The following is a 57,671-nucleotide window of genomic DNA, read 5'->3' on the forward strand; positions in this document are numbered from 1 at the left end:
GGGCGCATAAATGCGCCCCCTACGGATATCCCATCCCCTGTAGGGGCGCCATTCATGGCGCCCGGGTTGATGCGCGTGCGAAACGTGATGATGCCAGGGGCGCATAAATGCGCCCCCTACGGATATCCCATCCCCTGTAGGGGCGCCATTCATGGCGCCCGGGTTGATGCGCGTGCGAAACGTGATGATGCCAGGGGCGCATAAATGCGCCCCCTACGGATATCGGATGGTCCCGTAGGGGCGTCATTAATGGCGCCCGGATTGATGCGCATACGAAACGCGATGACGCCCCGGCATAAACCGATTTATCCCTGCTCCTGACGCTTAAACACCAGCTCATTCCCCTGGCTGGCTGCCGCATCAAAACGGTATCCATCTGCATCAAACTGCTTCAGCTGATCTGGCTGTGTCAGGCGATGCTCAATCACAAAACGGCTCATCAGACCGCGCGCTTTTTTGGCATAAAAACTGATGACCTTATAGTGGCCGCCCTTTTCATCCAGAAACACCGGCTTTATCAGCCGGGCATTAAGTTTCGCCGGCTTTACCGCCCGGAAATATTCATCTGACGCCAGGTTAATCAGCACCTGGTCACCCTGCGCCTGTAGCGCCTGATTCAGCGCTTCCGTGAGCGTATCGCCCCAGAAACTATAGAGATCGCGGCCAGCCGGGTTTGCCAGTCGGGTACCCATCTCCAGCCGGTAGGGCTGCATCAGATCCAGCGGGCGCAGCAGGCCATACAAACCAGAGAGCATACGCAGGTGCTGCTGGGCAAAATCAAAATCTGCCTCGCTAAAGCGTTCAGCCTGCAGGCCGGTATAAACATCCCCTTTGAACGCCAGAATAGCCGGACGCGCATTTTCCGGCGAAAAGTGCGGCTGCCACTGGTTAAAGCGCTCGGCGTTCAGGTGCGCCAGCTTGTCGCTGATACGCATCAGCGAAGCGATATCAGCCGGAGAGAGGGCGCGCGCAACGTCAATCAGCTGCTGCGATTTTTCCAGCAGCTCAGGCTGGGTAAAGCGGGGGGTGGCAAGCGGGCTCTCATAATCCAGCGTTTTAGCCGGTGAAATCACCATCAGCATACCGGGTCTCCTTGTGCGCCTGCTTAAATATCAGGACATTAACGGAAAATTTATTGCGCGGAGTGTATCAAAAAAGCGGCATCAATCGGCAAATCACTCCTATTCGTCAGCGCTATCGTAAAGGGCACGCCACGATGTTGCGCCGCTGATTGCGCGTGATATTATCGATTCAGCCTTTTATACCCTGACAGTCAACCAAAGAGAAAAGAGAACCATGACGGATAAACTTACTTCCCTGCGTCAGCTGACTACCGTGGTCGCCGACACCGGTGATATTGCAGCGATGAAGCTCTATCAGCCGCAGGATGCCACGACAAACCCTTCCCTGATCCTCAACGCTGCCCAAATTCCTGAATACCGCAAGCTGATTGATGAAGCGATCGGCTGGGCGCGTCAGCAGAGCAGCAACAAGGAAGAGCAGCTGGCGCTGGTCTCTGACAAACTGGCTGTCAACATCGGGCTGGAGATCCTCAAACTGATCCCGGGCCGCATTTCCACAGAAGTTGATGCACGCCTCTCCTACGATACCGAAGCGAGCATCGCGAAAGCGCGCAGCCTGATCAAACTCTACAACGACGCAGGCATCAGCAACGATCGTATTCTGATCAAACTCGCTTCAACCTGGCAGGGCATCCGTGCAGCGGAGCAGCTGGAAAAAGAGGGTATCAACTGTAACCTTACGCTGCTGTTCTCCTTTGCGCAGGCACGCGCCTGTGCAGAAGCGGGCGTTTTCCTGATCTCTCCATTCGTAGGCCGTATTCTCGACTGGTACAAGCAGAACACCGATAAAAAAGAGTATGCGCCGCATGAAGATCCAGGCGTGGTGTCCGTATCTGAAATCTACAGCTACTACAAACAGCACGGCTATGAAACTGTAGTGATGGGTGCCAGCTTCCGTAACGTGGGCGAAATCATTGAGCTGGCGGGCTGCGACCGTCTGACCATCTCTCCGGGCCTGCTGAAAGAGCTGGCTGAGAGCGAAGGCAGCGTTGAGCGCAAGCTGAGCTACAGCGGCGAGATCAGCGAGCGTCCGGCGAAAATGACCGAAGCGGAGTTCCTGTGGCAGCATAATCAGGATCCTATGGCGGTGACTAAGCTGGCGGAAGGCATCCGCAACTTTGCCGTTGATCAGGGCAAACTTGAAAAGATGCTGACCGAACTGCTGTAAGCATGACGCCGTGGCGGTGCCCTGCCGCCGCGGCATTACGCATTTCTCTGCTCTGCGCTTTGTATTATCCTTTCTGCATCTATCTTTCTTTGCCGCCACGCGGCTAACCACAGCGATACTCTTATGGATACTTTACGCATTGGATTAATTTCCGTTTCCGATCGCGCAGCAAACGGCATTTATCAGGATCAGGGCATTCCGGCACTGGAGAGCTGGCTCAGCACTGCGCTGGCAACACCCTTCGAGCTGGAGACGCGGCTGGTGCCGGATGAACAGCCGATGATTGAACAGGCGATCTGCGAGCTGGTAGATGAACGTTTCTGCCATCTGGTGCTCACCACCGGCGGTACCGGGCCGGCACGACGCGACGTGACGCCGGATGCGACGCTGGCGGTAGCGGATCGCGAAATGCCTGGCTTTGGTGAGCAGATGCGTCAGATCAGCCTGCAGTTTGTACCCACTGCCATTTTGTCACGTCAGGCAGGGGTTATCCGCAAACAGTCGCTGATCCTGAATCTGCCCGGCCAGCCGAAATCGATTAAAGAGACGCTGGAAGGGGTAAAAGCGGAGGATGGCAGCGTAAGGGTACCCGGAATTTTTGCCGCCGTGCCTTACTGCCTGCAGCTGCTGGAAGGACCCTATATCGAGACGCATGCGGCAGTGGTAGCAGCATTTCGTCCGAAAAGCGCACGGCGTGAGACAAACCTCTGAATATAAGGCTTTTCAGGCATAAAATTCAGCCTTGCTGGTGTGGTGCGGGTTTGCCGGTATAGTAACGTCTGCTCTACCTTTCCCGGCTCTGGATACCGCACCGTTATGGACTCGCTCACCTCGCATCGACTTAACCGGCAGGACTATAAAACCCTGTCGCTGGCTGCCCTTGGCGGGGCGCTGGAATTCTACGACTTCATTATTTTTATCTTCTTTGCTGCCGTCATTGGTGAGCTCTTTTTCCCGCCCGATATGCCTGACTGGCTGCGTCAGGTGCAGACGTTTGGTATTTTTGCTGCCGGCTATCTGGCGCGACCGCTGGGCGGCATTGTTATGGCGCACTTTGGTGACAAAGTCGGCCGGAAAAAGATGTTCAGCCTGAGTATTCTGCTGATGGCGCTGCCGACCCTGGCGATGGGCGCACTGCCCACCTATGCAAGCATAGGTATCGCTGCACCGCTGCTAATGCTGCTATTGCGGATGCTGCAGGGGGCGGCAATTGGCGGTGAAGTGCCGGGCGCCTGGGTATTTGTTGCTGAGCACGTTCCGGAAAAGCGTACCGGCTTTGCCTGCGGCACCCTGACCGCAGGCCTCACTGCCGGTATCCTGCTGGGTTCACTGGTAGCGACGCTGCTTAACAGCACGATTTCGCCAGCGGCAATGCGCGATTACGGCTGGCGGCTGCCGTTCTTTCTCGGCGGCCTGTTTGGACTGCTGGCGATGTACCTGCGTCGCTGGCTGCATGAAACGCCGGTATTTCAGCAGATGCAGCAGCGGAAAACGCTGTCTGAACGGCTGCCGCTGCAGGCTATTTTGCTGCACCACAAGCGCAGTATTGCGATCTCAATGCTGCTGACCTGGCTGCTCTCCGCCTGCATTGTAGTGGTGATTTTAATGGCGCCCGCACTGATGCAGAAACAGGGCGTGCCTGCTGCGCTGAGCCTGCAGGCCAACAGCCTGGCGACCGTAATGCTGCTGGTCGGATGCGTGCTGGCAGGCTGGATCGTAGATCGCGCGGGTGCGGCGCGTACGCTGATAGCGGGATCGCTGCTGCTGGCTTTCTGCAGCTGGCACTTTTTCCAAAACACCGGCAGCGCGCCGCAGATGCTGTTTTTCTGGTACGGCGTGGCGGGACTGAGCGTCGGTGTGGTAGGCGTAGTGCCGTTTGTCATGGTGCGCGCCTTTCCGCCAGCGGTACGCTTTACCGGCATCTCTTTCTCATACAATGTTGCTTACGCGATTTTCGGCGGCCTGACGCCCGTCAGCGTAACGCTGATGATGCAGCTGACGCCTATGGCACCGGCCTGGTATGTGCTGGCGCTGGCGGCGATCGGTGCCGCTGTCGGCTGCTGGCTGTGGCGTGACGCACGTCAGCCAGCGGGGCACTCCTCGCGCTCTTTATCCTGATGAGCCCGGTACGGCGGGCAGCACTGCTCCGCCGTACTGCTGCTGAAGTTGTACATTTTCCCGCCATTTATCCCGTCCGGCTAAAAGAATCGAAATATTTTTTGCTTTTAACCCTTGATGCGCATCGAAGCGGCCCCATTTACTTGTCATCGGGCGTTGTGAGGCAGCAAAAAAGCCTGCAGTCGCAGTTGAAAGTGGCGGTAACGACCACATCTCTGCATCACAACCCAATTTGACAAAGAATTTACGTGGGAGACGTTTAGATGGGTAAGATTATTGGTATTGACCTGGGTACAACCAACTCTTGTGTGGCGATCATGGACGGCGGCAAGGCACGCGTGCTGGAAAACGCTGAAGGCGATCGCACCACGCCGTCAATCATTGCGTATACCGCAGACGGCGAAACGCTGGTAGGTCAGCCGGCTAAACGTCAGGCAGTGACCAACCCGCAGAACACCCTGTTCGCTATCAAGCGTTTAATTGGTCGTCGTTTCCAGGACGAAGAAGTACAGCGTGATATTAAAATCATGCCGTACAAAATCACCGGTTCTGACAACGGTGACGCATGGCTGGACGTGAAGGGCCAGAAAATGGCACCGCCGCAGATCTCTGCTGAAGTGCTGAAGAAAATGAAGAAAACCGCGGAAGATTTCCTCGGTGAAGCGGTGACTGAAGCGGTTATTACCGTACCGGCTTACTTCAATGACGCACAGCGTCAGGCGACCAAAGATGCTGGCCGTATCGCGGGCCTGGACGTTAAGCGTATCATCAACGAACCAACCGCAGCAGCGCTGGCTTACGGTCTGGACAAAGGTCAGGGCAACCGTACTATCGCGGTTTATGACCTGGGTGGTGGTACTTTCGATATCTCAATCATTGAGATCGACGACGTTGATGGCGAAAAAACCTTTGAAGTGCTGGCAACCAACGGTGATACCCACCTGGGTGGTGAAGACTTCGATAGCCGCCTGATCAACTATCTGGTAGCCGAGTTTAAGAAAGACCAGGGTATCGATCTGCATAACGATCCGCTGGCGATGCAGCGTCTGAAAGAAGCCGCTGAGAAAGCAAAAATTGAACTCTCTTCTGCGCAGCAGACCGACGTTAACCTGCCATATATCACGGCAGATGCAACCGGTCCTAAGCACCTGAACATCAAAGTGACGCGTGCGAAACTGGAATCTCTGGTAGAAGACCTGGTAACCCGTTCAATTGAGCCGCTGAAAGTTGCGCTGCAGGATGCTGGCCTGTCAGTCTCTGACATCAACGATGTCATCCTGGTAGGTGGTCAGACTCGTATGCCAATGGTGCAGGCGAAAGTGACCGAGTTCTTCGGCAAAGAGCCGCGTAAAGATGTTAACCCGGATGAAGCCGTAGCGGTCGGTGCTGCTGTTCAGGGTGGCGTACTGGCAGGTGATGTGAAAGACGTTCTGCTGCTGGACGTAACGCCGCTGTCGCTGGGTATTGAAACCATGGGCGGCGTAATGACCGCGCTGATCAGCAAGAACACCACTATCCCGACCAAACACAGTCAGGTGTTCTCTACTGCTGAAGATAACCAGTCTGCCGTGACCATTCACGTGCTGCAGGGTGAGCGTAAGCGTTCTGGCGATAACAAATCGCTGGGTCAGTTTAATCTCGACGGCATTCAGCCTGCACCACGCGGTATGCCGCAGATCGAAGTCACCTTTGACATCGATGCTGATGGTATTCTGCATGTGTCAGCGAAAGATAAAAACAGCGGTAAAGAGCAGAAAATCACCATTAAAGCCTCTTCTGGTCTGAACGAAGATGAGATCGAAAAAATGGTGCGTGACGCGGAAGCGAACGCTGAATCTGACCGCAAGTTTGAAGAGCTGGTACAGACGCGCAACCAGGGTGACCAGATTGCGCACAGCACCCGCAAGCAGCTGGATGAAGCGGGCGATAAGCTCTCTGCAGAAGACAAAGCACCTATCGAAGCTGCACTGACTGAGCTGAATACCGCGCTGAAAGGCGAAGACAAAGCGGCTATCGAAGCGAAAATGCAGGCGCTGATGGAAGTCTCCGGCAAACTAATGGAGATGGCACAGCAGCAGGGTCAGGCAGGCGCAGCGGACGCCGGCGACGCGTCAGCACAGCAGCAGGATGACGTGGTCGACGCTGAGTTCGAAGAAGTTAAAGATAAAAAATAATTGCCCCTGACCGGGCGCGACGGCTGGCCTGACAGCCGTTGAAACCAGCACGGGCGTAGGAGTTTCTCCACGCCCGTGCAACTATGTTAAGGGCAGAACAAAATGGCTAAGAGTGATTTTTACGAGATCTTAGGCGTCTCAAAATCGGCTGATGAGCGTGAAATCAAAAAGGCTTATAAGCGCCTGGCGATGAAATATCACCCGGACCGTAATCCGGGCGACAAAGAAGCCGAAGCAAAATTTAAAGAAGTGAAGGAAGCGTACGAAATTCTGACGGATGCTCAGAAGCGTGCGGCCTATGACCAGTATGGTCACGCAGCCTTTGAACAGGGTGGCGGTGGCGGCGGCTTTGGTGGCGGCTTCGGCGGTGGCGGCGCAGACTTCAGCGATATCTTTGGCGACGTATTTGGCGATATCTTTGGCGGCGGTCGCCGTCAGCGTGCATCACGCGGTGCCGATTTACGCTACAACATGGAGCTGACGCTGGAAGAAGCGGTACGCGGCGTGACCAAAGAGATCCGCATCCCGGTACTGGAAGAGTGCGACGTCTGCCACGGCAGCGGCGCCAAAGCGGGCACGCAGCCACAGACCTGTCCGACCTGCCACGGTGCAGGCCAGGTACAGATGCGTCAGGGTTTCTTCACCGTACAGCAGGCGTGTCCGACCTGTCACGGTCGCGGCTCGGTCATCAAAGATCCGTGCAACGCCTGTCATGGTCATGGGCGCGTAGAGCGTCAGAAAACGCTGTCGGTAAAAATTCCGGCGGGGGTAGACACCGGCGACCGTATTCGTCTGAGTGGCGAAGGGGAAGCGGGCGAGCATGGCGCACCGGCGGGCGATCTCTACGTTCAGGTATCGGTGAAGAAGCACCCTATCTTTGAGCGCGAAGAGAATAACCTCTACTGCGAAGTGCCGATCAACTTTGCGATGGCGGCGCTGGGCGGAGAGATTGAAGTGCCGACGCTGGACGGCCGCGTGAAGCTGAAGGTGCCTGCGGAGACCCAGACCGGCAAGCTGTTCCGCATGCGCGGCAAAGGCGTAAAATCAGTGCGCGGCGGCGCCGTTGGCGACCTGCTGTGCCGCGTGGTGGTGGAAACACCGGTCAGCCTGAACGATAAGCAGAAAGCGCTGCTGCGCGAGCTGGAAGAGAGCTTTGGTGGACCGAGCGGTGAAAAGAACAGCCCGCGTTCAAAAAGCTTCTTTGATGGCGTGAAGAAGTTCTTTGATGACCTGACGCGCTGATTCAGCGCCAGGGTTGCAGACGAAAAGCGGAGAGGTGACTCTCCGCTTTTTTATTGATTTTAAACTGGCGTAAAGACGCGGTAAGCGGCTTTTATCACAGGGTTAACGCGGTTACACTCCTTAACAAATTGTCTTTGCTCAGGAGGAGTAATGAAGCAGCCCCGCTCAATCAAAACGTTGCTGAAAAGCTTTATAGAAAGCGATGCCAGCAACGGCATGGTATTAATTCTCGCTGCGGTCGCCGCCATGGTGCTGGCGAACAATGCGGAAACGGCCGCTGGCTACCAGAGCTTTCTCGCTGAGCCGGTGCAGATCCGCTTTGGCGCACTCGATATCAGCAAGAACCTGCTGCTGTGGATCAACGATGCGCTGATGGCGCTGTTCTTTCTGCTGATCGGTCTGGAAGTGAAACGCGAATTAATCAGCGGCGAGCTGGCAAGTCGCGATCGCGCGATTTTTCCGGTCATTGCTGCCCTCGGCGGTATGGTTGCGCCGGCGCTGATTTTCCTGTTTTTCAATCATGACAATGAGATTGCGCGCAACGGCTGGGCGATCCCGACCGCGACCGATATCGCATTTGCTCTGGGCGTGCTGGCACTGCTTGGCAGTCGTGTTCCCGTGGCGCTGAAGGTGTTCCTGATGGCGCTGGCCATCATCGACGATCTCGGCGCGATTGTGATTATCGCACTCTTCTACACCAGCGATCTCTCTGTGCTGTCGCTCAGCGTGGCGGCAGCGGCGATTGTGGTGCTGGCCATACTTAACCGCTGTGGCGTGCGGAATATCGCCGTCTATATGCTGGTCGGAATTGTGCTCTGGACCGCGGTGCTGAAATCAGGCGTGCACGCCACGCTGGCAGGCGTGGTAGTCGGCTTCTTTGTACCGCTGGAGGAGAAAGAGGGGCATTCACCGGCAGAGCATCTGGCGCACGGTCTGATGCCGTGGGTGAACTGGCTGATTCTGCCGCTGTTCGCGTTTGCTAACGCCGGGATTTCACTGAGTGGTATCACCTTTGGTGATGTGTTCTCACCAGAGCCGCTGGGGATTATCCTCGGGTTACTGATTGGTAAACCGCTGGGTATTACGCTGTTCTGCTGGCTGGCCGTAAAACTGCGTCTGGCGGCGCTGCCGGGCGGGACAACGATACGCGATATCATGGCCATAGGCGTGCTGTGCGGTATCGGCTTTACCATGTCTATCTTTATCAGTTCGCTGGCCTTTGACGCCGCGCATGAAGAGCTGGTGACGTTCTCGAAACTGGGTATTCTTAGCGGCTCGCTGCTGTCAGCGGTGATTGGCTATACGCTATTGCGCGTTAAGCTGCGTTAACCGGAGAGGAGGCGTCAGCCTCCTTTTTACGCTGCCGGCAAACGACAGGCATAAAAAAACCGGCTATAAGCCGGTTCTTTCTACAAAGCGATAAACAGACAGGCGATTAAGCCAGTTTGTTGATCTGAGCCACCAGGTTTGCTTTATGGCGTGCAGCTTTGTTTTTGTGGATCAGACCTTTAGCAGCCTGACGGTCCACGATTGGTTGCATTTCGTTGAATGCGTTCTGCGCAGCAGCTTTGTCGCCGGTTGCGATAGCCGCGTATACTTTCTTGATGAAAGTACGCATCATAGAACGGTTGCTCGCGTTATGCTTGCGACGTTTCTCAGATGTTACGGCGCGTTTCTTAGCTGATTTGATATTAGCCAAGGTCCAACTCCCAAATGTGTTCTATATGGACAAATCAAAGGCCGAGGACTATGCCTTTTGCGCCTTCTTTTGTCAATGGATTTGTGCAAATAAGCGTCGTTTTAACCACGACACCCGCTTACGTAATTGATGGCGCAAGATTCTACCAGCAACCCCGCTCTGAATACAGTATTTCGCAACAATTTCTTCAGCAGGTATGGTGATTTGTTGCCCGACGGTGGGCCAGAGGGCGCTTCAGCGCAGGAAAGGCGTGTATACGGGTTAACCTCAGCGCTATTCAAGGGTATAATCCGCCGATTTCCACCGGTTTGAGTCAGCCATGAAGTTAATCCGCGGTATTTATAATCTGAAACAGCAGCATCGCGGCTGCGTTCTGACCATTGGTAATTTCGATGGTGTGCATCGCGGTCATCAGGCGCTGATGGCGCAGCTGATTGCAGAGGGCCGTAAGCGCAATCTGCCGGTGGTGGTGATGCTGTTTGAACCGCAGCCGCTGGAGCTGTTTGCGGGTGAAAAAGCACCGGCCCGTCTGACGCGGCTGCGTGAAAAACTGCGCTGGCTGCAGCGCGCTGGCGTCGACGCCGTGCTCTGTATCCGGTTTGATCGTCAGTTTGCAGCCTATCCGGCTCAGCGTTTTATCAGCGAGCTGCTGGTGGAAAAACTCGACGTGCGTTTTCTGGCGGTAGGCGATGATTTCCGCTTCGGCGCTGGTCGCGAAGGGGATTTCCTGTTATTACAGAAAGCGGGTGCAGAATATGGCTTTGAGGTCATCAGCACCCAGACCTTCTGCGACAGCGGTAAGCGCATCAGCAGTACGGCTGTCCGTCAGGCGCTGGCGCAGGATGATTTTGCGCAGGCGCAGCAGCTGCTTGGCCATCCCTTCAGCATTTCAGGCCGCGTGGTGCACGGTGATGCACTGGGCCGTACCATAGGTTTTCCGACCGCTAATCTGCCGCTGCGTCGCGCGGTCACGCCGGTTAAGGGCGTGTTTGCCGTGGAAGTGCTGGGTCTGACCGCAGAGCCGGTGCCAGGCGTCGCCAACATCGGTACCCGCCCGACGGTAAAAGGTTTACGTCAGCAGCTTGAAGTTCATCTGCTCGACACACATATGGATCTCTATGGCCGCCATATTGAGGTGGTGCTGAAACAGAAGATCCGCGACGAACAGCGCTTTTCCTCGCTGGATGCGCTGAAAGAACAAATTGCAAAAGATGTGGTGACAGCCCGCCAATTCTTTGGGCTACAAACACCGGTTTAATGACCGACAGACGGAATCGAGAATCTGATGAGTGACTATAAATCTACCCTGAATTTGCCGGAAACGGGGTTCCCGATGCGTGGCGATCTGGCCAAACGCGAACCGGGCATGCTGCAGCGCTGGTACGATGACAATCTCTACGGCATCATCCGCGCCGCCAAAAAAGGGAAAAAAACCTTCATCCTGCATGATGGCCCTCCGTACGCAAACGGCAATATTCATATTGGTCACTCTGTTAACAAGATTCTGAAAGACATTATTGTCAAGTCGAAAGGCATGGCAGGGTACGACTCACCCTATGTTCCGGGCTGGGACTGTCACGGCTTACCGATCGAGCACAAAGTTGAGCAGATGATTGGCAAGCCGGGCGAGAAAGTCAGCGCGGCAGAGTTTCGTGCCGCCTGCCGCAGCTATGCCGCTGAGCAGGTAGAAGGGCAGAAAAAAGATTTTATCCGCCTTGGCGTGCTGGGCGACTGGGATCGTCCCTATCTGACCATGAACTTCACGACCGAAGCTAACATCATCCGTGCACTGGGCAAAATCATCGGTAACGGCCATTTGCACAAAGGCGCGAAGCCGGTGCACTGGTGTATGGATTGCCGTTCAGCGCTGGCGGAAGCGGAAGTTGAGTATTACGACAAAACCTCGCCGTCTATTGACGTGATGTTCAACGCGCTGGATGCCGACGCGGTGCGGTCAGCCTTTGGCGTCAGCGCCTCAGAGGGGCCGGTTTCACTGGTGATCTGGACCACCACGCCGTGGACCATGCCCGCCAACCGCGCGATCTCCCTGCATCCTGAATTTGAGTACCAGCTGGTCCAGATTGAGGGCCGCAGCCTGATCCTCGCTAAAGATCTGGTGGAGAGCGTGATGAAGCGCGCCGGCATCAGCGAGTGGCAGGTGCTGGGTGAATGCCAGGGGGCAGCGCTGGAGCTGCAGCTGTTTCAGCATCCGTTCCTGACGCAGGTTCAGTCGAAAGTGGTGCTGGGTGAGCATGTTACGCTGGAAGCGGGTACTGGTGCGGTGCATACCGCGCCTGGACACGGCCCGGATGACTACGTAATCGGTCAGAAGTATGGCATCGAGACCGCTAACCCGGTGGCACCAGATGGTACCTATCTGCCGGGCACTTATCCGTCGCTTGATGGCGTTAATGTCTTCAAAGCTAACGACATGATTGTTGAGCTGCTGAAAGAGAAGGGCGCGCTGCTCCACGTGGAGAAACTGCTGCACAGCTACCCACACTGCTGGCGTCACAAAACGCCAATCATCTTCCGGGCGACGCCGCAGTGGTTTATCAGCATGGATCAGCAGGGGCTGCGCTCGCAGTCGCTGAAAGAGATTAAAGGCGTGCAGTGGATCCCGGACTGGGGTCAGGCGCGTATCGAAGCGATGGTTGCCAACCGTCCTGACTGGTGCATCTCGCGTCAGCGTACCTGGGGCGTGCCCATGGCGCTGTTTGTGCATAAAGAGAGTGAGCAGCTGCACCCTGACACGCTTGAGCTGATGGAGAAAGTTGCGCAGCGCGTGGAGCAGGATGGCATTCAGGCGTGGTGGGATCTCGATCCGCGCGAACTGATGGGTGACGACGCCGATCTGTACGTGAAAGTGCCGGATACGCTGGATGTGTGGTTTGACTCCGGATCAACCAGCTTCTCGGTAGTCGATGCGCGTCCGGAGTTTGAGGGACACGCGCCGGATATGTATCTGGAAGGCTCCGATCAGCATCGCGGCTGGTTTATGTCCTCGCTGATGATCTCTACGGCGATGAAAGGCAAAGCGCCTTATCGTCAGGTTCTGACGCACGGGTTTACCGTAGATGGTCAGGGTCGCAAGATGTCGAAGTCGATCGGCAACACGGTAGCGCCGCAGGATGTGATGGATAAGCTTGGCGCGGACATTCTGCGTCTGTGGGTCGCCTCTACCGACTACTCCGGCGAAATGGCGGTATCGGATGAGATCCTGAAACGCGCTGCCGACAGCTATCGCCGTATTCGTAACACCGCACGCTTCCTGCTGGCTAACCTGGCGGGCTTTAATCCGGCTACTGACTGCGTTACGCCGGAAGAGATGGTGGTGGTCGATCGCTGGGCGGTAGGACGTGCGCTGGCTGCACAGCAGGATATCGTTGCCTCCTATGAAAACTACGACTTCCATGAAGTGGTGCAGCGTCTGATGCACTTCTGCTCCATTGAGATGGGGTCGTTCTACCTGGATGTGATTAAAGATCGCCAGTACACCGCGAAGGGCGACAGCCTGGCGCGTCGCAGCTGCCAGACCGCGCTGTGGCACATTGTGGAGGCGCTGGTGCGCTGGATGGCACCTGTCATGTCCTTTACCGCTGATGAGATCTGGGGTCACCTGCCGGGCGAACGCGCGCAGTATGTCTTCACTGAAGAGTGGTATGACAATCTGTTCGGTCTTGCGGCGGATGAGCCGATGAACGATGCGTTCTGGGCCGATCTGCTGAAAGTCCGCGGCGAAGTCAACAAAGCGATCGAGCAGGCGCGCAGCGACAAGCGCATCGGTGGCGCGCTGGAAGCGACGGTCACGCTCTATGCGGAACCGGAGCTGGGCGCGAAGCTGCAGGCGCTTGGCGACGAGCTGCGTTTTGTGCTGCTGACCTCCGGCGCGACGGTAGCCGATTACGCAACGGCGAGCGATGAGGCGCAGCAGAGCGACCTGCTGAAAGGGCTGAAAATCGTTCTGCATAAAGCAGAAGGCGAGAAGTGCCCGCGCTGCTGGCACTATACTACCGACATAGGCCAGAATCCGGAGCACGCCGACGTGTGCGGACGCTGTTACTCAAACGTAGCCGGTGACGGTGAAGTACGGAAATTTGCCTGATGACTAAACTCAGTTCTACCGGACTGCGCTGGATCTGGCTGGTGCTGGTCGTCATTGGTATCGATATGGCCAGCAAAGTGTGGGTCATGAACAATATGATGCTGCATGAAACGCAGCCGCTGATGCCGTTTCTGAACCTGTTCTATGCCCATAACTATGGCGCCGCGTTCAGTTTCCTGGCAGACAAAGGTGGCTGGCAGCGCTGGTTCTTTGCCGGTATTGCCATTGCCATTGTGGTCGCGCTGCTGGTGATGATGTATCGCAACCGCGCCAGCAACAGGCTCAGCAATATTGCGTATGCGCTGATTGTTGGCGGGGCGCTTGGCAACCTGTTCGATCGCGCCTGGCACGGTTTTGTCGTCGACTTTATCGACTTTTATGTCGGTAACTGGCACTTCGCCACGTTCAATATCGCTGACTGCGGCATCTGCATCGGCGCGGCGCTGGTGGTGCTTGAGGGGTTCTTCAGCCCCAGCGGCAAAAAAGCAACATCCTGACGTCTTCTGCCTGCATGCCGGTCACGGCTGCAGGCGCAGGCATGATGAAAAAGAGAGTAAGGGTAACCGATGACAGAGACAGTTCAGCCCGATAGCGCGCTGCTGGTGCATTTCACGCTCAAGCTGGAGGATGGCTCTACTGCCGAATCCACCCGTGCTAACGGCAAGCCTGCGCTGTTCCGTCTGGGTGACGGCAGCCTGTCGGCGGCGCTGGAGCGCGAGCTGCTGGGGCGCAAAGCGGGCGATCAGCTCGCCTTTACCCTGGTGCCGGAAGATGCGTTTGGCGCCAGCAGCCCGGATCTGATCCAGTACTTTTCGCGTCGCGACTTTATCGACGCGGGCGAGCCGGAAATCGGCGCAATCATGCTGTTCAGCGGCATGGGCGGCAGCGAGATGCCCGGGGTGATCCGTGAAATTTCCGGTGACTCAATCACCGTGGATTTTAATCATCCGCTGGCGGGGCAGCCTGTCCGGTTTGATATCGAAGTACTGGAGATCGATCCGGTGCTGGAGGATAACAATGCAAATCCTGTTAGCTAACCCGCGCGGTTTCTGCGCCGGTGTGGATCGCGCTATCAGCATCGTTGAGCGGGCGCTGGAGATGTATGGTGCGCCAATCTACGTGCGTCACGAAGTGGTGCACAACCGTTATGTAGTGAGCAGCCTGCGCGAGCGTGGCGCGATCTTTATCGAAGAGATCGGTGAAGTGCCGGATGGTGCCATTCTGATCTTCTCAGCACACGGTGTATCGCAGGCGGTACGCGCTGAAGCGAAAGCACGCGATCTGACCATGCTGTTTGATGCCACCTGTCCGCTGGTAACGAAAGTCCATATGGAAGTGGCGCGTGCCAGCCGTAAAGGGGTGGAGGCGATCCTGATTGGTCACGCCGGTCATCCTGAAGTGGAAGGCACCATGGGGCAATACAGCAACCCCAATGGCGGCATGTATCTGGTGGAATCACCGGAAGATGTGTTTAAGCTGACCGTCAAAGATGAGAACAACCTCTGTTTTATGACGCAGACTACCTTGTCAGTTGATGACACCTCTGACGTCATTGACGCCTTACGTCAGCGCTTCCCGGCCATTATCGGCCCGCGCAAAGATGACATCTGCTATGCCACCACTAACCGGCAGGAAGCGGTGCGCGTGCTGGCACAGGATGCTGAAGTGGTGCTGGTGGTCGGCTCAAAAAACTCCTCCAACTCTAACCGGCTGGCTGAGCTGGCGCAGCGCGCAGGCAAGCTGGCGAAGCTTATCGACTCAGCGGATGATATTCAGGAAGAGTGGGTAACCGGCGTAGAGTGTATTGGCGTGACGGCAGGTGCTTCTGCGCCCGATATTCTGGTACAGCAGGTGATCCAGCGCCTGCGCGAACTCGGTGGTGAAGCAGCCATTGAGCTGATCGGCCGCGAAGAAAATATCGTATTCGAAGTGCCGAAAGAGCTGCGCGTTGACGTGCGCAACGTGCAGTAAGCGTTTAACATTTGCTACCGTATCAGGCCGACATTGTTCGGCCTTTTCTTTATGTACGGCTGCGTGCCTCGCCACAACCAGCCGCCGGGATTGCTTTTACTGATAATGTTTTATCGCTGTCCTGAAATTCTTATATCCCTTTTTTATTGTGGCGTGACAGTTAGCTGATGGTTAACCTGTTTACGCTTTGCATGCATAGTTTTGTATCAGGAATGAATAAATATGAGTGATATCCGCTTAGCTATTGTTGGTGCGCCGGGCCGCATGGGACGAAATCTGATTCAGGCCGCGCATCAGGCGGAAGGCGTGGCGGTGGGCGCTGCGCTGGCGCGCAGCGGCTCTTCACTGCTGGGTACAGACGCGGGTGAGCTGGCGGGCATCGGTAAAACCGGCGTCACCGTCACCGATGATTTGCTAAAGGTGGTGGACGATTTCGATGTGCTAATCGACTTCACGCGTCCGGAAGGCACGCTGGAGTATCTGGCCTTTTGCCGCCAGCATCAAAAGGCGATGGTGATTGGCACAACCGGTTTTGATGACGCCGGAAAAGCCGCAATTCGTGCAGCGGCAGAGGAGATCGGCATCGTGTTTGCTGCCAACTTCAGCGTTGGCGTCAACCTGATGCTGAATCTGCTGCAGCAGGCGGCCTCAGTGATGGGGGAGTATGCGGATATTGAGATCGTTGAGGCGCACCATCGCCATAAAGTTGATGCGCCCTCAGGAACCGCGCTGGCAATGGGTGAAGCCATTGCGGACGCCATGGAGTGGAAGCTGGAGGATCATGCGGTTTACGCGCGTGAAGGCCATACCGGTGAGCGCAAACCTCACACTATCGGTTTTGCCACGGTGCGCGCCGGCGACATCATTGGTGAGCATACTGCTCTGTTTGCTGATATCGGCGAACGGATAGAGATTAGCCACAAGGCCTCAAGCCGGATGACCTTTGCAAAAGGTGCCGTTCGGGCTGCAGTCTGGGTTGAGTTGCGAAAAAATGGTCTTTATGACATGCGTGATGTGCTTAATTTAGCAAAAAATTGATTGTTGTGAGCCATCGTGATGTGGTTTTTCAGTCGCTAGTCCATTGATTGGCAGGGCAATATTTTTATTGCCCTTTATTTTTGTCAAAATAACCTCTTCGCCATAAAATATCTTCGTAATGGGTTTATTTGCAAGTTAACTCATCTTTTTCTCAGCTGCTAAGATTAAATTTGACCATTTGGTCAAATATTTTGCGTAGCTCCGCTTATTCGGCGGTTATTGTTGTCAGGCAACCGATTAATTACCCTATTAAGATGCTGCTTTTGCCCTGTTTGCACTATATTTTAGTTATAGCCTCCGAAAAACATAAAAAAATAGCCTTTCCGGGTAGACATCAGCAGAGGTGATCATTAGAATGCGCGCAATTTGCCAAAAATCGAGCAGTCAGGCGGTTTTTACATTGATTCAGGCCAGTATTATGAATTAATATGCATATATTGTGACTGTTTATTCCCTGGAGGATGTTTTGATTAAGTCAGCGCTCTTGGTTCTGGAAGACGGAACCCAATTCCACGGTCGGGCCATCGGGGCTACGGGTTCGGCAGTGGGTGAGGTCGTTTTCAACACGTCAATGACCGGTTATCAAGAAATCCTTACTGATCCCTCCTATTCCCGCCAGATTGTTACTCTTACTTATCCCCACATCGGCAACGTTGGCGTCAATATCGCAGATGATGAATCAAACCAGATTCACGCTCAGGGCCTGGTGATCCGCGACCTGCCACTGATTACCAGCAACTTCCGCAGTGAAGAGAGCCTTTCTGCCTGGCTACAGCGCAATAATATTGTCGGCATCGCTGATATCGATACGCGTAAGCTGACGCGTCTGCTGCGTGAAAAGGGCGCGCTGAACGGCTGCATCATTGCGGGTGACGCGCCGGATGCCGCGCTGGCGCTGCAGAAAGCGCAGGCGTTCCCGGGGCTGAAAGGTATGGATCTGGCGAAAGAAGTGGCTACCACGGAGACTTACACGTGGCAGCAGGGGAGCTGGACGCTGCAGGATGGCCTGCCTGAGCAGCAGTCAGCTGACGCACTGCCGTATCACGTGGTCGCCTATGACTACGGCGCCAAGCGCAATATTCTGCGTATGCTGGTGGATCGCGGCTGCCGCCTGACGGTGGTGCCGGCGCAGACGCCAGCAGAAGAGGTGCTGGCACTCAATCCGGACGGCATCTTCCTCTCCAATGGCCCGGGCGATCCGGAGCCGTGTGACTACGCTATCCGCGCGATTCAGGCGTTTCTGGAGACAGAAATTCCGGTATTTGGTATCTGCCTGGGGCATCAGCTGCTGGCGCTGGCCAGCGGTGCAAAAACCGTCAAAATGAAGCTGGGTCACCACGGCGGCAACCATCCGGTAAAAGATCTCGATAATAATACTGTGATGATCACCGCACAGAACCACGGTTTCGCCGTCGATGAGAGCCAGATACCGGCCAATCTGCGTGTGACGCATGTGTCGCTGTTTGACCAGACCGTGCAGGGTATTCATCGTACCGATAAACCCGCTTTCAGCTTCCAGGGACATCCGGAAGCGAGTCCTGGCCCGCACGATGCGGCGCCGCTGTTCGATCACTTTATCGAACTGATTGAAGCCTACCGTTCAAACGCGAAGTAATCAGGAGCCTCCGATGCCAAAACGTACTGACATAAAATCTATCCTGATCCTTGGCGCTGGCCCGATCGTTATCGGTCAGGCGTGTGAATTTGACTACTCGGGCGCGCAGGCGTGTAAAGCGCTGCGTGAAGAGGGCTATCGCGTCATTCTGGTTAACTCCAATCCGGCGACCATCATGACCGACCCGGAAATGGCTGACGCGACCTATATTGAGCCAATCCACTGGGAAGTGGTGCGAAAAATCATCGAAAAAGAGCGCCCGGATGCAGTACTGCCTACCATGGGCGGGCAGACCGCGCTGAACTGCGCGCTGGAGCTGGAGCGCCAGGGCGTGCTGGAAGAGTTTGGCGTGACCATGATTGGCGCCACGGCTGACGCTATCGATAAAGCTGAAGATCGCCGTCGCTTTGACGTGGCGATGAAAAGCATCGGTCTCGATACCGCCCGTTCGGGTATCGCCCACACGATGGAAGAGGCGCTGAAGGTCGCGGAGGAGGTCGGTTTCCCGTGCATTATTCGTCCCTCCTTTACCATGGGCGGCACCGGCGGCGGTATCGCTTACAACCGCGAAGAGTTTGAAGAGATCTGTGAGCGCGGCCTCGACCTCTCTCCGACCAACGAGCTGCTGATTGATGAATCGCTGATTGGCTGGAAAGAGTATGAGATGGAGGTGGTGCGCGATAAAAATGATAACTGCATCATCGTCTGTTCAATTGAAAACTTCGACGCCATGGGCATTCACACCGGCGACTCTATCACCGTGGCGCCAGCGCAGACGCTGACGGATAAAGAGTACCAAATCATGCGTAACGCCTCGCTGGCGGTGCTGCGTGAGATTGGTGTGGAAACCGGCGGCTCTAACGTTCAGTTCTCCGTAAATCCGAAAGATGGTCGTCTGATCGTAATCGAAATGAACCCGCGCGTGTCGCGCTCCTCCGCGCTGGCGTCCAAAGCCACCGGGTTCCCGATTGCTAAAGTCGCGGCTAAGCTGGCGGTGGGCTTTACGCTCGATGAACTGATGAACGATATCACTGGCGGTCGCACGCCGGCGTCGTTTGAGCCCTCTATCGACTATGTCGTGACTAAGATCCCGCGCTTTAACTTTGAGAAGTTTGCGGGCGCCAACGATCGCCTCACTACACAGATGAAATCAGTGGGTGAAGTGATGGCGATTGGCCGTACCTTCCAGGAGTCGATGCAGAAAGCGCTGCGCGGCCTTGAAGTCGGCGCTAACGGCTTCGATCCAAAAGTGGATCTGGATGACGCCGACGCGCTGACCCGTATCCGCCGCGAACTGAAAGACGCCGGCTCGGACCGCATCTGGTATGTTGCTGACGCGTTTCGTGCCGGTATGTCGGTGGATGGCGTATTTAATCTCACCAACATCGATCGCTGGTTCCTGGTACAGATTGAAGAGCTGGTGCGGCTGGAAGAGCAGGTTGCACGTGAAGGCGTTAACGCGCTGGATGCCGGCTTCCTGCGCGCGCTGAAGCGTAAAGGTTTTGCTGATGCGCGTCTGGCAGCGCTGGCGGGTGTGGCAGAAAGCGAAATCCGTAAGCTGCGTCAGCAGTACAATCTGCATCCGGTCTATAAGCGGGTGGATACCTGTGCCGCTGAGTTCTCGACCGATACCGCCTATATGTATTCCACCTATGAGGAGGAGTGCGAAGCGAACCCGAATCAGGATCGTGACAAAATCATGGTGCTGGGCGGCGGACCAAACCGTATCGGGCAGGGTATTGAGTTTGACTACTGCTGCGTCCACGCATCGCTGGCGCTGCGTGAAGATGGTTATGAAACCATCATGGTTAACTGCAACCCGGAAACGGTCTCAACCGATTATGACACCTCCGATCGCCTCTACTTTGAGCCGGTTACGCTGGAAGATGTGCTGGAGATTGTACGAATTGAGCAGCCAAAAGGCGTTATCGTGCAGTATGGTGGCCAGACGCCGCTGAAACTGGCGCGTGCGCTGGAAGCGGCCGGTGTACCGGTTATCGGTACCAGCCCGGACGCGATTGACCGCGCTGAAGACCGCGAGCGTTTCCAGCAGGCGGTGGATCGTCTGAAACTGAAACAGCCGGCTAACGCCACGGTTGCCACGCTGGAGCAGGCGGTAGAGAAAGCTGCCGGTATCGGTTATCCGCTGGTGGTACGTCCTTCCTATGTACTGGGCGGCCGTGCGATGGAAATCGTCTATGACGAAGTGGATCTTAAGCGCTATTTCCAGACCGCGGTATCCGTCTCTAACGATGCGCCAGTACTGCTGGATCGCTTCCTGGATGATGCGGTGGAAGTCGATGTGGATGCCATCTGCGACGGCGAGCGGGTGCTGATTGGCGGCATCATGGAACATATTGAGCAGGCGGGTGTTCACTCCGGTGACTCAGCCTGTTCCCTGCCGGCCTATACGCTGAGCAGCGAGATCCAGAACGTGATGCGTGAGCAGGTTGAGAAGCTGGCGTTTGAACTTAACGTACGCGGTCTGATGAACGTGCAGTTTGCGGTCAAAGATAACGAGGTTTACCTGATTGAGGTGAATCCGCGTGCGGCACGTACCGTTCCATTTGTCTCCAAGGCTACCGGCGTACCGCTGGCCAAAGTGGCGGCGCGCGTCATGGCGGGCAAAACCCTGCTGGAGCAGGGCGTGACGGAAGAGGTCATTCCGCCTTACTACTCGGTGAAAGAGGTGGTGCTGCCGTTCAATAAATTCCCGGGCGTCGATCCGATTCTGGGACCGGAAATGCGCTCCACCGGTGAGGTGATGGGCGTCGGCCGTACCTTTGCTGAAGCCTTCGGTAAAGCGATGCTGGGCGCGCAGAGCAACATGAAGAAAAGCGGTCGTGCGCTGCTCTCGGTGCGTGAAGGCGATAAAAAGCGCATCGTCGATCTGGCGGCGAAGCTACAGAAGTTTGGCTTTGAGCTGGACGCTACCCACGGTACGGCGGTGGTGCTGGGTGAAGCCGGTATCAATCCACGCCTGGTCAATAAGGTGCATGAGGGACGCCCGCATATTCAGGATCGCCTGAAAAACGGTGAATACACCTATATTGTTAACACCACGGCGGGACGTCAGGCGATTGAAGACTCTAAGCTGATTCGCCGCAGCGCGCTGCAGTATAAAGTGCATTATGACACCACGCTGAACGGCGGCTTCGCGACGGCGATGGCCCTGAATGCGGATCCCACTGAGAAAGTGACTTCAGTACAGGAGATGCATGCGCAGCTGAAAGGCAAATAAGCGCAGCGTCCGTAAGAGACAGCGGCCCCGTATGGGGCCGTTTTTTTTGCCTGAAACAGAGTAGCTATAGCAAACCTGCTGATTTGGCTTAACTTTTAGCTATTGGTGCTGCTAAATAACTTTTTAAGATTTTTCGCACAAATTTATAACTCGCGATCCGGTGAGGGCACCTTACTATCTGGCGCGCTCAACCATAGAGCCTTTACCTTCACCGGAAAATATAAAATGAACATGCGTGCTTTGACTCTTAGCGCAGTGGCTGCGTTACTTATGGCTGCGCCGCTCGCCAGCCAGGCTGAAATTACTCTGCTGAAGCAGGATCCTCAGGCGAACAATGCGTTCGATCGCCTTGGCTTTAAAGTGGGCGGCAGCATTCGCCCGCAGTTTATGCATCAGAATGGCGTAAATGACACATCCTATAAGCGTAACGGCTACGATGGTGGCTCGCGCTTTCGCTTTGGCGCAGACTACGCGATCGCAGAAGATCTGAGCTGGGTAGGCTACTATGAGCTGGGCGTTAACTTCCCGGCGTGGTGGGGCTGGGACCATCACTATGCCAGCGGCGCACGCGATACCTCACGTCGTCAGCTCTATACCGGTTTTAAAAGTGCCAGCCTCGGCGAACTCTATTTTGGTCAGCAAAACAGCGTCTATTATGATGTAGTTGGCGCAAAAACCGATATCTGGGATTACGATATGCTGGCCCAGGGTTCCGGCGTCGGGATCAACGGCGATTACGACGGCAGCTATCGCTCGCGCAAAATGCTGAAGTATAAAACCCGTGCCGGCGCCGCCGATCTGTACGCCTCTTATCTCTTTGAGGATACCGAATATCTGCCGGGTAACGGCCTGCGCTACAAGCGCAACGGCGGCGGATCGCTGGGTGTCAACTATCACATCAGCGATGAGCTGGCGTGGGGAACTGCGTGGAATTATACCCGTGCCACCGTACGCAATCCGGGCAACGGCGACAGCGAGCGCTACGATCAGAATATCTGGGGCACCTCGGTAAGCTGGACGCCGGATAGCTGGACGCTGGCGGCAGGCGCCGGCTGGTATCAGAACTTTGCGCCAACCCGCCTGAAAAGCGCAACAAACTACTTTGCGGATGACGCCTGGGGCATCGAATATTTTGCCGGTTATAAATTTGCTGTAGGCCAGTATGCGGTGAAAACCCTGCAGCCTTACGTGATGGGCGATCGCCTGGAGTTCGTCAACGGACGCCACTATAAGCGTATCGATAATGGCGTGGGCATCAGTGCGCAGCTCGACTACGGCTTCCGCGTTGATTATGAATATGTCATCACCTCCGATACCAGCAAGGCGCTGGGCAACGTGAACCTGGTCCGTCTGCGTTACGACTTCTGATGACTGCAGCGGCTCCGCGTGGAGCCGCTCAGTGCGCTTTTCTTTACACTCTTTCTGAAAACCTGCCGCTAATGCCGCTGAGTTGTGCCAGCTGCGCAGGCGATTATGGCGGCTCTCTCCGTTAATCGCAGTAAAGTCGGTGTAAAGCTCTGCCCGGCAGCCTGAATCTGGCGGCAAAAGAGCTTTACGCAAATAGCACGGCTGGCCTATCGACGAAACTTTCGCCTTTACGTATCATTGCGCCAATTTTTTCCAGCAGGTTTTAAATCATGATTAGTCTGATCGCAGCACTGGCTGCGGATCGCATTATTGGTATGGAAAACGCCATGCCGTGGCACTTACCCGCCGATCTCGCCTGGTTCAAACGTACTACGCTGAATAAACCGGTGATCATGGGGCGTCTGACCTTTGAATCGATTGGCCGTCCGCTGCCAGGCCGGCTCAATATTGTGGTCAGCAGCCAGCCCGGTACGCACGAAGGGGTGACCTGGGTCACTTCACCGGAAGCGGCAATCGAGGCAGCCGGTGACGCAGAAGAGATTATGGTGATTGGCGGCGGGCGTATCTATGAGCAGATGCTGCCCCGCGCCGATCGTCTTTACCTGACGCATATTGATGCTGAAGTGGAAGGGGATACGCAATTCCCTGATTACGAGCCAGATGAGTGGCAGTCGACGTTCAGCGAGTTCCACGATGCGGATGCGCAAAATTCGCACAGCTACTGCTTTGAGATCCTGGATCGGCGTCGTTAATTGATCCCTGCCTGGCGTGCATAAATGCGCGCCCTGCGCAAAAGCCCCGCTGACATCGCGGGGCTTTTTTTATGGCGTGTTGTTTAGCGGAGGAGTCGCGGCGGCGCCTTCAGCGGCCAGTGCGGCTTCACGCCGGGAGCGCTGTACATAGTATTGCTGTGTTTCCCAGTGCAGCAGCGTCAGCGTGCCGCCCCAGCAGCAGCCGGTATCCAGACCAATAACGTGATCGGGAGTGCCTTTGCCTTCAAGGGAGGCCCAGTGGCCGAAAATCTGCGTGTAGTCACTGCCCATTTTACCCGGCACGTTGAACCAGGGCCGCAGCGGCGGTGGGGCGGAGTCGGGCGCCTCTTTGCAGATCATATCCAGCTGGCCGTTGGGGAAGCAGAAACGCATGCGCGTCAGGGCATTCGTACTGAATCGCAGGCGCGCCAGGCCACTCAGTTCCGGCGTCCAGTTGTTGGGCATATCGCCATACATCGCATCCAGAAACAACGGATAGCTGTCGCTGGAGAGCACCGCTTCTACTTCACGCGCGCATGCTTTTGCCGTCGCGAGATCCCACTGCGGGGTAATGCCGGCATGCGCCATGACGAGCTTTTTCTCTTCATCAACCTGCAGCAGCGGCTGGCGCCGCAGCCAGTTGATCAGCGCATCAGCATCGTCCGCCTCCAGCAGCGGCGTCAGGCGATCTTTCGGTTTATTACGGCTGATCCCGGCGAAAACCGCCAGCAGGTGCAGGTCATGATTACCCAGCACCATGCGTACGCTGTCACCCAGTGATTTTACGTAGCGCAGCACATCGAGTGAACCGGGACCGCGCGCCACAAGGTCGCCGGTCAGCCAGAGTTCATCCTGCTGCGGATCAAAGCTTACCTGCGCCAGCAGCGCGCGCAGCTCATCGTAACAGCCGTGGATATCGCCAATCAGATATGTACTCATGATATCAGTCCGGTAAAACGCGCCGCCCGGACGAGCCGGGCGGGGGGGATCAGTGAATGTGGGTTTGCACGGCGAGGCGAAACACCGGAATATCGACGTTAAAGGCGCTGCCCTCTTCATCGATCATAACGTAGTGGCCCTGCATGGTGCCCATCGGCGTTTCCAGAATCGCACCGCTGGTATACTGGTATTCGCCACCCGGTTCGATAAACGGCTGCTCGCCCACTACGCCATCGCCCTGAACTTCCGTTTCGCGGCCGTTGCCGTTGGTGATCAGCCAGTAGCGGCTGCGCAGCTGAACGCGCGTGCGCCCGGGATTGCGGATAGTGATGGTATAGGCAAACACGTAGCGATCCTCGTCCGGTGAGGATTGCGATTCCACATACTGACTCAGTACCTGAACACAGACGCGCGCCATATCACTCATGCACTTAGTTCTCCGCTGTTTTTGCCTGATGATTACCCAGCCAGTTTGCCAGCTGACAATACTGCGCAACGCTGACGTTTTCAGCACGCAGTGAGGTATCAATATTTAACTCTTCCAGCGCGCCCGCCGCAACCAGATGACCCAGGCTGTTACGCAACGTTTTACGACGCTGACCAAAAGCCTCGGTAGTAATGCGGCTCAGGATCTTAACATCACTGACCGGGTAAGGCGGCTGTGCATAAGGCACCAGTCGCACCACGGCAGAATCCACTTTAGGTGGCGGCGTAAACGACTGCGGCGGCACTTCAAGGACCGGGATCACCTGGCAGTAATATTGCGCCATCACGCTGAGACGACCATATGCTTTACTGCCCGGGCCGGCAACCAGACGGTTAACCACCTCTTTCTGCAGCATGAAGTGCATATCTTTGATCGAACCAGTATAGCTGAAAAGATGAAACATCAGCGGCGTGGAGATGTTGTAGGGCAGGTTGCCGAACACGCGCAGCGGCTGACCTTTCTCCTGCGCCAGCGCCGCAAAATCAAAGGTCATCGCATCCTGCTGATAAATGGTCAGCTTGGGACCAAGGAACGGATGCGTCTGCAGGCGAGCTGCCAGATCGCGATCCAGCTCAACGACGGTCAGCGCGTCCAGGCGTTCGCCTACCGGCTCGGTCAGAGCACCGAGACCGGGACCGATCTCGACCAGCGCCTCCTGCTTTTGCGGATGAATAGCAGAGACGATGCTATCGATAATGTACTGATCGTTCAGGAAGTTCTGCCCGAAACGTTTACGGGCGTAATGCCCCTGATGGACGCGATTATTCATTACTGCTCTTGATCATAGTGATGGCGAGATTAAGCGCCGTGATAAAGCTGCCCGGCTCTGCCTGTCCAAGACCGGCCAGTTCCAGCGCGGTACCGTGATCGACAGAGGTTCGGATAAAAGGCAGGCCCAGGGTGATATTCACCGCCCGGCCAAAACCCTGATATTTAAGGACCGGCAATCCCTGGTCATGATACATCGCCAGCACCGCATCGGCATGTTGCAGATACTTAGGCTGAAACAGCGTATCGGCTGGCAGTGGCCCCGTCAGACGGATGCCCTGCTGACGCAGCGCATCCAGCGCTGGCGTAATAGTGTCAATCTCTTCACGCCCCATATGCCCGCCTTCGCCAGCGTGCGGATTAAGACCGCAGACAAAGATATGCGGCTGCGCCAGGCCAAACTTCTGCTGTAAATCCTGATGCAGAATGGTGATGACCTCACGCAGGCTCTCGCGCGTGATGGCGGCAGAGACATCTTTCAGCGGCAGATGGGTGGTTGCCAGCGCTACGCGCAGCGACTCGGTTGCCAGCATCATAACCACGCGGTCGCCACCGGCGCGATCGGCAAAAAATTCGGTATGGCCGGTAAACGGAATGCCGGCGTCGTTGATGACGCCTTTGTGTACCGGCCCGGTGATCAGCGCCGCAAACTCGCCCTGAAGCGCACCGTCACAGGCGCGCGCCAGCGTCTCAAGGACGTACGCACCGTTAGCCACGCAGAGCTGACCTGGCACCACCGGCTGTGCCGTATCGATCTGCAGCAGCGTCAGGGTACCTGCCTGCTGCGGCTGCGGGGCGCGGTCAGGCTGCCACGGCTGCAGGGTTAGCGGCAGGCCAAGCTGCGCGGCACGCTGCCGCAGCACTTCGCCGTCAGCACAGACGACCAGTTCAACCGGCCAGTTGCGCTGTGCCAGCTGCACCGTAAGATCGGGACCAATCCCGGCGGGTTCGCCGGGCGTGATCGCAACGCGATAGCTATCAGTTGCCATCAAGGATCTTCACGTAGGCGCTGGCGCGCTGCTCCTGCATCCAGGTCTGCGCTTCTTCTGCAAACTTACGGTTGAACAGCAGGCGATAGGCGCGCTCTTTCTGCGCCGCATCGGTTTTATCCACCTGGCGCGTATCCAGCAGCTGAATCAGATGCCAGCCAAACGAAGAGTGCACCGGTGCGCTGACCTGACCTTTCTGCAGCTTCAGCAGCGCGTCGCGGAAAGCAGGATCGTAGATGTCGGGTGACGCCCAGCCAAGATCGCCGCCCTGGTTAGCTGAACCCGGATCGTCAGAGAACTGTTTGGCAGCAGCGGCAAAGGTAGTTTTTCCGCTTTTGATGTCAGCGGCCAGCTGCGTAATTTTTTCACGCGCCTGATCGTCGCTCAGGATCGGTGATGGCTTCAGCAGAATATGGCGGGCGTGTACCTCAGTGACCGAGATATTCTTGCTCTCACCGCGCAGATCGTTGACTTTGAGGATATGGAAGCCCACGCCGGAACGAATCGGACCGACCACATCGCCTTTTTTCGCGCTGCTCAGCGCCTGTGAGAACAGCGTCGGCAGCTCTTCAATTTTACCCCAGCCCATGTTGCCGCCTTTCAGCGCCTGAGGATCGGCTGAGTAGGTCACCGCCAGCTTACCGAAATCGGCACCGCCTTTGATCTCCCCCACCAGCTGACGTGCCAGCGCTTCCTGATCGTCAACCTGCTGCTGCGTAGGATTTTCCGGCAGCGGCAGCAGAATCTGACTGATATTCAGCTCGGTGCCCTGCGAGTTCTGTGAACCAATCTGCGTCGCCAGCGTATCAACTTCCTGCGGCAGAATGGTAACGCGACGGCGCACTTCATTGTTACGCACTTCAGAGATCAGCATCTCTTTACGGATCTGCGCACGGTAGTCGCTGTAGTTCATGCCGTCGTAGGCGAGGCGACTGCGCAGCTGATCGACGCTCATACGGTTCTGCGCAGCGATGTTCTGGATCGCCTGATCCAGCTGCTGATCGCTGATCTGCAGGCCCGCTTTTTCACCCATCTGCAGAATAATGTTATCCATGACCTGACGCTCAAGGATCTGATGACGCAACGTACGGTCCTCAGGCAGCTGCTGACCCGCCTGCTGCGCCTGGGATTTTACCGTGCGCATCATGTTATCGACGTCACTTTCCAGCACCACGCCGTTGTTCACGACGGCGGCGACTTTATCAACTACCTGTGGGGCTGCGAAAGCGGTGCCGGCCGACATCGCCGCACCCAGAATCAGCATTCTCCAGTTCTTCATACTTTATCCATTATTGTTTCCGCACTGCGGGATCGCCTGTCAAACATCACAACATCAGAATGCGCGCTGATAGGGAATAATGCCCTGACGCAGCATTTCATTAGTGCCTAAGCCGTAGTTGGAACTCAGGCCACGCAGCTCAATGTTGAACGAGATTTGGTTGTCATATTTACTGTCGTTGTTTTCCCAGCCGTTAATCTTGCGCTCGTAACCCAGACGAATAGCGTAGCAGCAGGAGCTGTACTGCACGCCTACCAGCTGCTCTGCCGGACGGCTGTTGCGGGTATCATAATAGTACGCCCCCACCAGCGACCAGGCATCGGCAATCGGTACGCTGCCGGTTGCACCGACCTGCGAAATGCCATTTTTATAAATCGGATTATTGATCAGGCTGGCGTTGTTACGCGCCTGCGCGACATATTCCGGGCTGCTGTAGCGATAGCTCAGCTGCAGCATGCGATCGGCATCACGGCGATACTCCAGTACCGTATTACCCTGTGAAACGTTGTCGAGACGGGTGTCATACTGCAGTCCGCCACGCACGTTCCAGCGATCGCTGATTTTCCAGTACGTGTCGCCAGCCCATACCAGGCTGCCGGTATCATCTTCTTTATTCGTCTGGTTTACGCCGGTACGCGACGGAGTAAACGAGTAGATTTGACCTACAGAAACGTTAAAACGTTCAACCAGATCGTTGTCATAAATGCGTGTTGTTACGCCGCTTGCCACTTCATTCGAGGAGGCGATGCGATCGAGACCGCTATAGGTGCGATCGCGGAACAGGCCGGTATAGTCGGTCTGCAGCAGCGTAGAGTCGTAAGGATAGATGTTGCTCTGATCGCGATACGGAATATAGAGATACTGAACGCGCGGCTCCAGCGTCTGGGTATAGCCCTGCGACCAGTCCATATCGCGATCAAATACCAGACGGCCATCCACTTTAAACTGCGGCAGCGTACGGTTTACGGAATCTTTCAGCCGTCCGCTGTTGTTGTTTGTGGCGTCAGGATTAAAGCGGGTGTTATAGCTTTCGATATTGTCCTGCTGATAGTGCGTCGCCAGCAGTTTTGCTTCGGTATCGAGACTGGCCCAGCCGTTGGAGAGCGGCAGATTCAGCGTCGGCTCAATATGCAGACGCGTCGCTTCCGGCATCCGGTTGCTGACGTTGGTAAACTTCACCGCCTGGGCGTAGACGCGGCCATCAAACGGACCGATATCATTCTGGTAGGCGTTAACGTCAAGCTGCGGCGCAGCACGGTAGACGTTGGCAGAGCTGGTATTGCCGAAGACCTGGAAATCTTTGGTCGACAGCGTCGCATCCCAGTTGGTATCCGCGTAGCCGATGCTGAATTTCTGCGTCGCATAGTTATTGGTCGAGCTGTAATATTTCGAGTCGATATCGTTGAAATAGTAGGGATCGCTGACCTTGGTATAATCCGCCGCAAAGCGCCAGTGCTGATCGTAAACGCCTGAATGGCGCCAGAAGAAGAGCCAGCGTTTAGAGTCCTGATCGTCTTCAATAGAAGAGCGCGCCGCGCGATCTTTTTCATACTGCTTATCGGACGGCAGGTAATCCAGCTCCATCAGGCCGGCGCCAAACACCGTAAGGTAACGGAACTCCGTTTGCAGCTGCGTACCGCGCTTGCTCATATAGTGCGGCGTCAGCGTGGCATCCGCCTGCGGCGCAATATTCCAGTAGTACGGCAGCATAAACTCGAAGCCGTTATTACTGCCATATTTCGCATTCGGGATCAGGAAACCGGAGCGACGACGATCGCCGATCGGCAGCTGCAGATAAGGGCTATAAAACACCGGCACATTGCCGAGTTTGAAGCGCGCGTTCCAGATCTCCGCTACCTCTTCCTGACGATCCTGGATCACCTCTGATCCCACCACGCTCCAGCTGTTAGAGCCCGGCAGACAGGAGGTAAAGGTGCCATTTTCGAGAATGGTATACCGGTTATTGCCACGCAGCTTCATCTGGTCGGCATCACCGCGTCCCTGGCGACCCACCATCTGGTAGTTGCCGTTCCAGACGTTAGTGTCTTTGGTGTTCAGATTGGACCAGGCTTTCGGACCTTTCAGGATGACCTGATTATCGTCATAGTGCACATTGCCCAGTGCATCCACGGTGCGTACCGGCGCGGTCTGGCCCTCCTGCTGACGCTGATGCAGCTGCATTTCGTCAGCGCGCAGACGGCTGTTACCCTGCTGCACATCGACATTACCGGTGAATACTGCATCGTCCGGATAATTGCCTTTTGCCGAATCGGAATTGATGGTTACCGGCAGGGAGTTAGCGTCACCATTGATAACCGGGCGGTTGTAGCTTGGCACGCCCAGCATACACTGCGACATCAAATCGTCGGCCAGCGCGTGCTGACTATAAAGTGCGGCACCAATCATGGTTGCCAGCAGGGTAGGTATACGTTTTTTCATACGCGGTTTCGATAATTCCATGGACACTGGCATCATGCCGACAATCCGGACAGAGACTAACTTACCGCCCGGCGTAGTGCCAGCGTTAATCCTTTTCTGTCTGCGTTGCCGTTAGGCGCGGAGATAAATGACAGGTATGATAATGCAATTTTCAGCCACAAGCATGGCGAATTGAGGAGTTTATGCGCTACTGGGGAAAAGTTATTGGTCTTGCGCTTGGCGTGATGTCAGGCGCGGGGTTCTGGGGCATTGTCCTGGGTCTGATCATTGGTCATCTGATTGATAAAGTGCGCAGCGTAAAAGGGCAGGGATACTTTGCCAATAATCAGTCGCGGCAGACGCTGTTTTTCAGCACGACGTTTCAGATCATGGGGCATCTGACCAAATCGAAAGGGCGCGTCACCGAAGCGGATATTCAGATTGCGTCGCTGTTTATGGATCGTATGCAGCTGCACGGAGAGGCCCGCACTGCCGCGCAGCGCGCCTTTCGTGAAGGGAAACAGAGCGATTATCCGCTGCGCAACAAACTGCGTGAGCTGCGCAGCGCCTGTTTTGGCCGTTTCGATCTGATTCGGATGTTTCTGGAAATTCAGATTCAGGCGGCATTTGCGGATGGTTCGCTGCATCCGAACGAGCGGCAGGTGCTGTATGTGATTGCCGAAGAGCTGGGGATTTCACGCCAGCAGTTCGATCAGTTTCTGCGCATGATGGAAGGCGGCCAGCAGTTTGGCGGCGCCGGGGCCTCAGGCGGCGGCTGGCAGCAGACGAAGCGCGGACCCACGCTGGAAGACGCCTGCAGCGTACTGGGCGTGAAAAGCAGTGATGATAACACCACCATTAAACGCGCCTATCGCAAGCTGATGAGTGAACATCATCCCGATAAGCTGGTGGCGAAAGGTCTGCCGCCGGAAATGATGGAGATGGCGAAACAGAAAGCGCAGGAGATTCAGGCCGCATACGACCTGATCCGCAAAGAGAAAGGGTTTAAATAGCCCGGCCATCCCGCCCTTTTTACCGGAAAGAGGGCGGGGTGACGCAGGTCAGAACTCCGCTGGCTGCCGAAATGTCATGCTGCTGCCAAATACCGGATGGGTAATGGTCAGCGACTCCGCATGCAGCTGCAGACGCGCTGCCATCGCCAGCGCCGCCTCATGCGCATAGAAACGATCGCCGAGGATCGGATGTCCCAGCGCCAGCAGATGCACGCGCAGCTGGTGTGAACGACCGGTAATGGGCTTCAGCAGCACGCGCGCGCTGTTATCGGCGGCATACTCCAGCACTTCATACTCCGTCTGAGCCGGTTTTCCCAGTTCGTGACTCACCATCTGCTTTGGCCGGTTCGGCCAGTCGCAAATCAGTGGCAGATCGATCAGGCCCTTTTCCGCTGCCGGATGGCCCCAGACGCGCGCCACGTAGTGCTTTGACGGCTCACGCTCGCGAAACTGACGCTTCAGCTCGCGCTCTGCCGCCTTATTCAGCGCCACCACAATCACGCCGCTGGTCGCCATATCGAGCCGGTGCACCGATTCCGCCTGCGGAAAATCACGCTGGATGCGCGTCATCACGCTATCCCTGTGCTCCTCCAGCCGGCCCGGCACCGAGAGCAATCCGCTCGGTTTGTTGACCACCATAATGTGTGCGTCCTGATACAGAATATGCAGCCAGGGTTCGGACGGCGGATTGTAGGGTTCCATCAGCATGTCAGTCTCGCCTGCTTACTGGTGCGTTACGACGATCAGGCGCAGCGCATCGAGACGCCAGCCCGCCTCGCTCAGGCTGGCCAGCACCTGCGCACGATTGCTCTCCAGCGCCTCAACCTCATCGTCACGGATGTTGGGATTGACGGCGCGCAGTGCTTCGAGTCGCGACAGCTCTGCGCTCAGCTTTTCATCCGCCTCCGCTTTTGCTGCGGCAATCAGCGCCTGCGCTTCCGGCACCACGGCCTGCTCCGCCTGCGTCAGAATGGCATGCACATCCTGCTGGACGGCATTGACCAGTTTGCTGCCGGTATGGCGGTTAACCGCGTTAAGCTGACGGTTAAAGCTCTCAAACTCCACTTTGCCCGCCAGATTATTACCCGCGCGATCCATCAGCATGCGCACCGGCGTCGGTGGCAGGAAGCGGGTAAGCTGCAGCTGTTTCGGCGCCTGCGCCTCAACCACATAAATCATCTCAACCAGCAGCGTACCGACCGGAAGCGCCTTGTTCTTCAGCAGCGACAGGGCGCAGCTGCCGGTATCGCCGGAGAGGATCAGATCCAGACCATTGCGGATCAGCGGATGCTCCCAGGTAATGAACTGCGTATCTTCGCGCGACAGCGCCTGATTACGGTTAAAGGTAATCGTACAGCCATCTTCCGGCAGACCGGGAAAATCGGGCACCAGCATGTGATCGGAAGGGGTCAGAACAATCAGGTTGTCGCTGCGATCTTCCTGATTGATGCCGACAATGTCGAACAGGTTGAGCGCAAAGTTTACCAGCTCGGTATCATTATCCTGAGCTGCAATGGCATCAGCCAGCGCCAGCGCCGCTTCGCCGCCGTTGGAGTTAAGCTCCAGCAGTCGGTCGCGGCCCTGCTCCAGCTGCGCTTTCAGTGCATCATGCTGCTTACGGCTTTTCAGGATGAACTCATCGAGACCCTGCGGGTTTTCCGGTGCCGCCAGGAACTCAATCAGCTGGTTATATTCAGCGTCATAAATAGCGCGGCCGGTAGGGCAGGTGTGCTCAAACGCGTCCAGCCCTTCGTGATACCAGCGCAGCAGCACCGCCTGCGCGGTTTTCTCCAGCCAGGGCACCATAATCTGGATATCGTGCAGCTGACCGATACGATCGAGGCGTCCGATACGCTGCTCCAGCAGATCGGGGTTAAACGGCAGATCGAACATCACCAGCCGGCTGGCGAACTGGAAGTTACGGCCCTCAGAGCCGATCTCCGAGCAGATCAGTACCTGCGCGCCCTCTTCCTGCGAGGCGAAGAACGCCGCCGCACGATCGCGCTCAATAATGGAGAGACCTTCATGGAACACCGCCGCGCGAATACCTTCACGCTCGCGCAGCACCTGCTCCAGCTGCAGCGCAGTGGCCGCTTTGGCGCAAATCACCAGCACTTTTTCTTTGCGGTTGCTGGTGAGATAGCCCATCAGCCACTCAACGCGCGGATCAAAGTTCCACCACGTGCCGCTATCGCCTTCAAACTCCTGATAGATCTGCTCCGGATAGAGCATGTCCCGGGCGCGCTCTTCCGGCGACTTGCGTGCCGCCATAATGCCGGAGACTTTGATCGCTGTCTGATACTGCGCCGGCAGCGGCAGACGGATCTGCTGCAGCTCGCGCTTTGGAAAGCCCTTCACGCCGTTACGGGTGTTACGGAACAGAACGCGGCTGGTGCCGTGGCGGTCCATCAGCATTGAGACCAGCTCTTTGCGCGCATCCTCTTTACCGTCGCGGTCGCTGTTAGCAACCTGCAGCAGCGGTTCGATATCCTGCTCGCCAATCAGCTCATTGATCAGGTTCATCTCATCTTTACTGATCGCCTGATCCGCCAGCAGTGAACTGACGGCATCGGCCACCGGACGATAGTGCTGCTGCTCGGCCACAAACTGGCTGAAATCGTGAAAGCGATCGGGATCGAGCAGGCGCAGACGGGCAAAGTGGCTCTCCAGCCCCAGCTGTTCCGGCGTGGCGGTAAGCAGCAGTACGCCCGGCGTGTTCTCCGCCAGCTGTTCAATTACCTGATATTCGCGGCTGGGTGCCGCTTCACTCCACGCCAGGTGGTGCGCCTCATCCACGACCAGCAGATCCCACTCCGCATCCGCCAGCAGTTCCAGACGCTGTTTATTGCGGCGCACAAAGTCGAGCGAGCAGATAATCAGCTGTTCCGTTTCAAACGGATTGTCGCTGTCGTGCTGCGCTTCGGTATAACGATCGTCATCAAACAGAGCAAAGCGCAGGTTAAAGCGGCGCAGCATCTCTACCAGCCACTGATGCTGCAGCGTTTCCGGCACCACGATCAGCACGCGATCGGCGCGCCCCGCCAGCAGCTGCTGCTGGATGATCATGCCCGCTTCAATGGTTTTACCCAGGCCGACTTCATCTGCCAGCAGCACGCGCGGCGCGTGGCGGCGGCCCACATCGTGTGCGATATGCAGCTGGTGCGGGATAAGGTTGGTGCGCATGCCGCGCAGGCCGCTGACGGCAAGGCGATACTGCTCGCTCTGGTATTTGCGCGCGCGGAAGCGCAGGGCGAAGCGATCCATGCGATCGAGCTGACCGGCGAACAGGCGATCCTGCGGCTTGCTGAAGACCAGCTTGCTGTCCAGCATCACTTCGCGCAGCACCACGTTGCTCTCTTCAGTATCAGCGCGGGTACCGATGTAGGTCACCAGCTCATTTTCGTGCCGCACTTCATCAACCAGCATCTGCCAGCCTTCATGGCTGGTAACGGTATCACCCGGATTGAAAATCACGCGGGTGACCGGAGAATCATGACGGGCATAGAGGCGGTTCTCGCCGGTTGCGGGAAACATCAGCGTGACCATGCGCGTATCCAGCGCCACGACCGTACCCAGTCCCAGTTCACTTTCCGTATCACTTATCCAGCGTTGACCCAGTGTAAATACCATATATTTTTTGCTCGATTCTCTGAATGACTTAAAGACGTTCACCTGCTCTCAGGCAATAACAAAGCGCCAGACAGATGTCTGGTCAGGTTGTTGATGCTGACATACAGGAAGGGCGCTATGGTACTGGATGGCAGGGCATTCGTCACCTGTCAAAAAAGCCCCAGCTGCCCGGTAATCAGTGTAGCAAAGTCGTCGCCGACAAACGGCAGAATGCCATCCGCTATCGGCTGCAGCTGTTTGCTGACGTAGTGATCGTAGTCGAGTGGCGTGGTACGCACCTCCAGCGGCTCCGGCCCGGCGGTCGCCATCACATAGCGAATGGAACCGCCTTTCTGGTACTGCAGCGGACGCTGCAGCCTGCGGTTATGTTCATCGGCAAGACGCGCCGCGCGCACGTGCGGCGGAACGTTGCGCTCATACTCATGCAGCGGTCGCCGCAGGCGTTTTTTATACACCAGCAGATCGTCAAGCTGGCCGGCCATCAGCTGTGCGACAGTTTCACGGATATAATCCTGCCAGGGCTCCCCGCGGAAAATACGGCCATAGAGCTGCTGCTGAAACTGCTGCGCCAGCGGCGTCCAGTCAGTACGTACCGACTCCAGCCCTTTAAACACCAGCCGCTGCTGCGCGCCGCTGCCGGTCAGCCCGGCATAGCGCTTTTTGCTGCCCTGTTCGGCGTTGCGAATGGTGGGCATCAGAAAACGGCTGAAGTGCGTCTCATACTCCAGTTCCAGCGCGCTTGTCAGGCCGAACGTCTGCTGCAGATGCTGCTGCCACCAGCGGTTGATCAGCGTCGTCAGCCGCTGGCCGGTGGCCGCTGCCTGCTCCTCGCTATATTTGCCCTGCAGCCAGACAAACGTGGAGTCGGTGTCACCGTAGATCACCGTAAACCCTTCCGCCTCAATCAGCGCCCGCGTCTGCTGCATAATGGCGTGGCCGCGCAGCGTGATGGAGGAGGCGAGGCGTGAATCAAAGAAGCGACAGGCGCTGGTACCCAGCACGCCGTAAAAGGCGTTCATGATGATTTTCAGCGCCTGGGAGAGCGGGGCGTTGCCGTCGCGCTTTGCGGCTTCACGCCCCTGCCAGATCTGCGCCACGATGTCAGGCAGACAGTGAAGGTGGCGCGAGAAGCGCGCTTCGCGAAAGCCAGGCACAGAATCTGCGTCAGACGGATGGGCCAGGCCCTCAACCAGCCCGACGGGATCAATCAGAAAAGTACGGATGATGGAGGGATAGAGGCTTTTGTAATCCAGCACCAGCACGGAGTCGTAGAGGCCGGGACGGGAGTCCATCACATAGCCGCCGGGACTCGCCTCCGGCGCCACGTCGCCCTGATTGGGCGCTACGTATCCCGCACGATGCATACGCGGAATATAGAGATGACTGAACGCCGCAACCGAGCCGCCGTGCCGATCCAGCGCCAGGCCGTTAACGCTGGCCCGCTCCAGTAAAAAGGGCATGATGGCGGTATGGTGAAAAATGCGCGTCACCAGCTCGCAATCTTTCAGGTTATAGGTCGCGAGCGCGGGTTTATCATGGGCAAAGCGCCAGTTGATCTCCTCCATGCGCTGCCACGGATTATTGATCGCTTTACCTTCACCCAGCAGCTCGCGCGCAACGGATTCCAGACTGAAAGAGGGAAAATCCCAGTAGGCAGACTTCAGCGCTTCAATGCCGTCAATCACGACGCGGCCGGCGAGCTGGGCGGTAAAGATGCCCGGCTTAAAGCCGTGTTCACGCCACTCCAGCGGCTGCTGCTGACGGCCGAGGCGCAGCGGAATGCCGTAGCGATCGGCATGCTTTTGCAGCACCCGCAGGTCGAACTGCACCACGTTCCAGCCAATGACCACATCGGGATCGTGCCGCGCGAACCAGGCGTTAAGCTGCTCCAGCAGCTGCTGGCGGCTCTCAACGTAAATCAGCTCAAAGCTGAGCGCGCTGGCGTCGCCGTTGGGCGGGCCCAGCATATACACCTGACGCTGACCGCAGCCTTCCAGCCCGATACAGTAAAGCTCGCCGCGTTCGGTGGTTTCAATATCCAGCGACACCCAGCGGAGAGGCGGCCGGTAGTCGGGATGCGGCTTCAGGCGGGCGTTGATCAGAGTCTCACCGCGCGGCTCGCCGCTGAACCAGACCGGGGCGGTAATAAAGCGCTCCATCAGATAGCGCTCGGGTGGCCGGATATCAGCTTCATAAACGCTGATGCCGTTCTCACGCAGACGTTTCTCCAGCTGCTGTAGCTGACGATGGCTGCGGCAATAGAGGCCAAACACCGGACGATAATGGAAATCCTTCAGCGTCAGCGACTGCAGACGGGTATGGGCTTCGTCGCGGATGAGCGCTTCGGTCTGACGGCGGAACGCTTCCGGAATAAACGCCACTGACTCCTGCGCGGGCAGCACCAGCCGCTGCGGTCCGGCATCGGTTGCCAGCCACAGCGTGATCTCGCTGCCTGAAGGGGTATCCCGCCAGTGACGGGTCAGCAGATAGCCTGCGCGCGGTTCTGTCACGGTGACTCCGGAGTAGAAATTATGCGCAGTATATCATGGATGTTTATACAGTGTCGGCAACTCTCTGCAGCGCAGCGGGAAAAGCTTGACGCCCTGACGCAGGCTCAGGACAATCCAGCCTTCATATTCCGCAGAGGATAGCTATGGAAGCCTGGATTCAACACCTGTTTACGCAATCGCTGGAGTACGCGCTGTTCGCCGTCGCTCTGGTGACCTTTCTTGAATCACTGGCGTTTGTGGGTCTGCTGCTGCCGGGCACCGTGCTGATGGCCAGCCTGGGGGCGCTGGTGGGCAGCGGTCAGATTGGCCTCTATCCGGCGTGGGCGGCGGGGCTGATTGGCTGCCTGCTGGGCGACTGGATCTCCTACGGTATCGGCTGGAAGTTTCAGGGGCCGCTGCACCGCTGGAAGTATCTGAAAAAGTATCAAAGCCTGCTGGATAAGACCGAGCATGCGCTGCATCAGCACAGCATGTTTACCGTGCTGGTGGGGCGCTTTGTCGGCCCGACACGCCCGCTGATCCCGCTGGCGGCCGGCATGCTTGAGCTGCCGGTGCGGAAGTTTCTGCCGCCCAATATCATCGGCTGTATTTTGTGGCCGCCCGCCTATCTGCTGCCGGGGATCCTCGCCGGTGTGGCCATTGATGTGCCGCAGGCGCAGGGCGACAGCTTTAAATGGCTGCTGCTGCTGGTAACGATTCTGCTCTGGCTGGGCGGATGGCTGCTCTGGCGCTGGTGGCGCAGTGACAAAACGCGCGACTGGGCAACCCGCTACCTGCCGAAAGCGCGCCTGCGCTGGCTGGCGCCGCTGATGGCCGTAGCGGGCAGCGCCGCGTTTATCGCGCTGCTGTTTCATCCGATGATGCCTGTTTTCCTGCAGCTGCTCTGGAAAGTCTTCTTCGCTTAAGCTGGCGTAATACCCAGGCGCGCGGCGCTGCTGCTCTCACCCCGAAGCAGCGCCGCCGTCTCACCATCCCACTCGATCCGGCCATCAGCAATCACCAGACTGCGTGCGGCAATCTGCTGCGCATCCTCCAGACTGTGCGACACCATCAGCAGCGTGATATTGCGTGCGTCACACACCGTGCGCACCAGCTGCAGCATTTCGCGGCGCAGCGCCGGGTCGAGCGCCGAAAAAGGCTCATCCAGCAGCAGTACCGGCTGGTTGCGCAGCAGGCAGCGCGCCAGCGCCACCCGCTGCCGCTGGCCGCCGGAGAGCTCGCCAGGCAAGCGCGTCAGTAAATCATGCAGTCCGGTCTGGTGTGCAATCTCCCTCAGCTGCTGCTGCTGGTCGCGCGTGAGCTTCAGGCCCGGATGCAGACCCAGGGCCAGATTCTGCTGTACCGAAAGGTGCGGAAAGAGATTGTTCTCCTGAAACAGCATCGAGACCGGACGCAACGCCGGTACGCTGCGGGTGTGATCGCGGCCATTAATCAGCAGCGTGCCGTGGCTGACCGGCAGAAAGCCGCCGATCAGGCTCAGCAGCGTGCTTTTACCGGCGCCGCTCGGGCCAAGTATCGCCAGCCGTTCACCCGCCTGAGCGCTGAAGCTGAAACGCATCGGCAGATGCTGATAAAGGTAAGTAAGATCAGTGAGTGTCAGCATGGCGTCCCGGCAGTTTTTCCATCAGAGTAAAAAGTAACAGGCAGAGCAGCAGCAGCAGCAGGGCGGTCGCGGCACCGTCGGCACCGCGATAGGCGCCGATCTGCTGATAAAGATACCAGGGCAGGGTGCGGAAATCGGCGTTGCCAAATAGCGCCACTGCGCCAAAGTCGCCAATCGAGAGTACGCAGGCAAAGGCGAGCGCCTGCGCCAGCGGACGCTTCAGCAGCCGCAGCTCAATCAGCTTCAGGCGATTGAGGCCGGAGAGACCGAGCGAGGCGCAGAGCGGCGCATAGCGTGCGGCGATATCGCGCATCGGGTTTTCCAGCACTTTCATGGCGTAGGGAATGGCGATCAGCGCATTGGTAAAGATCACCAGCCCGTCGGCACGCGCCGGCAGCCCGGAGGTAGCGGTAAACAGCAGGAAAAAGCCGCTGGCCAGCACGATGCCCGGCATCGCCAGAATCAGCATGCCGCTCAGCTCCAGCGCCTGTGCGCTCGCCCGACGCTGGCGCTGACGCAGCTCGCGGCTGCTCCACAGCAGCATCATTGTCAGGATCACACAGAGTGCGCCCGCGCCAAGGGCGATGCGCAGCGAGGTCAGCGTGGCCTGCCAGAGCGCCGGCTGCTGCAGTGCGCCGGCCACACCGCCGCGCACGCCATCGGCCACCACCGCTGCCAGCGGAGGCAGCAGCAGCAGCAGCGCGAGAGCAATCAGCAGCGTGTCGCTGACGCGTGCAAACCCGCTATCCTGCGGATCGCGCCAGCCCTGCAGCGTCTGACTGCCGGCAGGGATCGCTTTACTGAAGCGCTGACTGAGCAGCACCAGCAGCAGACAACAGCTGAGCTGCAGCAGTGCCAGCAGCGCGGCGCGGCCGGGATCGTAATCAAAGCTCAGCGCCTGGTAGATCGCCAGCTCCAGCGTGGTCGCTTGTGGCCCGCCGCCCAGCGCCAGCACCGTGGCGAAGCTGGCAAAGCAGAGCATAAAGATCAGCGCCGCGGTCGGCAGGATCTGGCGACGCAGCCAGGGCCACTCCAGCAGCCGGAACAGATTCCAGCCGCGCAGCCCAAGCTGAGCCGCCAGCTGACGCTGCTCCGGCGGAATGCTCTCCAGCGCCTGCAGCAGCATGCGCGTGGCCAGCGGCAGGTTAAAAAAGACGTGCGCCAGCAAAATACCCTGCAGGCCATAGGGAGAGAAGTGGTAGGGAATACCCAGCAGCGTGCAGAGCTGTGCCAGCCAGCCGCTGCGGCCGTAGACGCTCAGCAGGCCAAATACCGCCACCAGCACCGGCAGCACCAGCGTCATCGCACATAAACGCAGCAGCAGCGCGCGGCCAGGAAAGCGGCGGCGATAGAGCGCGCGCGCCAGCAGCACGGCCGGCAGCACGGAGCAGAGTGCCGAGAGCAGCGCCTGCTCAAATGAGAACGCCAGCACGTGGTGCAGATAGCTGTCACTGAGCAGGCTGCGCATGTCCGGCAGCGGGGCCGCCGTCAGCAGCGCCCCCAGAGCGAGCAGCGCCACGGCGCACAGCAGCAGCGCGCTCAGCGCGCCGGGTATCAGCCAGCCGGGCATCAGCGGCTGACAGCCCGCTGCCAGGCGCTGATCCACGCGGCGCGCTGGTCAGCCACTTCTGCCGGTGAAAACTGCAGCGCTTTTTGCGGCACGTTCAGCGCCCGATAGCCAGCCGGCAAATCGCTTTTGATCACCGGGTACATCCAGTTGCCGGTGGGGATCGTCTGCTGGAAAGCGGGGCTGACGATAAACTGCATAAAACGCTGTGCCAGCGCTGGCTGTTTACTGCCGGCCAGCCGGGCGGCGACTTCGACCTGCAGGTAGTGCCCCTCACTGAAGGTGGCAGCAGCGTAGTTCTCTTTCTTCTCTTCAATAATGTGGTAAGCGGGCGACGTGGTATAGCTCAGCACCAGATCGCCTTCGCCCTTGAGAAACAGGCCGTACGCTTCACTCCATCCTTTAGTGACGGTAACGGTTTTCGCCGCCAGCTTCTGCCACGCCGCGTCGCTGCGATCGCCAAACACTTTTTGCATCCAGAGCAGCAGGCCGAGGCCTGGCGTACTGGTACGCGGATCTTCATAGATAACGCGCCATTTCTCCGGGCTTTCAACCAGCTCCTGCAGGCTTGCGGGCGGATTCTTCAGGCGGTTTTTGTCATACACAAAGGCGAAGTAGCCGTAATCGAAAGGAACAAAGGTGTCGTTCTGCCAGCGCTCAGGCAGCTGCAGCGCCGCGGTATCGACCTGACTTTTAGCAAACAGGCCGGTTTTCTCCGCCGCCTGCAGGAGGTTGTTATCCAGTCCCAGCACAACGTCCGCTTTACTGTTTTTCCCTTCCATGCGCAGACGGTTGAGCAGCGAGACGCCATCCTCCAGCGCCACGTAGCGCAGCTCGCAGCCGCACTCCGCTTCAAACGCTTTCTTTACTGCCGGCCCAGGGCCCCATTCAGCAGCGAACGAATCATAGGTATAGACGGTCAGTAGCGGTCTGGCGGCGAATACCGGTGCGGACAACAGCAGCAGGACAGGCAGAACGTTCTTTAACACTTTGCGCTCCTTAAGGAGAGGATATGAGTGAGTCGCAAAGGATCTGAGGCTGGCACATCTCAAATCCCTACGCCGGTATTAACCGGATCAGGTTCGACGGGTTTCTCTCAGCCTGACGACGCAGACACCCCGTTGAGAACGGCTTAGTGTAGACATTTCCGCCACGGCGTGAAAGCGTCATAACGCCGGCGGCGCAAACCAGGCAGATTTAAAATCGAACCAGCCCAGCGTGTTCAGCCGTACGCCGCGCATGCTGCGCTGGCCTTCCAGCAGCAGCCAGTGGTGAAACAGCGGATGCAGCCAGTCCTGATCTACCAGCTGGCGCGCCCACTCAGCCAGCGGCAGGCGTTTCTCACGCCAGCGCGCAGCATCCTCATGCCACGCCAGCGGAATGCAGTGCTGCATCAGCGGCAGCTCATAGAGCTGCGCAAACAGCGCATACTCCAGCGGCAGGGTGAAGTTAACGCTGCCGAGCCAGATATCGCTCTCTCCGGCGCCGGCAAACCACGCTTCGTAGCTCACCACCCGGGTGATCAGTTCCACCCCCTGCTGCGCCAGCAGGGGACGCAGCGCGCTGGCGATGCCTTCATGCTCGACGTGGTCGCTGTACCAGCTTAACGTCAGTCGGGTCAGACCTTCCGGCTTGTCCGCCGCCCGCAGATCGCGGCGATGGTGCCAGCGCGGCAGCAGGCCCCAGGCAGGAAACCAGTAACGCTGATAGCCGGGATCGGCATGATGCAGCAGGGTAACCGGATTAAGCAGATCGCTGACCCAGCGGCGGAACCGGGCATGGCGTCCCCAGGCGGAGCGCTGGTCAAACAGCAGGAAGTAGCAGCCCTCCTCCAGACGGCTCTCTTCCGCTATCTCATCCGCCTCGCTGCCCTGCAGTTTTACGCCAGAGTAGACCAGCTCGTCACTGACTTCCGGCAGCACCCAGATTGAGACTTCGTCAATCAGCGCCCGGTAACCAAAGTAGTCATCAAACGCGGCAATTTTCAGCTGCGTCTGCTGATTGCGTACCACGCTGTAAGGGCCGCAGCCGGCAGGCTGACGGGCAAAGTCGGGCAGGGACGGCCATTCGCGCGGCAGGATCATGGCGCTGACGCTGCCCAGCAGCCATGGCAGCCAGCTGTCAGGCTGGGTCAGAGTGATATCCAGCGTCCAGGGCGCCGGCGAGTGCAGCTGCGAGATATGCGCAAACAGCGGCAGAGCGGCGCTGCGCTGCAGCGAATCAAGAATATCTGCCATCTCCAGCTCGCGCCCGTGATGAAAGCGGATGGCCGGACGCAGATAAAAGCGCCACTGCTGCGCGGAGAGTTGCTGCCAGTGATGAGCAATATCGGGTTCAATTTCCCCGTTTTCCTCATTTATGCGCGTCAGGCCGCTGAAGATCTGGCGGGCCAGATGCGTTTCCGAGCGGCGCAGCGGCGAGGCGGGCAGCAGGTTCTGCAGCGGACGGTAGTAAAGCACGCGCAGAATATGTTTTCCCTGACGCACGCTGCGGCCCAGGTGGGCGGCAATCATCTGCCGCACCTGCGCTTTGTCGCCAACCAGCTGAACCAGCTGGTCAATACCGTCCTGCTCCAGCAGCGCTTCTGCACGCTGCTGCTGCAGCGCCAGACCGGTACAGCGGAAGCGCAGCTGCGAACGCTTTCCGCGTCCCGCCTCAGCCTGCCAGGTCAGCCAGCCTTCACGCTGCATCGCCTGAAGCAGGTTGCGCATATGGCGCCGCGAACAGTGCAGAGTGCTGGCCAGTGCATCAAGCGTTGTCGCCCGATCCTGACCTTCACACTGCTGCCAGAGACGAATAAATTGCTGCTGCAGACGGGCCGAAGGCATAAAAGGGGAACTCCGTGGCGATTTCGCTCAGTGTTTATTGCCCTATAATAGAGGCATACTGCCACTCAATGGAAGAGCGGGAGGCACCCGATCCGGGTGGCGCTCAACCAGCTGTGTCGCCCGTGTGGCACATTTTTCTGAGTAGGGTGCAATTACACCGCCAGCAGATTTTTCTCTGCTGGCTTTTTTCATAGCGGTGTGAAATCGTCTACGCTCTTTCGCTACTCTTTTCTGTTTTTTCCAAAGGGATTTCTGCATGAAGTCGCTGTTAACGCGGCAGCGCCGCCCCGATCCGGTCTATCTCGCTTTTATGGCTGTCACCTTTATGGCGGGCGTTGCGGGTGCGCTGCAGGCACCGACCCTCAGCCTGTTTCTGACCCGCGAAGTGCAGGTACGCCCCTTCTGGGTCGGGCTCTTTTTCACCATTAACGCACTCGGCGGCATTGTGATCAGTATGCTGGTAGCAAAGCGCTCCGACACGCGCGGCGACCGGCGCCACCTGATCCTCTTTTGCTGCCTGATGGCTATTCTGAACGCGCTGCTGTTTGCGTTTAACCGTCACTACGCCACGCTGATAAGCCTGGGCGTGCTGCTCTCCGCGCTGGCCAGCGTCGCAATGCCGCAGATATTTGCGCTGGCGCGGGAGTACGCGGACGCATCAGCGCGTGAAGTGGTGATGTTCAGTTCGGTGATGCGGGCGCAGCTGTCGCTGGCGTGGGTCATCGGTCCGCCGCTCTCATTTGCGCTGGCGCTCAATTTCGGTTTCGTCACGCTGTTCGCCGTGGTGGCGGGCATGTTTTTACTGAGTATGTTGCTGATCTGGCGCGGCCTGCCGTCGGTACCGCGCGTGGTGGCGACGCCGGAGCAGCTGCTGCTGCAGGTCAGCCCGTGGAAAGATGCGCAGGTGATGCTGCTGTTTATCGCCTCAGTAATCATGTGGGCGTGCAACACCATGTACTTTATTGATATGCCGCTCTACATGAGCAACACGCTGGGGCTGCCTGAAAAGCTGGCGGGCCTGCTGATGGGAACGGCCGCCGGCCTGGAGATCCCGATTATGCTGCTGGCGGGCTTTTACGCGAAGCGCGTCGGCAAGCGTGCGCTGATGCTGGTGGCGGGCGTGGCAGCAATTCTCTTTTATCTCGGGCTGGTGCTGTTTACCTCAAAAACTGCGCTGATGCTGCTGCAGCTGTTTAACGCCGCTTTTATCGGCATTATCGCCGGTATTGGCATGCTCTGGTTTCAGGATCTGATGCCCGGCCGGGCGGGCGCGGCAACAACGCTGTTTACCACCTCCATCTCCACCGGGCTGATCGTGGCCGGGCTGCTGCAGGGGATCCTGAGCGAGCGCTTCGGGCATGAATCGGTTTATCAGGTGGCGCTGGGCATGTCCGTGCTGGCGCTGCTGCTGGTCGCGCGCGTGCGCGATGTGAAGCCGGCGACGGAGATCGCCGGCGCGTAAAGCGTGCCGCTACCTGACGTAGCGGCGTTTAATCATTATCGCAGGAAAGCGGGCTGCTGCTGCTCGTAGCGCGCGATCGACTCTTCATGCTGCAGCGTCAGGCCGATACTGTCCAGGCCGTTAATCATGCAGTGGCGGCGGAAGCTGTCGATCTCAAACGTATAGATCTTATCGCCTGCCGTGACCGTCTGTGCTTCCAGATCCACCGTAAAGCGCATGCCCGGACTGGCGTCAACCAGCCGGAACAGTGCGTCAACATCCTCTTCGCTCAGTCGCACCGGCAGCAGCTGATTGTTAAAGCTGTTGCCGTAAAAGATATCGGCAAAGCTTGGCGCAATGACGACATGGAAACCGAAGTCGGTCAGCGCCCAGGGGGCGTGCTCACGGGAGGAGCCGCAGCCGAAGTTCTCGCGCGCCAGCAGAATGCTGGCACCGGCAAACTCAGGCTTGTTAAGCACAAAGCTGGCGGTAGGCTGTGTGCCGGCATCATCGTCAAAACGCCAGTCGTGAAACAGGTGGGCACCGAAGCCGGTGCGGGTGACCTTCTGCAGAAACTGCTTTGGAATAATGGCATCGGTATCCACGTTGGCCGCATCCAGTGGCGCGACAATACCGGTGTGCTGCGTAAATTTAGTCGCCATCGCTTAAGCTCCCTGAGTCAGTTCACGAATATCGGCAAAACGGCCGGAGACCGCTGCGGCGGCAGCCATCGCCGGGCTGACCAGGTGCGTACGGCCGCCACGGCCCTGACGGCCTTCAAAGTTGCGGTTGCTGGTCGAGGCGCAGCGCTCGCCCGGATTCAGGCGATCGTTGTTCATGGCAAGACACATAGAGCAGCCCGGCAGACGCCACTCAAAGCCCGCCTCAAGAAAGATTTTATCCAGACCTTCCGCTTCCGCCTGCGCTTTAACCGGACCGGAACCCGGCACGACCATCGCGACTACGCCGGGTGCCACTTTACGCCCTTTGGCAACCGCCGCGGCAGCGCGCAGATCCTCAATGCGTGAGTTAGTGCAGGAGCCAATAAAGACTTTATCGATAGCCACGTCGGTCAGCTTCACGCCCGGCTGCAGGTTCATGTAAGCCAGCGCTTTTTCAGCGGAGGCGCGCTCAACCGGATCGGCAAACGAGGCGGGATCGGGTATCGCCTGATCCACCGCCATCACCTGACCCGGATTGGTGCCCCAGGTGACCTGCGGGGCAATATCGGCGGCGTTCAGCGTCACCACGCTGTCAAACGCTGCGTCCGGATCTGACTTCAGCGTGCGCCAGTAGGCCACGGCCTGCTCCCAGTCGTCGCCTTTCGGCGCAAACTGCTTATCTTTCAGGTAGGCGAACGTGGTGTCATCCGGCGCCACCAGACCCGCTTTCGCGCCCATCTCAATCGCCATATTGCACAGCGTCATGCGGCCTTCCATGCTCAGCGCTTCAATCGCCGGGCCGCAGAACTCCACCACATAGCCAGTGCCGCCGGCGCTGCCGGTTTTACCGATGATCGCCAGCACGATATCTTTCGCCGTAATGCCCGGCGCAGCGGCGCCCGACACATTGATTTTCATGGTTTTCGCCCGACCCTGCTTCAGCGTCTGAGTGGCAAACACATGCTCAACTTCCGAAGTGCCGATACCAAACGCCAGTGAACCAAAGGCGCCGTGCGTGGCGGTATGTGAGTCGCCGCAGACGATGGTCATACCTGGCAGGGTCATGCCCTGTTCCGGCCCGATCACGTGAACGATGCCCTGGAAGGGATGGTTCAGGTCGTAGAGCTGAATGCCGAACTCATCGCAGTTCTTCATCAGTTCCTGCATCTGAATCCGCGCCATTTCACCCGACGCATTGATATCTTTCGTCTGGGTTGAAACGTTGTGATCCATGGTGGCAAAGGTTTTTTCCGGCTGACGCACTTTACGGCCGTGCGCGCGCAGGCCGTCGAACGCCTGCGGGGAGGTCACTTCGTGGATCAGGTGACGGTCAATATAGAGCAGCGGCGTTTCATCGGGCGCTTCGTGAACGACATGTGCGTCAAATAACTTCTGGTATAAGCTTTTCATTTTTATTTTTCTCCGGCAATGAAGCCCGCGATGAGGCTACCCATTTCATCCGTACTGACAGCAGGGCCGTCGCCCGCCAGATCGCGGGTGCGATGGCCCGCTTCCAGCGCCTGGCTGACCGCCTGTTCGATAGCATTCGCCGCGTCGGCGGCGTTCAGGCTGAAGCGCAGCAGCATCGACAGCGACAGGATCTGGGCAATCGGGTTAGCGATATTTTGTCCGGCGATATCCGGCGCAGAGCCGCCAGCGGGTTCAAACAGGCCAAAACCCTCTTCGTTCAGGCTGGCTGACGGCAGCATGCCCATCGACCCGGTGATCATGGCGCACTCATCAGAGAGAATGTCGCCAAACAGGTTGGAGCAGAGCAGGACATCAAACTGCGACGGATCTTTGATCAGCTGCATGGTGGCATTGTCGATATACATATGCGCCAGCTGCACGTCAGGATACGCTTTTGCCACTTCATTCACGATTTCGCGCCACATCACCGAACTCTGCAGCACGTTAGCTTTGTCGATGGAGGTGACATGACCCCGGCGCTTGCGTGCGGCTTCAAAGGCGTTACGTGCAATGCGCTCAATCTCAAAGCGGTGGTAAACCTCGGTATCGAATGCCCGCTCGTGTGCACCGCTGCCTTCGCGTCCTTTTGGCTGGCCAAAGTAGATGCCGCCGGTGAGCTCACGTACGCAGAGAATATCAAAACCGCGCGCCGCGATATCGCTGCGCAGCGGGCAAAATGCTTCAAGACCTTTATAGAGCGCGGCAGGGCGCAGATTGCTGAACAGTCTGAAATGCTTGCGCAGCGGCAGCAGCGCCCCGCGCTCCGGCTGGCCAGCCGGCGGCAGATGCTCCCACTTCGGGCCGCCAACGGAGCCAAACAGAATCGCGTCTGCCTGCTCAGCCCCGGCTACGGTCGCAGGCGGCAGTGGTTCACCGTGACGATCGATGGCGATACCGCCAACATCATATTCGCTGGTGGTGATACGCATGCCAAAGCGGGTGCGAACCGCGTCGAGCACTTTCATCGCCTGCGCCATCACTTCCGGGCCGATTCCGTCGCCAGGCATGACCGCAATATGATATGAGTGAGTCATAGTTACACCGTTTCCTTCTGTTCTTTAAATTTACGCTGCAGTTCTTTTTCGACCTGTCGGGCTCGCCAGATGTTGTTCAGTGCGTTGATCATCGCTTTGGCAGAGGATTCAACGATATCGGTAGCGAGACCTACGCCGTGGAACTTGCGTCCGTTGTAGTTCACTACGATATCCACCTGGCCCAGGGCATTTTCGCCGTGACCTTTCGCCGTCAGCTTGTAGTTCACCAGCTCGGCGTCAAAGCCGGTAATGCGGTTGATCGCCTGATAGACCGCGTCAACCGGACCGTTGCCGGTGGCCGCATCCGCTTTGGTCTCTTCACCATAGCCGAGCTGGACTGAAGCGGTTGCCGTGACGCTGGAGCCGGTCTGCACGTTGAATTCGTTGAGCTGGAAAAATTCCGGCTCTTCATGTTGTTTGTTGATAAAGGCGAGCGCTTCCAGATCGTAGTCAAACACCTGACCTTTCTTATCGGCCAGCTTCAGGAAGGCGTCATACAGCGCGTCGAGGTTGTAGTCAGCCTCTTTATAGCCCATCTCTTCCATACGATGTTTTACCGCCGCGCGTCCGGAGCGGGAGGTGAGGTTCAGCTGAATTTTGTGCAGGCCGATCGATTCAGGCGTCAGAATTTCGTAGTTTTCACGGTTTTTCAGCACGCCATCCTGATGAATGCCGGAGGAGTGCGCAAACGCATTTGAGCCGACCACCGCTTTGTTCGCCGGAATTGGCATGTTGCAGATCTGGCTGACAATCTGGCTGGTGCGGTAGATCTCCTGGTGGTTGATAGCGGTGTGAACGTTCATGATCTGCTGGCGGGTTTTGATCGCCATGATCACCTCTTCCAGCGCGCAGTTACCGGCGCGCTCGCCCAGACCATTCAGCGTGCCTTCAACCTGACGCGCGCCCGCCAGTACCGCAGCAATAGCGTTGCCGGTTGCCATCCCTAAATCATCATGGGTGTGCACTGACAGAATCGCTTTGTCGATGTTAGGCACGCGGTTAACCAGCTGCCCGATAATATTGGCGTATTCGCCAGGCAGGGTATAGCCAACGGTATCGGGAATATTAATGGTGGTAGCACCGGCGCTGATGGCGGCTTCAACCATGCGGCAGAGATCGTCAATCGGCGTGCGCCCGCCATCTTCACAGGAGAACTCCACATCATCGGTGTAGTTACGTGCGCGTTTTACCATGTGCACCGCGCGCTCAATCACTTCCGGCAGCGTGCTGCGCAGCTTGGTTGCAATATGCATCGGTGAGGTAGCGATAAAGGTGTGAATACGGAACGCATCGGCGACGCGCAGTGATTCGTAAGCGGCATCAATATCTTTCTCGACACAGCGCGCCAGCCCGCAGACGCGGCTGTTTTTAATCGTACGGGCAATGGTCTGTACCGATTCAAAGTCACCGGGTGAAGAGACCGGGAAACCCACTTCCATTACGTCCACGCCCATTCTTTCCAGCGCCAGGGCGATCTGCAATTTTTCTTTAACACTCAGGCTGGCCTGTAACGCCTGTTCGCCGTCGCGCAGAGTGGTATCGAAAATAATAACTTGCTGGCTCATGGTTATCTTCCTTTTGCATTAACTTCGCCGGTGCAACGAGCATAAAAAAACCCGCGCAGTGGCGCGGGTTTTTAACTTTCAGCGGGTTGGAATCAGTTGTTGATTTCGCCCACGAGTCTACCGCGCAAACTGGATGCGTTTAGTAGTAGACCGAGTAGGCGGAAAGAACGAAACATGAATCAGACCCCATAAAATGTGTGCTGTACATATTGGTACTGGATTGGCGATGTGATGTCAACCCTGAACCAGCGGCTATTTTTCTTACGCCAAAAGCGCGATCTGCTGGAAATATTGACGCCTGTGGAGGATCGCGAAAAAAATAGCGTGCTGCATCGCAGGGGCAGATGTAATGTACGCTATCATAAAGCGATTATTTTGATTAACTTGTTGATTTTATTGTTGTATTTTAATGTATGCGGCAGATGAAAATACAAATCTCAGGCTGCAAGGCAGAATAATATAATGCCTCTGGCAATTTTTGACGTTAATCACACGGCAAAGAAAGAAGTTAAAAACATTGTGGGCTGATGCAACAGGCGATAACAAAAATATATTTCTTACAACTCGCTGAAAATAATCTTCAGACCAGCATATTCCTCTGAATTTATGCCTGCCGATTAGTTTATTCATCGCACCCTGACCCGACACGTCAGAGGCTTGCGTGTCAGAGAACGCATGTCGCAGGCCCTGGCAGTTTGCAGCCCGCAGGCTCTGCGGTTATGGTAATCGTCCTACTCTCAAAAGAATTCATTCAGGTAGATTCCCGATATCTGGAAGGCGGAAATGAATTCCTTCTTCTGAGCATAAACATAAGATTTTGATCTTAATTGGCGATAAGGGAACAGATGCGACACCGTGCGCTGGACAGCGCTGCCCGTCGCGGCTGTTTCTGACGCCTGGAGGCAGAAAATGGAGATGTTGTCAGGAGCCGAAATGGTCGTCCGTTCGTTGATCGATCAGGGCGTAAAACAGGTATTCGGTTATCCGGGCGGAGCAGTGCTCGATATCTATGATGCGCTGCAGACGGTCGGTGGAATTGACCATGTACTGGTGCGTCACGAACAGGGCGCAGTGCATATGGCAGATGGTCTGGCACGGGCAACCGGCGAAGTTGGCGTGGTGCTGGTGACGTCTGGACCGGGGGCGACGAATGCCATCACCGGTATCGCAACCGCCTATATGGATTCGATTCCGCTGGTCATCCTGTCAGGCCAGGTGCCCTCATCGCTGATTGGCTATGATGCGTTTCAGGAGTGTGACATGGTCGGTATCTCCCGGCCGGTGGTCAAACACAGCTTTCTGGTAAAAAGCACGGAAGAGATCCCCACTGTACTGAAAAAAGCGTTCTGGCTGGCGGCCAGCGGACGCCCTGGCCCGGTCGTGATCGATCTGCCTAAAGATATCCTTAATCCGGCGAACAAGCTGCCGTATGCCTGGCCGGAAAGCGTCAGCATGCGCTCTTATAATCCGACCCTGCAGGGCCATAAAGGTCAGATCAAGCGTGCACTGCAGACGCTGCTGGCTGCGCATAAACCGGTAATCTATGCCGGTGGCGGGGCGATCACGTCAGGATGCGAAGCGGAACTGCGCCAGCTGGCTGAGCAGCTTAACATCCCGGTAACCACCTCGCTGATGGGGCTGGGTGCGTTTCCTGGCACGCACCGTCAGTGCGTCGGCATGCTGGGCATGCACGGCACGTATGAAGCCAACATGACGATGCACAACGCCGATTTGATCTTCGGCATCGGCGTCCGCTTTGACGATCGCACCACCAACAATCTGGCAAAATATTGCCCGAATGCCACCATCATGCACATTGATGTTGATCCGACGTCTATTTCAAAAACGGTCAGCGCAGATATTCCGATCGTTGGCGATGCAAAACAGACGCTGGTGCAGATGCTGGAGCTGCTGGCGCAGAGCGACACGCAGCAGCAGCACGACAGCCTGCGCGACTGGTGGCAGAACATTGAAACCTGGCGCAGCCGTAAGTGTCTGGAGTTCGATCGCAGCAGCGATAAGATCAAACCGCAGGCGGTGATAGAGACAATCGCGCGTCTGACGGGCGGCGAGGCTTACGTGACCTCTGATGTCGGACAGCACCAGATGTTTGCTGCACTCTATTACCCGTTTGACAAGCCGCGTCGCTGGATCAACTCCGGTGGCCTTGGCACCATGGGCTTTGGCCTGCCGGCTGCGCTGGGCGTGAAGATGGCGCTGCCGGAAGAGACGGTAATCTGTGTCACCGGCGATGGCAGCATCCAGATGAACATTCAGGAGCTATCGACAGCGCTGCAGTACGATCTGCCTGTGCTGGTGCTCAATCTGAACAACCGTTTCCTCGGCATGGTGAAACAGTGGCAGGATATGATCTATTCCGGACGCCATTCACAATCCTATATGGAGTCGCTGCCCGATTTTGTCCGCCTGGCTGAGGCGTATGGCCATGTCGGCATCGCTATCCAGCATCCGGCCGAGCTGGAAGAGAAGCTGCAGCTGGCGCTGGATACGCTGGCAAAAGGGCGACTGGTGTTTGTGGATGTCACCGTTGATGGCAGCGAGCACGTCTATCCGATGCAGATTCGGGGCGGCTCAATGGATGAAATGTGGTTGAGCAAGACGGAGAGGACTTAATTATGCGTCGTATTCTATCGGTGCTGCTGGAGAATGAGTCGGGCGCGTTATCCCGCGTGGTCGGACTTTTCTCCCAGCGCGGTTATAACATTGAGAGCCTGACCGTTGCGCCCACCGACGATCCTACTCTGTCGCGCATGACCATTCAGACCGTGGGCGATGAAAAAGTGATTGAGCAGATTGAGAAGCAGCTGCATAAGCTGGTGGATGTACTGCGCGTCACTGAACTGGGGCAGGGCGCTTACGTTGAGCGTGAGATCATGCTGGTCAAAATTCAGGCCAGCGGCTATGGCCGTGAAGAAGTGAAACGCAGCGCGGAGATTTTTCGCGGACAGATTGTTGATGTCACACCGACGCTTTACACGGTTCAGCTGGCAGGCACCAGCGACAAGCTGGATGCGTTTCTCAACAGCGTACGCGAAGTAGCAGAGATTGTTGAGGTGGCACGTTCAGGTATCGTTGGCGTATCACGCGGCGAGCGCATCATGCGTTAATCCCGCTCTGTTATCACTGCACTTTACTCTAACCCGGCGTAATGCCGGGTTTTTTTATTTTATGCGCCAGCTTTGTTTGCTGATGAAAAGCGGTTGCTCAGGCCGGTTTTCTGCGGTTAGATGTAACAAAGATTTTATCCACAGCTACGTTGCGGATATCTCCGCCAGCTCTGGCTTATCGACATGAAGGTGTTATCGTGAAACTGGATGAAATTGCGCGTCTGGCCGGCGTCTCGCGTACCACCGCCAGCTATGTGATCAATGGTAAAGCGCGGCAGTATCGTGTCAGCGACAAAACGGTTGAGAAAGTGATGGCGGTGGTACGCGAGTATAACTACCACCCCAATGCGGTCGCTGCCGGCCTGCGTGCAGGGCGCACGCGCTCTATCGGACTGGTGATCCCCGATCTCGAAAACACCAGCTATACGCGTATTGCTAATTATCTGGAGCGTCAGGCGCGCCAGCGCGGCTATCAGCTGCTTATCGCCTGTTCAGAAGATCAGCCTGATAACGAGATGCGCTGTATCGAGCATCTGCTGCAGCGTCAGGTCGATGCAATCATCGTCTCCACTTCGCTGCCGCCGGAGCACCCGTTCTACCAGCGCTGGATAAACGATCCGCTGCCGATTGTCGCGCTGGATCGCGCGCTGGATCGTGAGCACTTTACCAGCGTTGTCGGTGCCGATCAGGATGATGCGCGCGCGCTGGCGGCTGAATTGCGTCAGCTCCCGGTGAAAAACGTACTGTTTATGGGCGCGCTACCGGAGCTTTCCGTGAGTTTTCTGCGTGAAATGGGCTTCCGCGAAGCCTGGCAGGATGATGAGCGTTCAGTCAGTTACCTCTACTGCAACAGTTTTGATCGCGCGGCCGCCGCTGCCCTGTTTGAGCGTTATCTGGACGAAAATCCCATGCCTGATGCGCTTTTTACCACATCATTTGGTCTGCTGCAGGGCGTAATGGATGTCACGCTGAAACGAGAAGGGCGGCTGCCAAAAGATCTGGCGATCGCCACGTTTGGCGATCACGAATTACTCGATTTCCTTGATTGTCCGGTACTGGCGGTGGGACAGCGTCATCGCGACGTTGCAGAGCGGGTTCTGGAACTGGTGCTGGCGTCTCTTGATGAGCCGCGCAAACCCAAACCCGGATTAACGCGCATTCGCCGTAACTTATTTCATCGTGGCCAGTTAAGCCGCCTGACAAAATGAGTTAGCGGACGCGATGATACCCGCCATTTATTCACTATCTGGCGGGCAATTAATTATCTGACGTAAAAAAGCGTAAATAACAGCCATTAATTTTCACAAAACAGCGAGCAATTTAATCCTGCTGGATAAAAGTTAGTCATTTTTAATCCCTGCCACCAAGCGCTTGCGCTGGGCTTCCGTTCAGAAATCCCCTAAAATGCCGCCGCTGTCGCATAACCCTGCGCTGCTGTACTTAAGCCAAATCTGAATCAAATTTAATCATGTCTGAAGTAAGCAGATATTTTTATACTGTTATTCATCGGTTTAATTTTGCTTTGCCATTCCGCACGCTTTTTTATTTCGCTTTCCGCTTATTTTTCCGGGATGTAAAGAGTGATATTCACCTGCCGTTGCGGCTTGACAATGTTTTCATCGGCTCCGTAAACTCGTTTCGTGGTAAAAAGTGGGATAAAGTGGTGAAAACGGTAGCTGAGGAGTCAGGCTGGCATGTTCCGCGGGGCAACGTTAGTCAATCTCGACAGTAAAGGGCGGTTAGCGGTTCCGGTGCGCTATCGCGAATTACTGCTCGCAGAGTCTCAGGGTCAGATGGTCTCTACTATCGACCTGCATCAGCCCTGCCTGCTGCTTTATACCCTGCCCGAATGGGAAATTATTGAGAAAAAACTGGCTCGCTTATCCAGTATGAATCCGGCAGAGCGACGCGTACAGCGTCTGCTGCTCGGACATGCCAGCGAATGCCAGATGGATAGTGCAGGCCGGCTGCTGCTGGCAAATACCTTAAGGCAGCATGCGGGACTGAAAAAAGAAGTGATGCTGGTTGGGCAGTTCAACAAGTTTGAATTGTGGGATGAACAGACCTGGTATCAACAAGTCAGGGATGATATTGACGCAGAACATTCAGCTCAGGAACCTCTATCTGAGCGGTTGCAGGACTTATCGCTATAGCTATGCAGGAAAATTTTAAACATACCACGGTGCTGCTGGATGAGGCGGTAAACGGCCTTAATATCAGGGAAGACGGCATTTACATTGACGGCACCTTTGGTCGCGGTGGCCACTCACGCCTGATCCTTTCGCAGCTTGGCGAAAATGGACAGCTGCTGGCCATCGATCGCGATCCGCAGGCAATTGCGGCCGCCGCTGAGATTAACGATCCGCGCTTTTCTATTGTGCACGGTCCTTTCTCAGCGCTGGCAGACTATGTCGACGCGCGCGGGCTGACCGGGAAAATCAGTGGCGTCCTGCTGGATCTGGGCGTCTCCTCACCGCAGCTGGACGACGCCGAGCGCGGCTTTTCGTTTATGCGCGACGGGCCGCTGGACATGCGCATGGATCCCACGCGGGGTCACTCTGCCGCTGAATGGCTGCTGCAGGCAGAAGAAGCTGATATCGCCTTTGTGCTGAAAACATACGGCGAAGAGCGTTTCGCGAAGCGCATTGCACGCGCCATTACAGAGCGCAATCGGGAGCAGCCGATGACGCGCACAAAAGAGCTGGCTGAAGTCATTGCCGCCGCGACGCCGGTAAAAGATAAATTTAAGCACCCGGCAACGCGCAGCTTTCAGGCTATTCGTATCTGGATCAACAGTGAGCTGGAAGAGATTGATACCGCACTCAAAGGCGCGCTTTCTGTTCTGGCTCCGGGTGGCCGTTTATCCATCATCAGCTTCCACTCTCTTGAAGATCGCCTGGTGAAGCGTTTTATGCGCGATCAAAGCCGTGGTCCGCAGGTTCCGGCGGGAATTCCGATGACGGAAAGCCAGCTGAAAGCGCTGGGCGGACGCGAGCTGAAAACGCTGGGCAAGCTCATTCCGGGCGAAGCAGAGGTGCGGGAAAACCCGCGCGCGCGCAGCTCGGTGCTGCGTATTGCTGAAAGGACCGCGCCATGATTGGCAATGAGCGGCACAGTCTCCCCGGCGTCATCGGCGGAGACCTGCTGCGCTTTGGCAAGATCCCGGTGTTGTTGCTGATTGCCGTACTGGTCTCTTCGGTACTGGTCGTGACCACAACGCACAAAACGCGCCTGCTAACGGCGCAGCGTGAACAGCTGGTGCTGGAGCGCGATGCGCTGGATATCGAATGGCGCAACCTGATTCTGGAAGAGAACGCGCTTGGCGATCACAGCCGGGTAGAGCGGATCGCAACCGATAAGCTGCAGCTGCGGCACGTTGATCCTTCTCAGGAAAATATTGTGGTGCAGAAATAAGGAATCGCAGACCTCAATGAGCGGCGCAGGCAAAACGCTGAAGTTAAAAAAACAGGAAGATAAGGCCAGCTTTGTAAGCTGGCGTTTTGCTTTGCTGTGCGGCTGTATTTTACTCGCGCTGGGCGGGCTGCTGTCGCGCGTCGCCTGGCTGCAGGTGATCAAGCCCGATCGGCTGGTTAAAGAGGGCGATCTGCGCTCGCTGCGCGTGCAGGAGGTGCCGACGGCACGCGGCATGATCAGCGACCGCGCCGGGCGTCCGCTGGCGGTCAGCGTACCGGTTAATGCTATCTGGGCCGATCCCAAAGAGCTGATTGGTCACGGCGGCGTCACCCTTGATAGCCGCTGGAAAGCGCTCTCAGATGCGCTGTCGATCCCGCTGGATCAGCTGGCCGCGCGCATCAACGCCAACCCCAAAGGACGCTTTATCTATCTGGCGCGTCAGGTTAATCCGGCCATTGGCGACTATGTGAAAAAACTGAAGCTGCCGGGTATTTATCTGCGCCAGGAGTCGCGCCGCTACTATCCGGCCGGTCAGGTCACCGCGCATCTGATTGGTTTCACCAACATTGACGGACAGGGCATCGAAGGGATTGAGAAAAGCTTCGACAAATGGCTGACGGGCGCGCCAGGCGAGCGTACGGTGCGTAAAGATCGCTTCGGGCGCGTCATTGAAGATATCTCGTCGGTCGACAGCCGTGCCGCACACAATCTGACGCTGAGTATTGATGAGCGGCTGCAGGCGCTGGTCTATCGCGAGCTCAATAATGCGGTCGCCTTTAACAAAGCAGAGTCGGGCACGGCGGTGCTGGTTGATGTCAGCACGGGCGAAGTCCTGGCAATGGCAAACAGCCCTGCCTACAACCCGAATAACCTCAGCAATACGCCAAAAGATGTCATGCGTAACCGCGCCATCACCGACATTTTTGAGCCGGGCTCAACGGTGAAGCCCATGGTGGTGATGACTGCGCTGCAGCGTGGGGTGGTGAAAGAGAACAGTGTACTGAACACCGTGCCATACCGCGTAAACGGTCATGAGATCAAAGATGTGGCGCGCTATAACGAACTGACCCTGACCGGGGTCTTACAGAAGTCGAGTAACGTCGGGGTTTCACGTCTGGCGTTAGCGATGCCCTCCTCAGCGCTAGTAGATACTTACGCGCGCTTTGGACTGGGTAAACCGACCAATTTGGGGCTGGTCGGGGAAAGCAGTGGCTTATACCCTCAAAAACAACGGTGGTCTGACATAGAGAGGGCCACCTTCTCTTTCGGCTACGGGCTAATGGTAACGCCGTTACAGTTAGCGCGAGTCTACGCAACGATTGGCAGCTACGGTATCAATCGTCCTCTCTCCAT

The 57,671-nt window shown here is 57.1% G+C and carries 46 protein-coding genes and 1 riboswitch (1 of these 47 running past the window's edge); of the genes, 26 read left to right on the plus strand and 20 right to left on the minus strand.

The features are described 5' to 3' along the window. Positions 1-305: 305 nt before the first annotated feature. Positions 306-1,082, minus strand: a complete 777-nt coding sequence (gene yaaA, locus F3J39_RS14990; protein ID WP_108569980.1) for a peroxide stress protein YaaA — start codon at positions 1,080-1,082, stop codon at positions 306-308. A gap of 214 nt (positions 1,083-1,296) precedes the next feature. On the opposite strand from yaaA, the gene tal reads away from it, so the two are divergent. The 3 genes from tal to F3J39_RS15005 all read left to right on the plus strand — a co-directional run bounded on the left by tal (position 1,297) and on the right by F3J39_RS15005 (position 4,368). Then, on the plus strand, positions 1,297-2,250 hold the full coding sequence (gene tal, locus F3J39_RS14995; protein WP_094110716.1) for a transaldolase: 954 nt from the start codon (positions 1,297-1,299) through the stop codon (positions 2,248-2,250). Positions 2,251-2,373: 123 nt separating this feature from the next. Then, the gene (gene mog / locus F3J39_RS15000) at positions 2,374-2,961 is read left to right on the plus strand and encodes a molybdopterin adenylyltransferase (protein ID WP_071669094.1); all 588 of its coding nucleotides are present in this window, start codon (positions 2,374-2,376) and stop codon (positions 2,959-2,961) included. A 105-nt stretch (positions 2,962-3,066) separates the two neighbouring features. Then, a complete protein-coding gene (locus F3J39_RS15005; protein WP_094110717.1) occupies positions 3,067-4,368 on the plus strand; it encodes an MFS transporter in 1,302 nt (433 codons plus the stop codon). On the opposite strand, the gene F3J39_RS15010 is transcribed toward F3J39_RS15005, so the two are convergent. Continuing rightward, positions 4,360-4,581 (minus strand): hypothetical protein, encoded by a 222-nt coding sequence (locus F3J39_RS15010; RefSeq protein ID WP_139239684.1) that lies wholly within the window; start codon positions 4,579-4,581, stop codon positions 4,360-4,362. The genes F3J39_RS15005 and F3J39_RS15010 overlap by 9 nt on opposite strands. A gap of 50 nt (positions 4,582-4,631) precedes the next feature. On the opposite strand from F3J39_RS15010, the gene dnaK reads away from it, so the two are divergent. From dnaK to nhaA, 3 genes are all read left to right on the plus strand, one after another. Next, complete coding sequence (dnaK, locus tag F3J39_RS15015; protein ID WP_039382477.1) at positions 4,632-6,542, plus strand: molecular chaperone DnaK; 1,911 nt, start codon at positions 4,632-4,634, stop codon at positions 6,540-6,542. A gap of 102 nt (positions 6,543-6,644) precedes the next feature. After that, a complete protein-coding gene (gene dnaJ / locus F3J39_RS15020; protein WP_071669092.1) occupies positions 6,645-7,784 on the plus strand; it encodes a molecular chaperone DnaJ in 1,140 nt (379 codons plus the stop codon). A 150-nt stretch (positions 7,785-7,934) separates the two neighbouring features. Next, a complete protein-coding gene (gene nhaA, locus F3J39_RS15025) occupies positions 7,935-9,113 on the plus strand; it encodes a Na+/H+ antiporter NhaA (RefSeq protein ID WP_166714352.1) in 1,179 nt (392 codons plus the stop codon). Positions 9,114-9,219: 106 nt separating this feature from the next. On the opposite strand, the gene rpsT is transcribed toward nhaA, so the two are convergent. Then, positions 9,220-9,483 carry a 30S ribosomal protein S20 gene (rpsT, locus tag F3J39_RS15030; RefSeq protein WP_039382484.1) on the minus strand — a complete coding sequence of 88 codons (264 nt, stop codon included), beginning with the start codon at positions 9,481-9,483 and terminating at the stop codon, positions 9,220-9,222. A 319-nt stretch (positions 9,484-9,802) separates the two neighbouring features. Here rpsT and ribF point away from each other — a divergent pair, with 319 nt between their 5' ends. From ribF to folA, 10 genes are all read left to right on the plus strand, one after another. Next, positions 9,803-10,741 carry a bifunctional riboflavin kinase/FAD synthetase gene (gene ribF, locus F3J39_RS15035; protein ID WP_039382487.1) on the plus strand — a complete coding sequence of 313 codons (939 nt, stop codon included), beginning with the start codon at positions 9,803-9,805 and terminating at the stop codon, positions 10,739-10,741. A gap of 27 nt (positions 10,742-10,768) precedes the next feature. Then, positions 10,769-13,588 carry an isoleucine--tRNA ligase gene (ileS, locus tag F3J39_RS15040; RefSeq protein ID WP_166714353.1) on the plus strand — a complete coding sequence of 940 codons (2,820 nt, stop codon included), beginning with the start codon at positions 10,769-10,771 and terminating at the stop codon, positions 13,586-13,588. Further along, a complete protein-coding gene (gene lspA / locus F3J39_RS15045) occupies positions 13,588-14,085 on the plus strand; it encodes a signal peptidase II (protein ID WP_071669089.1) in 498 nt (165 codons plus the stop codon). The genes ileS and lspA overlap by 1 nt, the downstream gene beginning before the upstream one ends. A gap of 69 nt (positions 14,086-14,154) precedes the next feature. Next, positions 14,155-14,625 (plus strand): FKBP-type peptidyl-prolyl cis-trans isomerase, encoded by a 471-nt coding sequence (gene fkpB, locus F3J39_RS15050; RefSeq protein WP_039382497.1) that lies wholly within the window; start codon positions 14,155-14,157, stop codon positions 14,623-14,625. Further along, positions 14,606-15,559, plus strand: a complete 954-nt coding sequence (gene ispH / locus F3J39_RS15055) for a 4-hydroxy-3-methylbut-2-enyl diphosphate reductase (protein WP_039382499.1) — start codon at positions 14,606-14,608, stop codon at positions 15,557-15,559. The genes fkpB and ispH overlap by 20 nt, the downstream gene beginning before the upstream one ends. Positions 15,560-15,781: 222 nt before the next feature. Then, positions 15,782-16,597 carry a 4-hydroxy-tetrahydrodipicolinate reductase gene (gene dapB / locus F3J39_RS15060; protein WP_039382502.1) on the plus strand — a complete coding sequence of 272 codons (816 nt, stop codon included), beginning with the start codon at positions 15,782-15,784 and terminating at the stop codon, positions 16,595-16,597. A gap of 466 nt (positions 16,598-17,063) precedes the next feature. Beyond that, the gene (gene carA / locus F3J39_RS15065; RefSeq protein ID WP_039382504.1) at positions 17,064-18,212 is read left to right on the plus strand and encodes a glutamine-hydrolyzing carbamoyl-phosphate synthase small subunit; all 1,149 of its coding nucleotides are present in this window, start codon (positions 17,064-17,066) and stop codon (positions 18,210-18,212) included. 13 nt (positions 18,213-18,225) lie between these two features. After that, positions 18,226-21,453, plus strand: coding sequence for a carbamoyl-phosphate synthase large subunit (gene carB / locus F3J39_RS15070; RefSeq protein WP_104085551.1), 3,228 nt, complete (start codon positions 18,226-18,228; stop codon positions 21,451-21,453). A gap of 225 nt (positions 21,454-21,678) precedes the next feature. Beyond that, complete coding sequence (locus F3J39_RS15075) at positions 21,679-22,821, plus strand: porin (RefSeq protein ID WP_113654988.1); 1,143 nt, start codon at positions 21,679-21,681, stop codon at positions 22,819-22,821. A gap of 269 nt (positions 22,822-23,090) precedes the next feature. Then, positions 23,091-23,573, plus strand: a complete 483-nt coding sequence (gene folA, locus F3J39_RS15080) for a type 3 dihydrofolate reductase (protein ID WP_039382513.1) — start codon at positions 23,091-23,093, stop codon at positions 23,571-23,573. 69 nt (positions 23,574-23,642) lie between these two features. Here folA and apaH read toward each other — a convergent pair whose 3' ends face one another. The 6 genes from apaH to lptD are packed head-to-tail and all read right to left on the minus strand — an operon-like array spanning position 23,643 to position 30,474. Beyond that, positions 23,643-24,512, minus strand: a complete 870-nt coding sequence (gene apaH, locus F3J39_RS15085) for a bis(5'-nucleosyl)-tetraphosphatase (symmetrical) ApaH (protein ID WP_094110724.1) — start codon at positions 24,510-24,512, stop codon at positions 23,643-23,645. 49 nt (positions 24,513-24,561) lie between these two features. Continuing rightward, positions 24,562-24,939: a Co2+/Mg2+ efflux protein ApaG gene (gene apaG, locus F3J39_RS15090; RefSeq protein ID WP_039382517.1), complete on the minus strand. Its 378-nt coding sequence runs from the start codon at positions 24,937-24,939 to the stop codon at positions 24,562-24,564. A 4-nt stretch (positions 24,940-24,943) separates the two neighbouring features. Beyond that, positions 24,944-25,768 carry a 16S rRNA (adenine(1518)-N(6)/adenine(1519)-N(6))-dimethyltransferase RsmA gene (gene rsmA, locus F3J39_RS15095; RefSeq protein WP_039382519.1) on the minus strand — a complete coding sequence of 275 codons (825 nt, stop codon included), beginning with the start codon at positions 25,766-25,768 and terminating at the stop codon, positions 24,944-24,946. Next, positions 25,761-26,756, minus strand: a complete 996-nt coding sequence (gene pdxA / locus F3J39_RS15100) for a 4-hydroxythreonine-4-phosphate dehydrogenase PdxA (protein WP_071669083.1) — start codon at positions 26,754-26,756, stop codon at positions 25,761-25,763. Before pdxA ends, rsmA begins: the two co-directional genes overlap by 8 nt. Next, positions 26,746-28,035 (minus strand): peptidylprolyl isomerase SurA, encoded by a 1,290-nt coding sequence (surA, locus tag F3J39_RS15105; RefSeq protein ID WP_094110725.1) that lies wholly within the window; start codon positions 28,033-28,035, stop codon positions 26,746-26,748. The genes pdxA and surA overlap by 11 nt, the downstream gene beginning before the upstream one ends. A gap of 54 nt (positions 28,036-28,089) precedes the next feature. After that, complete coding sequence (gene lptD / locus F3J39_RS15110; protein ID WP_052246515.1) at positions 28,090-30,474, minus strand: LPS assembly protein LptD; 2,385 nt, start codon at positions 30,472-30,474, stop codon at positions 28,090-28,092. Positions 30,475-30,656: 182 nt separating this feature from the next. Between lptD and djlA the strand changes: the two genes are divergently transcribed. Next, the gene (djlA, locus tag F3J39_RS15115) at positions 30,657-31,466 is read left to right on the plus strand and encodes a co-chaperone DjlA (RefSeq protein WP_039382525.1); all 810 of its coding nucleotides are present in this window, start codon (positions 30,657-30,659) and stop codon (positions 31,464-31,466) included. Positions 31,467-31,514: 48 nt separating this feature from the next. On the opposite strand, the gene rluA is transcribed toward djlA, so the two are convergent. The 3 genes from rluA to polB form a co-directional block, all read right to left on the minus strand. Continuing rightward, entirely contained in the window at positions 31,515-32,174 is a 660-nt protein-coding gene (rluA, locus tag F3J39_RS15120; protein WP_039382528.1) for a bifunctional tRNA pseudouridine(32) synthase/23S rRNA pseudouridine(746) synthase RluA, read from the minus strand. A gap of 15 nt (positions 32,175-32,189) precedes the next feature. After that, the gene (gene rapA / locus F3J39_RS15125) at positions 32,190-35,096 is read right to left on the minus strand and encodes an RNA polymerase-associated protein RapA (protein WP_039382530.1); all 2,907 of its coding nucleotides are present in this window, start codon (positions 35,094-35,096) and stop codon (positions 32,190-32,192) included. Positions 35,097-35,245: 149 nt separating this feature from the next. Further along, complete coding sequence (polB, locus tag F3J39_RS15130) at positions 35,246-37,606, minus strand: DNA polymerase II (protein WP_039382532.1); 2,361 nt, start codon at positions 37,604-37,606, stop codon at positions 35,246-35,248. 143 nt (positions 37,607-37,749) lie between these two features. Here polB and F3J39_RS15135 point away from each other — a divergent pair, with 143 nt between their 5' ends. Next, positions 37,750-38,511, plus strand: a complete 762-nt coding sequence (locus F3J39_RS15135; protein WP_039382534.1) for a DedA family protein — start codon at positions 37,750-37,752, stop codon at positions 38,509-38,511. Here F3J39_RS15135 and thiQ read toward each other — a convergent pair. The 4 genes from thiQ to sgrR all read right to left on the minus strand — a co-directional run bounded on the left by thiQ (position 38,508) and on the right by sgrR (position 43,604). Beyond that, positions 38,508-39,209, minus strand: coding sequence for a thiamine ABC transporter ATP-binding protein ThiQ (thiQ, locus tag F3J39_RS15140; protein WP_039382537.1), 702 nt, complete (start codon positions 39,207-39,209; stop codon positions 38,508-38,510). The two genes, F3J39_RS15135 and thiQ, sit on opposite strands and share 4 nt — an antisense overlap. Then, entirely contained in the window at positions 39,193-40,803 is a 1,611-nt protein-coding gene (gene thiP / locus F3J39_RS15145; RefSeq protein ID WP_104085636.1) for a thiamine/thiamine pyrophosphate ABC transporter permease ThiP, read from the minus strand. The genes thiQ and thiP overlap by 17 nt, the downstream gene beginning before the upstream one ends. After that, complete coding sequence (gene thiB, locus F3J39_RS15150) at positions 40,779-41,765, minus strand: thiamine ABC transporter substrate binding subunit (protein ID WP_039382540.1); 987 nt, start codon at positions 41,763-41,765, stop codon at positions 40,779-40,781. The genes thiP and thiB overlap by 25 nt, the downstream gene beginning before the upstream one ends. Positions 41,766-41,811: 46 nt before the next feature. Beyond that, positions 41,812-41,907, minus strand: a riboswitch (TPP riboswitch). Positions 41,908-41,942: 35 nt separating this feature from the next. After that, on the minus strand, positions 41,943-43,604 hold the full coding sequence (gene sgrR / locus F3J39_RS15155) for an HTH-type transcriptional regulator SgrR (RefSeq protein ID WP_108569989.1): 1,662 nt from the start codon (positions 43,602-43,604) through the stop codon (positions 41,943-41,945). A 256-nt stretch (positions 43,605-43,860) separates the two neighbouring features. Between sgrR and F3J39_RS15160 the strand changes: the two genes are divergently transcribed. Continuing rightward, positions 43,861-45,066: an MFS transporter gene (locus F3J39_RS15160; protein ID WP_104085544.1), complete on the plus strand. Its 1,206-nt coding sequence runs from the start codon at positions 43,861-43,863 to the stop codon at positions 45,064-45,066. Between the two features lie 35 nt (positions 45,067-45,101). Here F3J39_RS15160 and leuD read toward each other — a convergent pair whose 3' ends face one another. From leuD to leuA, 4 genes are read right to left on the minus strand one after another with little or no spacing between them, the layout of a single operon-like run. Then, complete coding sequence (leuD, locus tag F3J39_RS15165) at positions 45,102-45,707, minus strand: 3-isopropylmalate dehydratase small subunit (RefSeq protein ID WP_104085543.1); 606 nt, start codon at positions 45,705-45,707, stop codon at positions 45,102-45,104. 3 nt (positions 45,708-45,710) lie between these two features. Continuing rightward, a complete protein-coding gene (leuC, locus tag F3J39_RS15170; RefSeq protein WP_039382549.1) occupies positions 45,711-47,117 on the minus strand; it encodes a 3-isopropylmalate dehydratase large subunit in 1,407 nt (468 codons plus the stop codon). 2 nt (positions 47,118-47,119) lie between these two features. Continuing rightward, positions 47,120-48,211 (minus strand): 3-isopropylmalate dehydrogenase, encoded by a 1,092-nt coding sequence (leuB, locus tag F3J39_RS15175; protein WP_039382550.1) that lies wholly within the window; start codon positions 48,209-48,211, stop codon positions 47,120-47,122. Positions 48,212-48,213: 2 nt separating this feature from the next. Beyond that, positions 48,214-49,776: a 2-isopropylmalate synthase gene (gene leuA, locus F3J39_RS15180; protein WP_039382552.1), complete on the minus strand. Its 1,563-nt coding sequence runs from the start codon at positions 49,774-49,776 to the stop codon at positions 48,214-48,216. A 909-nt stretch (positions 49,777-50,685) separates the two neighbouring features. Between leuA and ilvI the strand changes: the two genes are divergently transcribed. The 7 genes from ilvI to F3J39_RS15220 all read left to right on the plus strand — a co-directional run. After that, positions 50,686-52,410: an acetolactate synthase 3 large subunit gene (ilvI, locus tag F3J39_RS15190; protein ID WP_039382556.1), complete on the plus strand. Its 1,725-nt coding sequence runs from the start codon at positions 50,686-50,688 to the stop codon at positions 52,408-52,410. A 2-nt stretch (positions 52,411-52,412) separates the two neighbouring features. Further along, a complete protein-coding gene (ilvN, locus tag F3J39_RS15195; protein ID WP_039382558.1) occupies positions 52,413-52,904 on the plus strand; it encodes an acetolactate synthase small subunit in 492 nt (163 codons plus the stop codon). 197 nt (positions 52,905-53,101) lie between these two features. Then, entirely contained in the window at positions 53,102-54,112 is a 1,011-nt protein-coding gene (gene cra / locus F3J39_RS15200) for a catabolite repressor/activator (RefSeq protein WP_039382560.1), read from the plus strand. A gap of 486 nt (positions 54,113-54,598) precedes the next feature. After that, positions 54,599-55,057 carry a division/cell wall cluster transcriptional repressor MraZ gene (mraZ, locus tag F3J39_RS15205; RefSeq protein WP_039382563.1) on the plus strand — a complete coding sequence of 153 codons (459 nt, stop codon included), beginning with the start codon at positions 54,599-54,601 and terminating at the stop codon, positions 55,055-55,057. A 2-nt stretch (positions 55,058-55,059) separates the two neighbouring features. After that, entirely contained in the window at positions 55,060-56,001 is a 942-nt protein-coding gene (gene rsmH / locus F3J39_RS15210; protein ID WP_039382565.1) for a 16S rRNA (cytosine(1402)-N(4))-methyltransferase RsmH, read from the plus strand. Then, positions 55,998-56,318 (plus strand): cell division protein FtsL, encoded by a 321-nt coding sequence (gene ftsL / locus F3J39_RS15215; protein WP_039382567.1) that lies wholly within the window; start codon positions 55,998-56,000, stop codon positions 56,316-56,318. Before rsmH ends, ftsL begins: the two co-directional genes overlap by 4 nt. A 16-nt stretch (positions 56,319-56,334) precedes the next feature. After that, on the plus strand, positions 56,335-57,671 hold the 5' portion of the coding sequence (locus F3J39_RS15220) for a peptidoglycan glycosyltransferase FtsI (protein WP_039382568.1). The gene runs 430 nt beyond the window's last position; the window shows 1,337 of its 1,767 coding nt (coding positions 1-1,337); its start codon is at positions 56,335-56,337; the stop codon falls past the right edge of the window.

This window comes from Pantoea sp. Acro-807, assembly GCF_011752675.1.
Lineage (GTDB): Bacteria > Pseudomonadota > Gammaproteobacteria > Enterobacterales > Enterobacteriaceae > Pantoea > Pantoea eucrina.

What these genes read in the sequence shown, in the direction of transcription:
- yaaA (WP_108569980.1), bottom strand. Translation starts at nt 1,082, where the DNA reads ATGCTGATGGTGATTTCACCGGCTAAAACGCTGGATTATGAGAGCCCG.
- tal (WP_094110716.1), top strand. Translation starts at nt 1,297, where the DNA reads ATGACGGATAAACTTACTTCCCTGCGTCAGCTGACTACCGTGGTCGCC.
- mog (WP_071669094.1), top strand. Translation starts at nt 2,374, where the DNA reads ATGGATACTTTACGCATTGGATTAATTTCCGTTTCCGATCGCGCAGCA.
- F3J39_RS15005 (WP_094110717.1), top strand. Translation starts at nt 3,067, where the DNA reads ATGGACTCGCTCACCTCGCATCGACTTAACCGGCAGGACTATAAAACC.
- F3J39_RS15010 (WP_139239684.1), bottom strand. Translation starts at nt 4,581, where the DNA reads ATGTGGTCGTTACCGCCACTTTCAACTGCGACTGCAGGCTTTTTTGCT.
- dnaK (WP_039382477.1), top strand. Translation starts at nt 4,632, where the DNA reads ATGGGTAAGATTATTGGTATTGACCTGGGTACAACCAACTCTTGTGTG.
- dnaJ (WP_071669092.1), top strand. Translation starts at nt 6,645, where the DNA reads ATGGCTAAGAGTGATTTTTACGAGATCTTAGGCGTCTCAAAATCGGCT.
- nhaA (WP_166714352.1), top strand. Translation starts at nt 7,935, where the DNA reads ATGAAGCAGCCCCGCTCAATCAAAACGTTGCTGAAAAGCTTTATAGAA.
- ribF (WP_039382487.1), top strand. Translation starts at nt 9,803, where the DNA reads ATGAAGTTAATCCGCGGTATTTATAATCTGAAACAGCAGCATCGCGGC.
- ileS (WP_166714353.1), top strand. Translation starts at nt 10,769, where the DNA reads ATGAGTGACTATAAATCTACCCTGAATTTGCCGGAAACGGGGTTCCCG.
- lspA (WP_071669089.1), top strand. Translation starts at nt 13,588, where the DNA reads ATGACTAAACTCAGTTCTACCGGACTGCGCTGGATCTGGCTGGTGCTG.
- fkpB (WP_039382497.1), top strand. Translation starts at nt 14,155, where the DNA reads ATGACAGAGACAGTTCAGCCCGATAGCGCGCTGCTGGTGCATTTCACG.
- ispH (WP_039382499.1), top strand. Translation starts at nt 14,606, where the DNA reads ATGCAAATCCTGTTAGCTAACCCGCGCGGTTTCTGCGCCGGTGTGGAT.
- dapB (WP_039382502.1), top strand. Translation starts at nt 15,782, where the DNA reads ATGAGTGATATCCGCTTAGCTATTGTTGGTGCGCCGGGCCGCATGGGA.
- carB (WP_104085551.1), top strand. Translation starts at nt 18,226, where the DNA reads ATGCCAAAACGTACTGACATAAAATCTATCCTGATCCTTGGCGCTGGC.
- F3J39_RS15075 (WP_113654988.1), top strand. Translation starts at nt 21,679, where the DNA reads ATGAACATGCGTGCTTTGACTCTTAGCGCAGTGGCTGCGTTACTTATG.
- folA (WP_039382513.1), top strand. Translation starts at nt 23,091, where the DNA reads ATGATTAGTCTGATCGCAGCACTGGCTGCGGATCGCATTATTGGTATG.
- apaH (WP_094110724.1), bottom strand. Translation starts at nt 24,512, where the DNA reads ATGAGTACATATCTGATTGGCGATATCCACGGCTGTTACGATGAGCTG.
- apaG (WP_039382517.1), bottom strand. Translation starts at nt 24,939, where the DNA reads ATGAGTGATATGGCGCGCGTCTGTGTTCAGGTACTGAGTCAGTATGTG.
- rsmA (WP_039382519.1), bottom strand. Translation starts at nt 25,768, where the DNA reads ATGAATAATCGCGTCCATCAGGGGCATTACGCCCGTAAACGTTTCGGG.
- pdxA (WP_071669083.1), bottom strand. Translation starts at nt 26,756, where the DNA reads ATGGCAACTGATAGCTATCGCGTTGCGATCACGCCCGGCGAACCCGCC.
- surA (WP_094110725.1), bottom strand. Translation starts at nt 28,035, where the DNA reads ATGAAGAACTGGAGAATGCTGATTCTGGGTGCGGCGATGTCGGCCGGC.
- lptD (WP_052246515.1), bottom strand. Translation starts at nt 30,474, where the DNA reads ATGAAAAAACGTATACCTACCCTGCTGGCAACCATGATTGGTGCCGCA.
- djlA (WP_039382525.1), top strand. Translation starts at nt 30,657, where the DNA reads ATGCGCTACTGGGGAAAAGTTATTGGTCTTGCGCTTGGCGTGATGTCA.
- rluA (WP_039382528.1), bottom strand. Translation starts at nt 32,174, where the DNA reads ATGCTGATGGAACCCTACAATCCGCCGTCCGAACCCTGGCTGCATATT.
- rapA (WP_039382530.1), bottom strand. Translation starts at nt 35,096, where the DNA reads ATGGTATTTACACTGGGTCAACGCTGGATAAGTGATACGGAAAGTGAA.
- F3J39_RS15135 (WP_039382534.1), top strand. Translation starts at nt 37,750, where the DNA reads ATGGAAGCCTGGATTCAACACCTGTTTACGCAATCGCTGGAGTACGCG.
- thiQ (WP_039382537.1), bottom strand. Translation starts at nt 39,209, where the DNA reads ATGCTGACACTCACTGATCTTACTTACCTTTATCAGCATCTGCCGATG.
- sgrR (WP_108569989.1), bottom strand. Translation starts at nt 43,604, where the DNA reads ATGCCTTCGGCCCGTCTGCAGCAGCAATTTATTCGTCTCTGGCAGCAG.
- F3J39_RS15160 (WP_104085544.1), top strand. Translation starts at nt 43,861, where the DNA reads ATGAAGTCGCTGTTAACGCGGCAGCGCCGCCCCGATCCGGTCTATCTC.
- leuD (WP_104085543.1), bottom strand. Translation starts at nt 45,707, where the DNA reads ATGGCGACTAAATTTACGCAGCACACCGGTATTGTCGCGCCACTGGAT.
- leuC (WP_039382549.1), bottom strand. Translation starts at nt 47,117, where the DNA reads ATGAAAAGCTTATACCAGAAGTTATTTGACGCACATGTCGTTCACGAA.
- leuB (WP_039382550.1), bottom strand. Translation starts at nt 48,211, where the DNA reads ATGACTCACTCATATCATATTGCGGTCATGCCTGGCGACGGAATCGGC.
- leuA (WP_039382552.1), bottom strand. Translation starts at nt 49,776, where the DNA reads ATGAGCCAGCAAGTTATTATTTTCGATACCACTCTGCGCGACGGCGAA.
- ilvI (WP_039382556.1), top strand. Translation starts at nt 50,686, where the DNA reads ATGGAGATGTTGTCAGGAGCCGAAATGGTCGTCCGTTCGTTGATCGAT.
- ilvN (WP_039382558.1), top strand. Translation starts at nt 52,413, where the DNA reads ATGCGTCGTATTCTATCGGTGCTGCTGGAGAATGAGTCGGGCGCGTTA.
- mraZ (WP_039382563.1), top strand. Translation starts at nt 54,599, where the DNA reads ATGTTCCGCGGGGCAACGTTAGTCAATCTCGACAGTAAAGGGCGGTTA.
- rsmH (WP_039382565.1), top strand. Translation starts at nt 55,060, where the DNA reads ATGCAGGAAAATTTTAAACATACCACGGTGCTGCTGGATGAGGCGGTA.
- ftsL (WP_039382567.1), top strand. Translation starts at nt 55,998, where the DNA reads ATGATTGGCAATGAGCGGCACAGTCTCCCCGGCGTCATCGGCGGAGAC.